This window comes from Novosphingobium sp. FG90, assembly GCF_057808725.1.
In genome coordinates this window covers 1-55,610 of sequence record NZ_JBMDIO010000029.1, presented here as the reverse complement: position 1 = coordinate 55,610, position 55,610 = coordinate 1, and the positions used below count along the sequence as shown (strand labels likewise).

General features: G+C 65.5%; 59 protein-coding genes and 1 riboswitch (1 of these 60 running past the window's edge). Of the genes, 39 read left to right on the top strand and 20 right to left on the bottom strand.

Features of this window, described 5'->3' with window-relative positions; all coding sequences use genetic code 11:
• From rplB to ACODRZ_RS20320, 31 genes are all read left to right on the top strand, one after another.
• Positions 1-53 carry the end of a 50S ribosomal protein L2 gene (rplB, locus tag ACODRZ_RS20470; RefSeq protein WP_008828235.1) on the top strand. The gene continues 784 nt to the left of window position 1, outside the view, so the window shows 53 of its 837 coding nt (coding positions 785-837); its start codon lies off the left edge, out of view; its stop codon occupies positions 51-53.
• Positions 54-59: 6 nt separating this feature from the next.
• Positions 60-341, top strand: coding sequence for a 30S ribosomal protein S19 (rpsS, locus tag ACODRZ_RS20465; RefSeq protein ID WP_008828234.1), 282 nt, complete (start codon positions 60-62; stop codon positions 339-341).
• Entirely contained in the window at positions 338-715 is a 378-nt protein-coding gene (gene rplV / locus ACODRZ_RS20460; protein WP_008828233.1) for a 50S ribosomal protein L22, read from the top strand. The genes rpsS and rplV overlap by 4 nt, the downstream gene beginning before the upstream one ends.
• Before the next feature lie 3 nt (positions 716-718).
• A complete protein-coding gene (gene rpsC, locus ACODRZ_RS20455; RefSeq protein ID WP_008828232.1) occupies positions 719-1,414 on the top strand; it encodes a 30S ribosomal protein S3 in 696 nt (231 codons plus the stop codon).
• 21 nt (positions 1,415-1,435) lie between these two features.
• On the top strand, positions 1,436-1,870 hold the full coding sequence (gene rplP / locus ACODRZ_RS20450; protein WP_008828231.1) for a 50S ribosomal protein L16: 435 nt from the start codon (positions 1,436-1,438) through the stop codon (positions 1,868-1,870).
• On the top strand, positions 1,870-2,073 hold the full coding sequence (gene rpmC, locus ACODRZ_RS20445; RefSeq protein ID WP_008828230.1) for a 50S ribosomal protein L29: 204 nt from the start codon (positions 1,870-1,872) through the stop codon (positions 2,071-2,073). Before rplP ends, rpmC begins: the two co-directional genes overlap by 1 nt.
• Before the next feature lie 11 nt (positions 2,074-2,084).
• The gene (gene rpsQ, locus ACODRZ_RS20440; protein ID WP_008828229.1) at positions 2,085-2,354 is read left to right on the top strand and encodes a 30S ribosomal protein S17; all 270 of its coding nucleotides are present in this window, start codon (positions 2,085-2,087) and stop codon (positions 2,352-2,354) included.
• A gap of 195 nt (positions 2,355-2,549) precedes the next feature.
• Positions 2,550-2,918: a 50S ribosomal protein L14 gene (gene rplN / locus ACODRZ_RS20435; protein WP_008828228.1), complete on the top strand. Its 369-nt coding sequence runs from the start codon at positions 2,550-2,552 to the stop codon at positions 2,916-2,918.
• Complete coding sequence (gene rplX, locus ACODRZ_RS20430) at positions 2,918-3,235, top strand: 50S ribosomal protein L24 (protein ID WP_008828227.1); 318 nt, start codon at positions 2,918-2,920, stop codon at positions 3,233-3,235. The genes rplN and rplX overlap by 1 nt, the downstream gene beginning before the upstream one ends.
• Positions 3,228-3,809, top strand: a complete 582-nt coding sequence (gene rplE / locus ACODRZ_RS20425; RefSeq protein WP_008828226.1) for a 50S ribosomal protein L5 — start codon at positions 3,228-3,230, stop codon at positions 3,807-3,809. The genes rplX and rplE overlap by 8 nt, the downstream gene beginning before the upstream one ends.
• 26 nt (positions 3,810-3,835) lie before the next feature.
• Positions 3,836-4,141 (top strand): 30S ribosomal protein S14, encoded by a 306-nt coding sequence (rpsN, locus tag ACODRZ_RS20420; protein WP_008828225.1) that lies wholly within the window; start codon positions 3,836-3,838, stop codon positions 4,139-4,141.
• Positions 4,142-4,153: 12 nt separating this feature from the next.
• Complete coding sequence (gene rpsH, locus ACODRZ_RS20415) at positions 4,154-4,549, top strand: 30S ribosomal protein S8 (RefSeq protein ID WP_008828224.1); 396 nt, start codon at positions 4,154-4,156, stop codon at positions 4,547-4,549.
• Positions 4,549-5,082: a 50S ribosomal protein L6 gene (gene rplF / locus ACODRZ_RS20410; RefSeq protein WP_488972263.1), complete on the top strand. Its 534-nt coding sequence runs from the start codon at positions 4,549-4,551 to the stop codon at positions 5,080-5,082. The genes rpsH and rplF overlap by 1 nt, the downstream gene beginning before the upstream one ends.
• Positions 5,082-5,420, top strand: coding sequence for a 50S ribosomal protein L18 (gene rplR / locus ACODRZ_RS20405; protein WP_008828222.1), 339 nt, complete (start codon positions 5,082-5,084; stop codon positions 5,418-5,420). Before rplF ends, rplR begins: the two co-directional genes overlap by 1 nt.
• Before the next feature lie 2 nt (positions 5,421-5,422).
• The gene (gene rpsE, locus ACODRZ_RS20400) at positions 5,423-6,157 is read left to right on the top strand and encodes a 30S ribosomal protein S5 (RefSeq protein ID WP_008828221.1); all 735 of its coding nucleotides are present in this window, start codon (positions 5,423-5,425) and stop codon (positions 6,155-6,157) included.
• 5 nt (positions 6,158-6,162) lie between these two features.
• Positions 6,163-6,339 carry a 50S ribosomal protein L30 gene (rpmD, locus tag ACODRZ_RS20395; protein WP_008828220.1) on the top strand — a complete coding sequence of 59 codons (177 nt, stop codon included), beginning with the start codon at positions 6,163-6,165 and terminating at the stop codon, positions 6,337-6,339.
• Between the two features lie 292 nt (positions 6,340-6,631).
• The gene (locus ACODRZ_RS20390; protein ID WP_488972262.1) at positions 6,632-7,831 is read left to right on the top strand and encodes an ankyrin repeat domain-containing protein; all 1,200 of its coding nucleotides are present in this window, start codon (positions 6,632-6,634) and stop codon (positions 7,829-7,831) included.
• Between the two features lie 390 nt (positions 7,832-8,221).
• Complete coding sequence (gene rplO, locus ACODRZ_RS20385) at positions 8,222-8,701, top strand: 50S ribosomal protein L15 (protein WP_488972261.1); 480 nt, start codon at positions 8,222-8,224, stop codon at positions 8,699-8,701.
• A 243-nt stretch (positions 8,702-8,944) separates the two neighbouring features.
• On the top strand, positions 8,945-10,312 hold the full coding sequence (secY, locus tag ACODRZ_RS20380; protein ID WP_488972260.1) for a preprotein translocase subunit SecY: 1,368 nt from the start codon (positions 8,945-8,947) through the stop codon (positions 10,310-10,312).
• A gap of 40 nt (positions 10,313-10,352) precedes the next feature.
• Positions 10,353-11,000, top strand: a complete 648-nt coding sequence (locus ACODRZ_RS20375) for an adenylate kinase (RefSeq protein ID WP_488972259.1) — start codon at positions 10,353-10,355, stop codon at positions 10,998-11,000.
• A 213-nt stretch (positions 11,001-11,213) separates the two neighbouring features.
• A complete protein-coding gene (locus tag ACODRZ_RS20370; protein ID WP_488972258.1) occupies positions 11,214-11,924 on the top strand; it encodes an SRPBCC family protein in 711 nt (236 codons plus the stop codon).
• A gap of 348 nt (positions 11,925-12,272) precedes the next feature.
• The gene (gene rpsM, locus ACODRZ_RS20365) at positions 12,273-12,641 is read left to right on the top strand and encodes a 30S ribosomal protein S13 (protein ID WP_103099215.1); all 369 of its coding nucleotides are present in this window, start codon (positions 12,273-12,275) and stop codon (positions 12,639-12,641) included.
• 60 nt (positions 12,642-12,701) lie between these two features.
• On the top strand, positions 12,702-13,091 hold the full coding sequence (gene rpsK / locus ACODRZ_RS20360) for a 30S ribosomal protein S11 (RefSeq protein ID WP_007011846.1): 390 nt from the start codon (positions 12,702-12,704) through the stop codon (positions 13,089-13,091).
• Positions 13,092-13,196: 105 nt separating this feature from the next.
• Entirely contained in the window at positions 13,197-14,264 is a 1,068-nt protein-coding gene (locus ACODRZ_RS20355; protein WP_330701486.1) for a DNA-directed RNA polymerase subunit alpha, read from the top strand.
• A gap of 401 nt (positions 14,265-14,665) precedes the next feature.
• On the top strand, positions 14,666-15,082 hold the full coding sequence (locus ACODRZ_RS20350; protein ID WP_488972257.1) for a diacylglycerol kinase family protein: 417 nt from the start codon (positions 14,666-14,668) through the stop codon (positions 15,080-15,082).
• Positions 15,083-15,208: 126 nt separating this feature from the next.
• On the top strand, positions 15,209-15,631 hold the full coding sequence (gene rplQ, locus ACODRZ_RS20345) for a 50S ribosomal protein L17 (protein WP_488972256.1): 423 nt from the start codon (positions 15,209-15,211) through the stop codon (positions 15,629-15,631).
• A gap of 216 nt (positions 15,632-15,847) precedes the next feature.
• Positions 15,848-17,968 (top strand): prolyl oligopeptidase family serine peptidase, encoded by a 2,121-nt coding sequence (locus ACODRZ_RS20340; protein ID WP_488972255.1) that lies wholly within the window; start codon positions 15,848-15,850, stop codon positions 17,966-17,968.
• An 87-nt stretch (positions 17,969-18,055) separates the two neighbouring features.
• On the top strand, positions 18,056-18,673 hold the full coding sequence (locus ACODRZ_RS20335; RefSeq protein ID WP_488972254.1) for a hypothetical protein: 618 nt from the start codon (positions 18,056-18,058) through the stop codon (positions 18,671-18,673).
• 159 nt (positions 18,674-18,832) lie between these two features.
• On the top strand, positions 18,833-20,413 hold the full coding sequence (locus ACODRZ_RS20330) for a class I adenylate-forming enzyme family protein (RefSeq protein ID WP_488972253.1): 1,581 nt from the start codon (positions 18,833-18,835) through the stop codon (positions 20,411-20,413).
• A 98-nt stretch (positions 20,414-20,511) separates the two neighbouring features.
• The gene (locus ACODRZ_RS20325; RefSeq protein WP_488972252.1) at positions 20,512-21,345 is read left to right on the top strand and encodes an IclR family transcriptional regulator; all 834 of its coding nucleotides are present in this window, start codon (positions 20,512-20,514) and stop codon (positions 21,343-21,345) included.
• Positions 21,346-21,521: 176 nt separating this feature from the next.
• Entirely contained in the window at positions 21,522-22,571 is a 1,050-nt protein-coding gene (locus tag ACODRZ_RS20320) for a phosphotransferase family protein (RefSeq protein ID WP_488972251.1), read from the top strand.
• On the opposite strand, the gene ACODRZ_RS20315 is transcribed toward ACODRZ_RS20320, so the two are convergent.
• Positions 22,568-23,191 carry a trimeric intracellular cation channel family protein gene (locus ACODRZ_RS20315; RefSeq protein ID WP_488972250.1) on the bottom strand — a complete coding sequence of 208 codons (624 nt, stop codon included), beginning with the start codon at positions 23,189-23,191 and terminating at the stop codon, positions 22,568-22,570. The genes ACODRZ_RS20320 and ACODRZ_RS20315 overlap by 4 nt on opposite strands.
• 69 nt (positions 23,192-23,260) lie before the next feature.
• On the opposite strand from ACODRZ_RS20315, the gene ACODRZ_RS20310 reads away from it, so the two are divergent.
• Positions 23,261-24,580 (top strand): cytochrome P450, encoded by a 1,320-nt coding sequence (locus tag ACODRZ_RS20310; protein WP_488972249.1) that lies wholly within the window; start codon positions 23,261-23,263, stop codon positions 24,578-24,580.
• 119 nt (positions 24,581-24,699) lie between these two features.
• Here the strand turns inward: ACODRZ_RS20310 and ACODRZ_RS20305 are convergent, their stop codons facing one another.
• The 12 genes from ACODRZ_RS20305 to ACODRZ_RS20250 form a co-directional block, all read right to left on the bottom strand.
• Complete coding sequence (locus tag ACODRZ_RS20305) at positions 24,700-25,662, bottom strand: quinone oxidoreductase family protein (RefSeq protein WP_488972248.1); 963 nt, start codon at positions 25,660-25,662, stop codon at positions 24,700-24,702.
• 106 nt (positions 25,663-25,768) lie between these two features.
• Positions 25,769-26,512 carry a TorF family putative porin gene (locus tag ACODRZ_RS20300; RefSeq protein ID WP_488972247.1) on the bottom strand — a complete coding sequence of 248 codons (744 nt, stop codon included), beginning with the start codon at positions 26,510-26,512 and terminating at the stop codon, positions 25,769-25,771.
• Positions 26,513-26,547: 35 nt separating this feature from the next.
• On the bottom strand, positions 26,548-26,979 hold the full coding sequence (locus ACODRZ_RS20295; protein ID WP_488972246.1) for a hypothetical protein: 432 nt from the start codon (positions 26,977-26,979) through the stop codon (positions 26,548-26,550).
• Positions 26,980-27,090: 111 nt separating this feature from the next.
• Positions 27,091-28,557, bottom strand: coding sequence for a DUF4403 family protein (locus ACODRZ_RS20290; RefSeq protein WP_488972245.1), 1,467 nt, complete (start codon positions 28,555-28,557; stop codon positions 27,091-27,093).
• Between the two features lie 203 nt (positions 28,558-28,760).
• Complete coding sequence (locus tag ACODRZ_RS20285) at positions 28,761-28,970, bottom strand: endonuclease domain-containing protein (protein ID WP_488972244.1); 210 nt, start codon at positions 28,968-28,970, stop codon at positions 28,761-28,763.
• A gap of 212 nt (positions 28,971-29,182) precedes the next feature.
• The gene (lpdA, locus tag ACODRZ_RS20280) at positions 29,183-30,580 is read right to left on the bottom strand and encodes a dihydrolipoyl dehydrogenase (RefSeq protein ID WP_488972243.1); all 1,398 of its coding nucleotides are present in this window, start codon (positions 30,578-30,580) and stop codon (positions 29,183-29,185) included.
• A 170-nt stretch (positions 30,581-30,750) separates the two neighbouring features.
• Entirely contained in the window at positions 30,751-31,983 is a 1,233-nt protein-coding gene (odhB, locus tag ACODRZ_RS20275) for a 2-oxoglutarate dehydrogenase complex dihydrolipoyllysine-residue succinyltransferase (protein ID WP_488972242.1), read from the bottom strand.
• An 8-nt stretch (positions 31,984-31,991) separates the two neighbouring features.
• Positions 31,992-34,844 carry a 2-oxoglutarate dehydrogenase E1 component gene (locus ACODRZ_RS20270; RefSeq protein WP_488972241.1) on the bottom strand — a complete coding sequence of 951 codons (2,853 nt, stop codon included), beginning with the start codon at positions 34,842-34,844 and terminating at the stop codon, positions 31,992-31,994.
• A gap of 198 nt (positions 34,845-35,042) precedes the next feature.
• The gene (sucD, locus tag ACODRZ_RS20265) at positions 35,043-35,933 is read right to left on the bottom strand and encodes a succinate--CoA ligase subunit alpha (RefSeq protein WP_488972240.1); all 891 of its coding nucleotides are present in this window, start codon (positions 35,931-35,933) and stop codon (positions 35,043-35,045) included.
• 289 nt (positions 35,934-36,222) lie between these two features.
• Positions 36,223-37,185: a malate dehydrogenase gene (gene mdh / locus ACODRZ_RS20260; protein WP_488972239.1), complete on the bottom strand. Its 963-nt coding sequence runs from the start codon at positions 37,183-37,185 to the stop codon at positions 36,223-36,225.
• 457 nt (positions 37,186-37,642) lie between these two features.
• Complete coding sequence (locus ACODRZ_RS20255) at positions 37,643-37,987, bottom strand: hypothetical protein (protein ID WP_488972238.1); 345 nt, start codon at positions 37,985-37,987, stop codon at positions 37,643-37,645.
• A gap of 150 nt (positions 37,988-38,137) precedes the next feature.
• Positions 38,138-39,265, bottom strand: coding sequence for a cell wall hydrolase (locus ACODRZ_RS20250; RefSeq protein WP_488972237.1), 1,128 nt, complete (start codon positions 39,263-39,265; stop codon positions 38,138-38,140).
• Positions 39,266-39,488: 223 nt separating this feature from the next.
• Positions 39,489-39,680, top strand: a riboswitch (cobalamin riboswitch).
• A 106-nt stretch (positions 39,681-39,786) separates the two neighbouring features.
• Between ACODRZ_RS20250 and ACODRZ_RS20245 the strand changes: the two genes are divergently transcribed.
• From ACODRZ_RS20245 to ACODRZ_RS20230, 4 genes are read left to right on the top strand one after another with little or no spacing between them, the layout of a single operon-like run.
• Complete coding sequence (locus ACODRZ_RS20245; RefSeq protein WP_488972236.1) at positions 39,787-41,640, top strand: TonB-dependent receptor plug domain-containing protein; 1,854 nt, start codon at positions 39,787-39,789, stop codon at positions 41,638-41,640.
• A gap of 56 nt (positions 41,641-41,696) precedes the next feature.
• Positions 41,697-42,641: an ABC transporter substrate-binding protein gene (locus tag ACODRZ_RS20240; RefSeq protein WP_488972235.1), complete on the top strand. Its 945-nt coding sequence runs from the start codon at positions 41,697-41,699 to the stop codon at positions 42,639-42,641.
• Entirely contained in the window at positions 42,638-43,603 is a 966-nt protein-coding gene (locus ACODRZ_RS20235) for a FecCD family ABC transporter permease (protein WP_488972234.1), read from the top strand. The genes ACODRZ_RS20240 and ACODRZ_RS20235 overlap by 4 nt, the downstream gene beginning before the upstream one ends.
• Positions 43,600-44,346 (top strand): ABC transporter ATP-binding protein, encoded by a 747-nt coding sequence (locus ACODRZ_RS20230; protein ID WP_488972233.1) that lies wholly within the window; start codon positions 43,600-43,602, stop codon positions 44,344-44,346. The genes ACODRZ_RS20235 and ACODRZ_RS20230 overlap by 4 nt, the downstream gene beginning before the upstream one ends.
• Positions 44,347-44,351: 5 nt before the next feature.
• Here ACODRZ_RS20230 and ACODRZ_RS20225 read toward each other — a convergent pair whose 3' ends face one another.
• Both ACODRZ_RS20225 and ACODRZ_RS20220 read right to left on the bottom strand, forming a co-directional pair.
• Complete coding sequence (locus ACODRZ_RS20225) at positions 44,352-44,525, bottom strand: hypothetical protein (RefSeq protein WP_488972232.1); 174 nt, start codon at positions 44,523-44,525, stop codon at positions 44,352-44,354.
• A 62-nt stretch (positions 44,526-44,587) separates the two neighbouring features.
• Positions 44,588-45,160, bottom strand: coding sequence for a septal ring lytic transglycosylase RlpA family protein (locus ACODRZ_RS20220; RefSeq protein WP_488972270.1), 573 nt, complete (start codon positions 45,158-45,160; stop codon positions 44,588-44,590).
• Between the two features lie 120 nt (positions 45,161-45,280).
• Here ACODRZ_RS20220 and ACODRZ_RS20215 point away from each other — a divergent pair, with 120 nt between their 5' ends.
• The gene (locus ACODRZ_RS20215; RefSeq protein ID WP_488972231.1) at positions 45,281-46,810 is read left to right on the top strand and encodes an ABC1 kinase family protein; all 1,530 of its coding nucleotides are present in this window, start codon (positions 45,281-45,283) and stop codon (positions 46,808-46,810) included.
• Between the two features lie 9 nt (positions 46,811-46,819).
• On the opposite strand, the gene ACODRZ_RS20210 is transcribed toward ACODRZ_RS20215, so the two are convergent.
• From ACODRZ_RS20210 to ACODRZ_RS20190, 5 genes are all read right to left on the bottom strand, one after another.
• A complete protein-coding gene (locus ACODRZ_RS20210; RefSeq protein WP_488972230.1) occupies positions 46,820-47,194 on the bottom strand; it encodes a hypothetical protein in 375 nt (124 codons plus the stop codon).
• Positions 47,194-48,171 (bottom strand): hypothetical protein, encoded by a 978-nt coding sequence (locus ACODRZ_RS20205; RefSeq protein WP_488972229.1) that lies wholly within the window; start codon positions 48,169-48,171, stop codon positions 47,194-47,196. Before ACODRZ_RS20205 ends, ACODRZ_RS20210 begins: the two co-directional genes overlap by 1 nt.
• Before the next feature lie 338 nt (positions 48,172-48,509).
• The gene (locus ACODRZ_RS20200; RefSeq protein WP_488972228.1) at positions 48,510-48,914 is read right to left on the bottom strand and encodes a hypothetical protein; all 405 of its coding nucleotides are present in this window, start codon (positions 48,912-48,914) and stop codon (positions 48,510-48,512) included.
• Between the two features lie 115 nt (positions 48,915-49,029).
• Positions 49,030-49,437: a hypothetical protein gene (locus ACODRZ_RS20195; protein WP_488972227.1), complete on the bottom strand. Its 408-nt coding sequence runs from the start codon at positions 49,435-49,437 to the stop codon at positions 49,030-49,032.
• 121 nt (positions 49,438-49,558) lie between these two features.
• Positions 49,559-50,557: a hypothetical protein gene (locus ACODRZ_RS20190; protein WP_488972226.1), complete on the bottom strand. Its 999-nt coding sequence runs from the start codon at positions 50,555-50,557 to the stop codon at positions 49,559-49,561.
• Positions 50,558-50,726: 169 nt separating this feature from the next.
• Between ACODRZ_RS20190 and uvrA the strand changes: the two genes are divergently transcribed.
• Positions 50,727-53,705 (top strand): excinuclease ABC subunit UvrA, encoded by a 2,979-nt coding sequence (uvrA, locus tag ACODRZ_RS20185; RefSeq protein ID WP_488972225.1) that lies wholly within the window; start codon positions 50,727-50,729, stop codon positions 53,703-53,705.
• A 268-nt stretch (positions 53,706-53,973) separates the two neighbouring features.
• Complete coding sequence (locus ACODRZ_RS20180) at positions 53,974-54,879, top strand: hypothetical protein (RefSeq protein WP_488972224.1); 906 nt, start codon at positions 53,974-53,976, stop codon at positions 54,877-54,879.
• Positions 54,880-55,610 lie beyond the last annotated feature (731 nt).

Below are 55,610 nucleotides of genomic sequence, written 5' to 3'. Positions count from 1 at the left end.
AGCAGACGGACAAGCTCATCATCCGTTCGCGTCACGCCAAGAAGAAGAGGTAAGTCACGATGGCACGTTCCGTCTGGAAAGGCCCCTTCGTCGACCTCTACCTTCTCAAGAAGGCCGAAGTCGCGCAGGATGCCGGCAGCCGCGCTGGTCCGATCAAGACCTGGTCGCGTCGCTCCACCATTCTCCCGCAGTTCGTTGGTCTCACCTTCCAGGTGTACAACGGGCACAAGTTCATTCCCGTTGCGGTCAACGAGGACATGGTCGGTCACAAGCTGGGTGAGTTCGCTCCCACCCGCTCGTTCCCCGGCCACGCCGCCGACAAGAAGGGCAAGCGCAAGTGAGCAAGCAAGCAGCACCCCGCCGCGTAGGTGACAAGGAAGCTCTTGCGGTCAACACGAACATTCGTGGTTCGGCCCAGAAGCTCAACCTTGTCGCTGCCCTGATCCGCGGCATGCGCGCGGAAGACGCGATGAACGTCCTGGCCTTCTCCAAGAAGGCCATGGCGGTCGACGCCCGCAAGGTTCTCGCCTCGGCGATCGCCAACGCGGAAAACAACCACAACCTCGACGTCGACGCTCTCGTCGTCGCCGAGGCGTCGGTCGGCAAGTCGGTGACCATGAAGCGTTTCCACGCTCGTGGTCGCGGCAAGTCCACGCGCATCCTGAAGCCGTTTTCGCGCCTGCGGATCGTCGTTCGCGAAGTCGAGGAGGCCTGATCCATGGGTCATAAGAGCAATCCGATCGGTCTGCGCCTGCAGATCAACCGTACCTGGGACAGCCGTTGGTTCGCCGAAGGCCGGGACTACGGCAAGCTGCTTGAGGAAGACCTCAAGATCCGCAAGTTCATCATCGAGACCCTGCCGCAGGCTGCGATCTCGAAGGTGGTGATCGAGCGTCCGGCCAAGCTGTGCCGCATCTCGATCTTCGCTGCCCGTCCCGGTGTCATCATCGGCAAGAAGGGCGCGGACATCGAGAAGCTGCGCAAGCAGCTGGCCGCGATGACCTCGAGCGAAGTGAAGCTGAACATCGTCGAAATCCGCAAGCCGGAAGTCGACGCCAAGCTGATCGCCCAGGGTATCGCCGACCAGCTGATCCGCCGCGTGGCGTTCCGCCGTGCGATGAAGCGCGCGATGCAGTCCGCCATGCGTCTGGGTGCCGAAGGCATCAAGATCATGTGCGGCGGCCGTCTCGGCGGCGCTGAAATCGCCCGTCTGGAGCAGTACCGCGAAGGTCGCGTTCCGCTTCACACGCTGCGTGCGAACATCGACTATGCCGCTGCCGAGGCGCTGACCGCCTACGGTATCATCGGCATCAAGGTGTGGGTCTTCAAGGGCGAGATCCTTGGTCACGACCCGATGGCGCAGGATCGACTGATGATGGAGGCTCAGACCTCCGGCGTCCGTCCGGCCCGCTGAGTCTAGGATAGAGTTAGCACCATGCTGCAACCGAAAAAGACCAAGTTCCGCAAGGCCTTCAAGGGCCGGATCAAGGGCGACGCCAAGGGTGGCACCGACCTGAACTTCGGTTCCTACGGCCTCAAGGCCATGGAGCCCGAGCGGATCACCGCACGCCAGATCGAAGCGGCCCGCCGCGCGATCACCCGTCACCTCAAGCGCCAGGGTCGTCTCTGGATCCGCGTCTTCCCGGACGTGCCGGTTTCGAAGAAGCCTGCCGAAGTCCGTCAGGGTAAGGGCAAGGGTTCGGTCGAATACTGGGCGGCCCGCGTCAAGCCCGGCCGTATCCTGTTCGAAGTGGACGGTGTTGCCGGCCAGCTCGCCGCCGAGGCTTTCAGCCGCGCCGCGATGAAGCTGCCGATCAAGACCAAGGTCGTCGCCCGCCTCGGTGACACCTCGCACCTGGGAGGCGAATAATGGCCAAGACCGAAGATCTTCGCGCCAAGACCGACGACCAGCTGACCGCTGACCTCGTCGATCTCAAGCGCGAGCAGTTCAACCTGCGTTTCCAGGCTGCTACGAGCCAGCTCGAAGCCCCGGCACGCATCAAGGAAGTCCGTCGCGACATCGCCCGCATCAAGACGCTCCAGGCTGAGCGTTCCGCCGCGGCGAAGGCGTAAGGAGAAACACGATGCCCAAGCGTATTCTTAGCGGGACTATCGTCTCCGACAAGACGGACAAGACCGTGACCGTGCTCGTCGAGCGCAAGGTGAAGCACCCCCTTTACGGGAAGATCATCCGCCGCTCGAAGAAGTACCACGCCCACGACGAGGACAACGCCTTCAAGACCGGCGAGAAAGTCCGGATCGAGGAGACGGCGCCTTACTCGAAGACCAAGACCTGGAAGGTTCTTGACCGTCTTCAGGCGAGCAAGGGTACGGCACTCGAAGCCGAGGTTTGATCCTCCGCTAAGATCGAAGCCGGGGCTGCAAGGTCCCGGCTTTGGCCTTACCTGACACAAGTGTTGACCTTCGCGGGTGAATGCGGCAAAGGGCCGCCTTCGCCCGCGCAGGGCGACTCGGGCCTCTTCGGGGGCCTGTCTTTTTAGGAACTGCCGGACTGGTTCCGGCAAGCCAGATGAGAAGGACTCGGATCGATGATCCAGATGCAATCCAATCTCGACGTGGCGGACAACAGCGGCGCAAAGCGCGTCCAGTGCATCAAGGTACTGGGTGGCTCCAAGCGTCGTTTCGCCGGCGTCGGCGACATCATCGTGGTGTCGATCAAGGAGGCGCAGCCCCGCGCTCGCGTCAAGAAGGGCGACGTTCACCGTGCTGTGATCGTGCGCACCCGCAAGGACGTGCGCCGCACGGACGGCAGCGTGATCCGCTTCGACAGCAATGCTGCCGTGCTGATCAACAAGAACGAGGAGCCGATCGGCACCCGTATCTTCGGCCCCGTGGTGCGCGAACTGCGCGGCCGTGGCTTCATGAAGATCATCTCGCTCGCGCCGGAGGTGCTGTAATGGCCGCCGCTAAGATCAAGAAGGGTGACTCCGTCGTCGTCCTGTCCGGCAAGGATAAGGGCCGCACCGGCACCGTGCTGCAGGTTCAGCCCAAGGACGGCAAGGTTGTCGTCGAAGGCGTGAACGTTGCCACCAAGCACCGCAAGCCCACCCAGCAGAACCCGCAGGGCGGCATCGACCGCGTTCCCGCGCCGATGCACATCAGCAAGGTCGCTGTTGCGGACAAGGACGGCAAGCCGACCCGCGTTCGCTTCGAAATCAAGGACGGCGTCAAGGTCCGCGTGGCCGTGAAGTCCGGGGAGACGATCGATGGCTGAGCAGTACACTCCGCGTCTGCGCACGAAGTTCGACGCTGAAATCGCGAAGGCGATGACCGAGAAGTTCGGTTACAAGAACGTGATGGAAATCCCGAAGATCGAGAAGATCACGCTCAACATGGGCGTCGGTGAAGCCAGCCAGGACAAGAAGAAGGTCCAGACTGCCGCTGCCGAGATGGAACTCATCGCCGGTCAGAAGCCCGTCATCACCAAGGCCCGCAAGTCGATCGCACAGTTCAAGCTGCGCGAAGGCATGCCGATCGGCTGCAAGGTGACGCTCCGCCGCGAGCGCATGTACGAGTTCCTGGATCGTCTCGTCACGATCGCGATGCCCCGCATCCGCGACTTCCGTGGCCTGAACCCCAAGTCGTTCGACGGCCGTGGCAACTACGCCATGGGCCTGAAGGAGCAGATCATCTTCCCGGAGATCAGCTACGACAAGATCGACAAGGTTCGTGGCATGGACATCATCGTGACCACCACCGCGAAGACCGACGACGAAGCGCGCGAGCTGCTGCGTCTGTTCGGTTTCCCGTTCCCGGCTGAAGAGTCGGAACAGCAGGAGGCGGCGTGAGCCGCTGAGGAAGAGAGCTTAAGTCCATGGCGAAACTGAGTTCCGTGAACAAGAATGAGCGTCGCAAGAAGCTCGTCAAGAAGTATGCAGGCAAGTATGAACGCCTCAAGGCGGTCGCTGACGATCAGTCGCTCGATGAAACCGAGCGTCTCATTGCTCGCCTGAAGCTGGCCGAGATCCCGCGCAACGCAAACCCCACCCGGGTTCGCAACCGTTGCGCCACGACCGGCCGTCCGCGCGGTTATTACCGCAAGTTCGGCCTGTGCCGCGTCGAGCTGCGTGATCTTGCCAACAAGGGCATGATCCCCGGCGTGACCAAGTCGAGCTGGTAAGGGTTAGAAGCAATGGCATTGACCGATCCCCTGGGTGATATGCTCACCCGCATCCGCAACGGCCAGCAGGCGAAGAAGGACTCCGTCCTGTCGCCGGCCTCGAAGCTGCGTGCGCGCGTCCTGGAAGTTCTCCAGCGTGAAGGCTACATCCGTGGCTTCTCCGACGACGCCACCGGCGCCCACCCGCAGCTGCGCATCGAGCTGAAGTACTTCGAAGGCGAAGCCGCCATCAAGCACATCGCTCGTGTCTCCAAGCCTGGCCGCCGCGTCTACTCGGGTTCGAAGGAACTCCCGGTCGTTCGCAACGGTCTCGGCATCACCATCGTCTCGACGCCGCGTGGCGTGCTCTCGGATGCCGAAGCACGTGCGCAGAACGTCGGCGGCGAAGTGCTGGCGGAGGTGTTCTAATGAGCCGCATCGGTAAGAAGCCGGTGACCGTTCCCAACGGCGTCACCGCCAACATCGACAACGGTGTTCTCTCGGTAAAGGGCCCCAAGGGCACCCTGACCCTGGGTCTGTCGGACCTCGTCACCTACTCGGTGGACGACGGTGCGATCGCCGTGCAGCCCATCGGCCAGTCGAAGCAGTCGCGCAGCCACTGGGGCCTTCAGCGCACCCTCGTGTCGAACCTGATCGAAGGCGTCACCAACGGCTTCACCAAGATCCTCGACATCAAGGGCGTCGGCTACCGTGCCGCTTCGCAGGGCAAGACCCTGAAGCTGCAGCTCGGCTACTCGCACGACGTCGACATCGCCGTGCCGGAAGGCATCGAGGTCAAGACCCCGGATAACACCACGGTCGAAATCTCGGGCATCGACAAGCAGAAGGTCGGCCAGCTTGCGGCCGAAATTCGCCGCTGGCGCAAGCCTGAGCCCTACAAGGGCAAGGGTATCGCCTACCGCGGTGAGTACATCTTCCGCAAGGAAGGGAAGAAGAAGTAATGGCAAAGCTGTCTCTCTTCGATCGCCGCGCGCGCCGCGTTCGCACCGCGCTCAAGGCCCGTTCGGGTGGTCGTCCCCGTCTGTCGGTGCACCGCACCGGCCGTCACATCTATGCGCAGATCATCGACGATGCGCAGGGCCACACCGTCGCTGCAGCCAACACGCTGGGCGCCAAGGGCACCGACCTCGACGCCGCGACCCGCGTTGGCAAGGAACTCGCCGAGGCCGCCAAGAAGGCGGGTGTTACCTCGGTCGTGTTCGACCGCGGTGGCTTCCTGTATCACGGCCGCGTCAAGGCGCTTGCCGAAGCCGCCCGTGAAGGCGGGCTGGAGTTCTGATCATGGCTGACGAAAACAACAACACGCAGCCGGTTTCGGCTGAAGCACCCCAGGGCGGCGCGCCGTTCGAGGGTAACCGCGAAGGCGGTCGTGGTCGTGGCGGCCGTGGCCGTGGCGGCAACGATCGCGGTGGTGAGCGCGGTGGCCGTGGCGGCCGTCGTGACGACCGTCGCGGCAATCGCAACGCCGACGAGGAGCAGGGTGAAGAGCTGATCGAAAAGCTCGTTCACATCAACCGCGTCTCCAAGACCGTCAAGGGCGGTAAGCGCTTCGGCTTCGCCGCGCTCGTCGTCGTCGGTGACGGCAAGGGCCGCGTGGGCTTCGGTCACTCGAAGGCCCGCGAAGTTCCCGAGGCGATCACCAAGGCGACTGCCTCGGCCAAGAAGAAGATGATCCGCGTCGCTCTGAAGGAAGGTCGTACCCTCCATCACGACGGCAAGGGCCACTTCGGCGCCGGCAAGGTGAACGTGCGTACGGCTCCGGCCGGTACGGGCATCATCGCCGGTGGTCCGATGCGCGCCGTGTTCGAGAGCCTGGGCGTCGCTGACGTCGTCACCAAGTCGGTGGGCACCTCGAACCCGTACAACATGATCCGCGCCACCTTCGACGCGCTGACCACGCAGACTTCGCCGAAGTCGGTGGCCCAGCGTCGTGGCAAGAAGATCGCCGACCTGCTTGGTCGCGGTGGTGCTACCGAGGTAGAGGCCGAGGCCGCTGCCGAAGCCATCGTGGAGTAAGCATCATGGCGAAGATCAAGATCCAGCAGATCGGTTCGCCGATCCGTCGCCCCGAGAGCCAGAAGAAGATCCTCATCGGTCTCGGCCTCGGCAAGATGCACCGTATCGTGGAGCGCGAAGACACCGCCGAAGTGCGCGGTGCCATCGCCAAGCTGCCGCACATGGTGAAGATCGTCGACTGAACCGTCACCGGTTCACGTTGAACGATACAGAAGGGCCTCGGTGGAAACACCGGGGCCTTTTCTATTCCTCCCCGAGCTTGTCTCGGGGAGGGGGACCGCCCGCGCAGCGGGTGGTGGAGGGGGCGAAGGCGGACAATTCCCCCTCCGTCAGCCCTGACGGGCTGCCACCTCCCCGAGACAAGCTCGGGGAGGAACTGGCGGATAGGCTCTTCCCACCGCCCACGGCTATGCTATTCGCGCGGGCTTCATCGGCGCCGTGCTGGCGCTTTGGTTTTGCATTCGGGGACAGGTCTTGATCGGCAAGCGGCTTCTGACGGCCACCATCCTGTGCATGGGCGCGCTGACGATGGCCGCGTGCTCCGACGACGCGCCCAAGGGCAATCTCGGCGTCGAGGGCGCATCGGTCACGCAATGCGGCGACCTGCGCGCGGATACCGCGTTCCTGGGCAAGCTGCGCAAGGGCGACCGCACGCTGCGCCGCAAGCTGAAGGACGGCAGCGCCAATGCCGTGGCCGAAGCGCACAAGGCGCTCGACATGGGCGACTTCCGCCTGATCGCAGCGACGACGCCGACCGGCATCTCCACCGAGGCCTACGGCGTACAGTGCCGCATGCTCGGCGGCCTTTCGCCCTGGACCGTGCGCGCGGTGGCCTTCCTGCCCGAGAGCAAGGTCGAGGGCGGGCAGCAGAAGCCCGACGACACCGTCACCGGCTTCGGCCGCCGCTACAACGCCGCGATGCTCGCCGATCCGCGCTATCCTTATGCGGACGTCTGCCGGGCCGTGGACAAGGCAGGTCCGCAGCCTGCGCTTCCCGACAATTCCGATGCGGGCGTCGAACAGCCTTACGGCTTCGCCGAACTCGGCGTTGCGCGCATGGAACACGGGCTCGGTGCAGCAGCGCGGCGCGGCTCGATCCGCGACATCGGCATTCTGCTGGAACGCGACCCCAAGGCCATCGACAAGCCCGACCTGTTCGGCCTGACGCCGCTTGCCTGGGCGGTCGCCTATCATCGCTGGCCTGCTGCACAGGCACTGCTGCGGGCCAAGGCCGACCCGATCGGCGGGACCTGCCAGACCACCATCGATCGCCAGTCGCCGCTGCAGATCGCGCGCGTCATGCGCTGGTATGGTGTCATCCGCGCGATGCGGCCTCTGGTCACCGAGGAGCAGTTCGCCAGCCTGCGCCAGAAGCCGCGCTGGGACGACGCGAGCCTCGTCGAGTTCAACCACGCGCTCACCGAACTCAAGGAGCGCTACGAAACCCAGCTCAAGGCCAAGCCGTTCGGCCGCTACGATCTGAACTTCCAGGTAGACGAGCAGGGCAACACGACAGAGTGCAAGATGGATCCGGCCTCCGTTTCGCCCGCTTTCGACAAGGAACTGTGCGGGCTGGCGGTGGAGATCGTGCGCTGGGCGCCTGCGCGCGACGCCTTCGGCACGCGGGTGCCGGAGAGCGCCAAGCTGCTGGTGGGCTTCGGCGGCGGCAGCTGAGGCTGTCCTACATACCGTGATCCATGCGATAGCGGATGGGTGAGGGCGCGCTGTTGTCTCGCTCCCTCACCAGTCATCCCCGCGAAGACGGGGATCCAGCTGATGCCGGTGCAACAGGCTCTTTCAGCAGATGGGTTCCCGCGTTCGCGGGAATGACAGTGAAGATGCGGACAACGCTTCGAAGCGGGGAGGGGACACGCGAAAGGTCACAGGGAATGGGCGGAAGTCATTCACTGTAAAAAGCTAACCTCGGGGTTTCACAGGCGCTTTTGTGTAAGCCCGGAAGGCCGATGATCCGCTCTTCCCGAATCCGGGGTGACAAGCCCGGCCTCATCCGCTAGGGGCGCCGCTTCCTATCAGCGCGACTCAAAGCGAAAGCGAGTGCAGAACATGAAACTGAATGACATCCGTGACAACGCCGGCGCCCGTCACCGCCGCATGCGCGTCGGCCGTGGTATCGGCTCGGGCAAGGGCAAGACCTCGGGTCGCGGCCAGAAGGGTGCCAAGGCACGCTCGGGCGTTTCGATCAACGGCTTCGAAGGCGGCCAGATGCCGCTCCACATGCGTCTGCCGAAGCGTGGCTTCAACAACAAGAAGTTCGCCAAGGACTATGCGGAAGTGAACCTGGGCCTCGTCCAGAAGTTCATCGACGCCGGCAAGCTGGACATCACCGGCGTTGTCGATCACGCCGCGCTCAAGGCCGTCGGCCTGGCCCGTGGCGGCAAGGACGGCGTGCGCCTCCTCGCCAAGGGTGAGCTGACCGCCAAGGTCACCTTCAACGTTGCCGGCGCTTCGGCCGGTGCCGTTGCCGCGGTCGAGAAGGCCGGCGGTTCGGTCATCGTTCCCGCCAAGGAAGAGGCAGCAGCCTAACTTCCGGCGCGACACGCGAAGGCATAAGGGAGAGGGCGGGCGCCGGGCGCTTCGCCCTCTCTTGCTGTAAGGTGTCGACAAATGTGATGCGCGGGCGGCACACTGGAGCCGATTCGTGCGGGGCGGGTCTTTCGGACCTCGTTCCAATGTCTATATGGCCAGTTTCCTTCCCGGGTTCGACAAGGCAGGCATGAGCCGCTAAGGGCGAGTCCGATCAGATTCTTCGAGGCTTTTTAGAACGTCATGGCTTCACGCGCCGACAACATCGCCAGCACGCTCAGCCTGGCCAATTTCTCCAAGGCCACCGAGCTGAAGAACCGTATCTGGTTCACCATCGGCGCGCTTATCGTGTTCCGCTTCCTGAGCTTCGTGCCGTTGCCGGGTGTGAACCCCGTCGCGCTGCGCGATCTCTACCTGCAGACGCAGGGCGGCATCCTTGACCTGTTCAACACCTTCTCGGGCGGTTCGCTTTCGCGCATGAGCCTGATCGCGCTCGGCGTGATGCCGTACATCACCGCCTCGATCGTGGTGCAGCTGGCCGCCTCGCTCCATCCGGCGCTCGTCGCGCTGAAGAAGGAAGGCGAGGCCGGGCGCAAGAAGCTGAACCAGTACACGCGCTACGGCACCGTGCTGCTGTGCATCGTGCAGGGCTACGCCATCGCTACCGGTCTCGAGGCGCTGTCGACCTCGCGCGGTCTGGGCGCCGTGGTCGACCCGGGCATCCCGTTCCGCGTCGGCGCGGTGATCTCGCTGATCGGCGGCACCATGTTCCTGCTGTGGCTGGGTGAGCAGATCACCTCGCGCGGGATCGGCAACGGCGTTTCGCTCATCATTATGGCGGGTATCGTCGCGCAGATGCCGACGTTCGCCAGCAACCTCGGCTCGGCCTACTCGGCGGGCGACACCGGTTCGATCCTCATCATCGCGCTGATCGCGCTGGTGGTGGCGATGATCCTGATGATCTGTTTCATGGAACGCGCCACGCGCCGCCTGCTGATCCAGTATCCCAAGCGCGCCACCCAGCGCGGGATGATGCAGCCCGACCGCAGTCATCTGCCGCTCAAGCTCAACACCGCCGGCGTGATCCCGCCGATCTTCGCCAGCTCGCTGCTGCTGCTGCCGCTGACGATCAGCCAGTTCGCGGGCAAGTCGCTGACGCCGGATTCGACGATGGGCAAGATCGTGGTCTCGCTCAACCAGTACCTCGGCCACGGCAAGCCGCTCTACATGCTGCTCTACGCAGCGGGCATCGTGTTCTTCTGCTTCTTCTACACGGCGGTCGTCTTCAATCCGGAAGAGACCTCGGACAACCTGAAGAAGAACGGTGGCTTCATTCCCGGCATCCGTCCGGGCAAGAACACCGCAGTCTATCTCGACTATGTGCTGACGCGCATCACCGTGATCGGTGCGGCCTACCTGGTCATCGTCTGCACGGTGCCTGAGTACTTCCTGTCGATGACGGGCTTGCCGCTGCTCTTCATGGGTGGCACGAGTCTGCTGATCGTCGTCAACGTGACCGTCGATACGATCACCCAAATTCAGTCGCACCTGCTGGCGCACCAGTATGGCGACCTCATCAAGAAGGCCAAGCTGAAGGGCCGCATGCGCTGAGGCGCGTGCCGATAACGTAAAACCGAGGGGGATTCAGGGCGTGAACATTATCCTGCTGGGGCCGCCGGGGGCGGGCAAGGGAACCCAGGCACAGCGTCTTGTCGAGAAGCACGGCATGCGCCAGCTCTCGACCGGCGACATGCTGCGCGCCGCAGTCAAGGCGGGGACGCCGACCGGGCTCGAAGCGAAGGCGGTCATGGAGCGTGGCGAACTGGTTTCGGATGCCATCGTTTCGGCGCTGATCGGTGACGAACTCGACGCGATGGGTGCCGACACGGGCGCCATCTTCGACGGTTATCCACGCACCGAGGCGCAGGCCGAATCGCTGGATGCGATCCTCGAAGCGCGCGGCCGCAAGCTGGGCCACGTGATCGAGCTGGAAGTGAACGAGGATGCGCTGGTCGAGCGCATCACCGGCCGCTTCACCTGCGCCACTTGCGGCAAGGGCTACCACGACACCTTCGAAAAGCCGAAGGTCGAGGGCACCTGCGACAAGTGCGGCGGGCACGAATTCAAGCGCCGTCCCGACGACAATGCCGAGACCGTTCGCACCCGCATGGCCGAATACCGTGCCAAGACCGCGCCGATCCTGCCGGTCTACGAGGCGCGCGGCATCGTCGCCAAAGTCGACGGCATGGCCGACATGGACGAAGTGACCGCCGCGATCGAGGCGATACTCGCAAGCTGATGGAGCGCGGGATGGCGTGCCGATGCGCGCTTGTCCTTCCCGCCCCGCGGCAACACAAGACCACCCGGGGCGGCCCAAGTCGTCCCGGGTGGTCTTGTGTTATCCTCAGGCCTCACGGCTGCCAGCCATGGGGATGACGCGCGCCGCGCGATCTGGCATGGACGCTGTCGCGACATTGACGGGGCGTTCGCGGCCGGGCAGGGGCATCTGGTTATGAAGTCTTTCGCAATTGCGCTGGCCGCAGCCGGCATGGCTCTCGTTCCCTCGGTCGCCAGCGCGAGTGTCGCGCAGGCAACGGCCAGTGGCTTCGTGGTGCGCCACGTCGCGCAAGTCTCGGCGACGCCGGACGAAACTTGGGCGGTCCTGGTAAAGCCCTCTGTCTGGTGGGATTCCGAGCATACGTGGTCGGGCGATGCCGCGAACCTCACGCTCGATGCGCGAGCCGGTGGCTGTTTCTGCGAAATCCTGCCCAACGAAAGTTCGCCCAAGGCCTCGCCGCGCGGTAGCGTCGAGCATATGCGCGTGATCTACGTGGAGCGTGGCAGAGCCCTGCGGATGAGCGGTGCGCTGGGGCCGCTGCAGTCCGATGCGGCAATCGGCACCCTGACGGTGCAGCTGAAGCCGGACGGGAAGGGCGGTGCGCAAGTGCTGCTGGAATACGTCGTGGGCGGCTTCACCCGCACGTCGTTCGAGAAGCTGGCGCCGGCGGTGGACGGCATGCTGGGCGGCCAGCTGCAGCGCCTGACCGAGAAGCTGGGCGGCGCCTTCGCGGCGGCCTTCCCGAAGATCGAAACCGAAGTTTCCGAAGTGCCCGCCAAGCCCGAGGGGGAGGAGCCTGCCGCCTCCGATCCCACCGTCGGCCTTGATATCGTGCCGCTCTCCGGTCGGCCGTCAACCAGCGACGGACCGCTGGTAGGTCGCTGAATCGCGGCACCCAGGTTCCGTCATGGGACAGGTTCGCCATGGCGAGGGGTGCTGCGCACTTTGACTGCGCCGGCGAATTGCGTTAAACAGGCGTCACAGGCGCGACGTCCGCCCCGCCTTATGGCGGAGGCCAGCGCCCGGTCGACGCCGCGGGCGTTGACTCTGCGCGCGAATCGTTTTAAGCGCGCCCTTCACTCGACAGCAACGGCAAGTCCGGAAGGCCAATACCGCGTGTCCACAACACCCGCGAGTTACCGCCAGCCGGACCTTTTGCCATTTGACTTTCCCGGGTGTGACAGCGTTGAGATGGAGGCGCGCGCTCGCGCCTCTGTGGAGCAGGAGAATTAAGTGGCTCGTATTGCAGGGGTAAATCTCCCCACCAACAAGCGCGTTATCATTGCGCTGACGTATATCCACGGCATCGGCCGTACCAAGGCTCTGGAAATTGCCGACAAGCTCGGCATCGACCATACCCGCCGTATCCAGGACCTGTCGGACGCTGAAGTCCTGCAGATCCGCGAAACCATCGACGCCGAGCACACCGTTGAAGGTGACCTTCGTCGCGAGACCGCGATGAACATCAAGCGTCTGATGGACCTCGCCTGCTACCGCGGCCTGCGTCACCGCAAGGGCCTTCCGGTTCGCGGCCAGCGCACGCACACCAATGCGCGCACCCGCAAGGGCAAGGCCAAGCCGATCGCCGGCAAGAAGAAGTAAGCCGAGGGAGCCGTACAGGCTTTCGGTTTCCCGCAGCGATAATTCGACAGGATATACGATATGGCACGCGAACCTCAGCGCATTAAGCGCCGCGAGCGCAAGAACATCACGAGCGGCATCGCCCACGTGAACGCAAGCTTCAACAACACCATGGTGACCATCACCGACGCCCAGGGCAACGCGATCTCGTGGTCCTCGGCGGGCATGATGGGTTTCAAGGGCAGCCGCAAGTCGACCCCGTATGCCGCTCAGGTGGCTGCGGACGACGCCGGCAAGAAGGCCGCCGAGCACGGCGTCCGCACCCTCGAAGTCGAAGTCAAGGGCCCGGGTTCGGGCCGTGAGAGCGCTCTTCGCGCCCTTCAGGCCGTGGGCTTCACGATTACCTCGATCCGCGACGTCACGCCGATTCCGCATAACGGCGTGCGTCCCTCGAAGCGCCGCCGCGTCTGATCGAGCTAATGCGGGCGGTGACCGGTCGCCGCCCGTCTTCGGAACGTCCCGGGCCTCTCCACCAGGCCTTCGGGGCGTAACCGCCATCACTCCCAGGGGAAGTCCATGACTGTCAACATCAAGAACTGGCAGGAACTCAAGAAGCCGAACAGCCTTGAGATCAAGCCGGGACCAGACCCCAAGCTGAAGGCGACCTTCGTCGCCGAACCTCTCGAGCGCGGTTTCGGCCTGACGCTCGGCAACGCGCTGCGTCGCGTGCTGCTCTCGTCGCTGCAGGGTGCGGCGATCACCTCGATCAAGATCGAGAACGTGCTCCACGAATTCTCGTCGCTCGCCGGCGTGCGTGAAGACGTCACGGACATCGTCCTGAACGTCAAGCAGATCGCACTCAAGATGCAGGGCGACGGTCCGAAGCGCCTCCAGCTTTCGGCCACCGGTCCCGCCGCCGTCACCGCCGGTGACATCGCGGTTTCGGGCGACATCGAGGTCATGAACAAGGACCTCGTGATCTGCCACCTCGACGATGGCGCGACGCTCAACATGGAGCTGACTGCCGACTCGGGCAAGGGTTATGTGCCCGCCGTGTCGAACCGCCCGGTTGACGCGCCGATCGGCCTGATCCCGGTCGACTCGCTGTACTCGCCGGTTCGCCAGGTGAGCTACAAGGTCGAGAACGCCCGCATCGGGCAGGAGCTTGACTTCGACAAGCTCAACCTGACGGTCGAGACCGACGGCACCGTGACCCCTGAGGACGCCGTGGCCTATGCCGCGCGCATCCTGCAGGACCAGCTGGCGCTGTTCGTCCACTTCGAGGACATCGCCCCGGTTGGCGCTTCGCCGATGATCGGCGTGGCTGTCGGCGGCGCGGCGGCTTCGGAAGAGAGCGACACCAACCAGCTCAACCGCTACCTTCTCAAGAAGGTGGACGAGCTGGAACTGTCGGTCCGTTCGGCCAACTGCCTCAAGAACGACAACATCATCTACATCGGCGATCTGGTCCAGAAGACCGAAGCCGAGATGCTGCGCACGCCGAACTTCGGCCGCAAGTCGCTCAACGAGATCAAGGAAGTCCTGTCCTCGATGGGTCTGCGCCTCGGCATGGACATTCCGGGCTGGCCGCCCGAGAACATCGAAGAGATGGCCAAGAAGCTCGAGCAGGAACTGCTCGGCTGATTGGACCTTCGGGTTTCGAAATGAAGAGGGCCTCGCGGTTGACCGCGGGGCCTTTTTCTTTGAGTTATCTCCGAGGTTGAAGCCCTTGTAGGAGAACCCGGTGTATTTTGGGGGACTCTGGTACGGCTGCAGGCAATTGCTGGCTTTCGTGTGGGCGGGATTGAGTTCCTGGGCATCGATGGTCGCTGCCATCTGCGCATTTTACGCAACGCGTAAGAACGGCGGCAGTTGGGTAAGATTCCTTGAATTCTATGCTATGGGCTTCGTTATTATCGGCGGGCTTATTCTCGTCGTCATGTTTGTTTCGCAAAGATGGCGGCGATAAGGGCTGGTGCCGCTTCTGACATCAGCCGTAATGACGGGATGTAGTGGGCGGGGTGAGTGCTTTTGGAATTGCTTGCATGATCGAATCGCCCAACGCATTGAAATCTTCAGGCCGCTTCACCATTGCAGCGCGGCTCAGGAGTTTCGTCTTCGCATGGCGCGGCCTGCGCTGGCTGGTGCATAACGAACACAATGCGCGGGTGCATCTGGCGGCGTCGATCGCGACCATTGGGGCAGGGCTGTTCCTGAAGGTTTCCGCCAACGACTGGCGGTGGCTGTTTCTGGCGATGGGGCTGGTGTGGCTGGCCGAAGCCTTCAACACCGCCATCGAACAGATGTGCGACCGTATCGAACCGAACTTCGATCCGGTGATCGGCCGGATCAAGGACGTATGTGCCGGAGCAGTGCTGGTGGCGTCGATCGTCGCGGCCGGTATCGGACTTCTGACACTGGGTCCGCCGATATGGGCGGTACTTGTGGGCATCCGCCCTTGACTCCCGCCCCGTTTTCGTATTGAGGGCGCGCTTCACAAATACGTGAACAGGCTTTGGGCGATGGTCTAACCACATCGCCCGGCAGGCAGTACCTTGAACGGCTGCCTGACGAACGGAGTAAAGAATATGCGTCACAAGATGGGCGGCCGCAAGCTGCAGCGCAAGTCCGGCCACCGCGCGGCCCTGTTGCGCAACCTGGCCGCAGCGCTGATCAAGCACGAGCAGATCCAGACCACCACGCCCAAGGCGAAGGAACTGCGTCCCTACATCGAGAAGCTGATCACGCTCGCGAAGAAGGGCGGTCTTTCGAACCGTCGTCTCGCGCACGCGCGCATTCTCGACGAGACCCAGGAAAAGAAGCTGTTCGAAGTTCTGGCGACCCGTTTCGCCGACCGCGATGGCGGCTATACCCGCATCATCAAGGCCGGCTACCGCGCTTCGGACGCCGCTCCGATCGCGATCATCGAACTGGTCGACCGCGACGTCGATGCAAAGGGCCAGGACTCCGGTCCGGTGCACACCGACGCCGAGGAATTCGCCGAGGCGTAAGCCTCGCGCGTCCCGGACGGGATAGAGGAGCGGTCGCGGACTTCGGTTCGCGGCCGCTTTTTCTTGCTCGCCTCACCCGTCGCACTTTGCCCGGCCTGACGATGTGCTAGGAAAGGCACAAAGACAGGGTCGGGAGGTTGTGTGAAAGTCGGAAGTCTTCGGGTCGTGGCGGCGCTCTTGCTCTCGGGAGCTGCAACGCCCATCTGGTCAGGGCCTATGTCCGAGATCAGCTATCCGCAGACCCGCCGCGACACTGTCGTAGAGACCCATTTCGGCGATCGGATCGCCGATCCCTACCGTTGGCTGGAAGACGACGTGCGGCAATCGCCGGAAGTCGCCGAATGGGTGAGCCGTGAAAACGCCGTCACCGAAACGTACCTGACCGCGCTTCCGCAGCGCGAACGGTTCCAGCGCCGCATCCGCGCGTTCATGGACTACGAGCGGTTTGGTATCCCGGTGAAGGCGGGCGGCAGCTACTTCTATACGCGCAACACCGGCCTGCAGAATCAGGCGCAGCTATTCGTGCGAAAGGGGCTGGGCGGCGCGCCGCGCCTGCTGCTCGATCCCAATGCCTGGGCGAAGGATGGCGCCACCGCGCTAGATTCGTGGGAACCCTCGCAGAAGGGCCGCTATCTGCTCTACAGCGTGCAGGACGGTGGCAGCGACTGGCGCATCCTGCGGGTGCTTGACGTCAGGACCGGCGAGCCGCTGGAGGACGAAGTCCGCTGGGCCAAGTTCACCGCGCTGGCATGGGTGGGCGAGGAGGGCTTCCTCTATTCCCGGTTCCCGGCGCCCGAGGAAGGCGCGGCGTTCCAGTCGCTGAACTATAACCAGGCGGTGTACTTCCACCGCATCGGCACGCCGCAGGACGCGGACGAACTGGTCTACGCGACGCCCGATGCTCCCGACCGGGGGCACGTGGCGGAAGTGACGCAGGACGGACGCCTCGCGCTGATCACCAGCCATGTCGGCACCGACGCGCGCTACGAAGTCCGCGTGATCGACCTTGGCAAGAGGAAGCGGGAGGGCTGGAAGGCGACGCCGCTCGTCTCCGGCTTCACCGACGACTGGAAGCTCGTCGAGGGGGCGGGGCGCAAGCTGTGGTACGTGACCAACCAGAATGCGCCGCGCTATCGCCTTGTCGGTATCGATCTCGATACGCCCAGGCCCGAATGGAGCGAGATCGTCGCCGAGCGTGACGACATCCTCGAGCGCGCCGGGATCGTCGGCGACCGGCTCGTCCTCAACTACATGCGCGATGCGGCGAGCCATGCGGAAATCCTGGCGCTCGACGGCAGCGCGGCGAAGACCCTGTCGCTGAACGGCATCGGCACCGCTTCGGGTTTTCGCGGGCGGCCGGGCGATCCCGAAACGTTCTACGCCTTCACCAGCTTCAATTGCCCGGCCTCGATCTACCGGATGGACCTCGCGACCGGGGCGACCACGCCCTTCGCGACGCCCAAGATGTGCTATGACGCCGGGGCCTACGTGGTCGAGCAGCGCTTCTTCACCTCGAAGGACGGGACGCGCGTGCCGATGTTCATCGTGCGCAGCCGCGCGGTGGCCAGGGCGAAGCAGCCGGTTCCGACGCTGCTCTACGGCTATGGCGGCTTCGACGTCTCGCTCACCCCCGGTTTCTCGGCGACGCGCATGGCGTGGCTGGAGGCGGGCGGTGCCTTCGCGCTGGCCAACTTGCGCGGCGGCGGCGAGTACGGGCGCGAGTGGCACGATGCCGGACGGCGGCAGAACAAGCAGAACGTCTTCGATGACTTCATCGCGGCGGGCGAATTCCTCGTGAAGGAGGGCATCGCGAAGAAGGACGGACTGGCGATACAGGGCGGCTCCAACGGCGGCCTGCTCGTCGGTGCAGTGGTGAACCAGCGGCCGGACCTGTTCGCGGCGGCGGTGGCGCAGGTAGGCGTCATGGACATGCTGCGCTTCGATCGCTTCACCGCAGGGCGTTATTGGACCGACGACTACGGACGGCCTGATCAGGAGGCCGACTTCAAGGTTCTGCGCGCCTATTCGCCCTACCACAACATTCGCGAGGGTGCGCAGTATCCGGCGATCCTGGTGACGACCGCCGATACCGACGACCGCGTGGTGCCCGGGCACTCGTTCAAGTACACGGCGGCGCTGCAACACGCGGATCTCGGGGCCAAGCCGCGGTTGATTCGTATCGAGACGCGCGCCGGGCATGGCTCGGGCAAGCCTACCGACAAGGCGATCGAGGAGGGCGCGGACATCCTTGCCTTCGTCGCGCAGTGGACGGGGTTGCGTCTGCCAGTCGAAACGAACGTCGCGCAGGCGGGAGAAGCGACGGCCGCCACGCCGTGAACCGGTTCATGCATAGGACAGCATGAGCGGGGTAAATCCCGTGGCCTGGGCGGCGCGGACCGTGCGCGCCGGATAGGGTTTCTCCCGATGACAATGTTCCGTTCGCGTACCGCCGTTGCCCTTGCCGCCCTGGCGGTGTTCTCCGTCACCGCCACGCCGGTCATGGCGCATGGCAGGGGTGATTGGGGAAGGGGCGACTGGCGCGGCCATCGCCACTATCGCGGTGGCGGCATCGATGGGGGCGATCTCCTGGCCGGGCTGCTCGTAGTCGGTGGCGTCGCGGCGATCGCATCGGCTGTCAGCAAGGACAAGGCCTCCACGCGCGATGACGAGCCCGAGCCTTATCGCTATCCGGGCGGACCGGCGGGAGCCGAGGGCGCCGGTCACGATGCGGACGACGATGCCGGTTACGGCACTCCTCCCGCCGATGGGCCCGGCGTGGCGCAATATCCGGGCGGGCCGGTAGCCGGACGCGACTATGCCGACGAGCCTGCCGGTGGAGGATCGCTTGGTAGCGCCGTCGATGCCTGCTCGGCCGAACTCGAGCGCAGCGACAAGCGCGTCGACTCGGTGGAATCGGTGCGCCGCATGGGCGAGCGCTACAGTGTCGAAGGGCGCCTTCAGGACGGTCGCCCGTTTGCCTGCAGCGTCGACGACACCGGACATATCCGTTCGGTGGCGGTGGACGGGCACGGCATGATCTGAACGGGAACGCCCGCGCGGTATCGTACTGCGGGGGCGTTGCACTCGGGGTCATTTTCCGGAATATCGACTCTTGATTTGAAATGGCGAACTGCTTGAGCGGTTGCCGATGGTCGTGTCCGATGCTCGCGCGCCGGTGCGGTCGAGAGGAGAGCCGGAAACGTGAGCATCGAGGCTACCCCTGAAACCTCTGGCGCCGATAATTCCGGGGAACTTCCTGGCAAGGCGCAGACTTTTGCGCGCTTCGTCCGCGCCGTGGCGCAGGCCTATGGCGATGCCGTCGCCGTGACGCTGGAAGACGGCGAGGCGACGGTCGCCTCCGTGACGTATGGCGAACTCGACGCACGCTCGGCGCTGCTGGCGCGCGGGTTGCTGGCGCGCGGGATCGGCAAGGGCGCGCGGGTCGGCTTCATCCACGGCAACGGGCCGGACTTCGCGGTGATGCTGGCGGCGGTGAGCCGGATCGGTGCGGTTGCGGTGCCGATCAGCACCATGATCCGCGCCAATGAACTCGTCCGCGTGCTGCGCCAGTCGGACATCCAGGGGCTCGTCGTCCAGCGCTCCATGTTGGGCAAGGACTATGTCGAGCGGGTTCTTGAGGCACTTCCGGAACTGGAAGGGCAGGACAGTGGAGCGCTGCGCCTCGGCCGGGTGCCCTACTTGCGCTGGATCGTCTCGGATGGCGAAGGTCTGCCTGCCTGCGTTGCCTCGCTCGACTGGCTGACCAGGGCGGCGGCAACGGTTGGTGAAGATCTGCTGCGCGAGGTCGAAGCGGAAGTGCACCCGACTGACCAGATGGTCGAGATCTATACCTCCGGCTCGATGGCTTTGCCCAAGGGGGTGCGTCATGCCCACGGCCCCGTCTGCTTCCGCAGCCACACCATGCGCGAGATGATGGGGCATGTTCCCGGCAAGCGGGTGGCCTGCATCCTGCCGATGTTCTGGGTCGGCGGCATGATGATGTACCTCGTACCGGGGCTCGAGGCGGGGGCAACCGTGGTGTGCACCGAGCGCACGCTGTCCAACAGCCGCTTTGCGATGGGCTCGGTGCTTGCCGAGGAAGATCTGGCGGCGATGCGCGGCCCCAAGCCCTGGTGGGGCCTTGGCATGAGCGAGACCCTGGGGCCTTATTCCTGGGGCGACGATTTTCGTGCGCCGGGGCGGCCGGTCTGCGCGCCGATGGACCATTTCGGCCCGGGCTACGAGGTCCGTATCGCCGATGCGGACAACCTCCCGGTCGCGACGGGCGAGGTGGGCGAGATGCAGGTGCGCGGCTATCCTGTCGCGAGCGGCCTCCACAAGATCGAGCGGGCCGAGCATTACACGCCCGACGGCTACTATCGCACCGGCGACATGTGCATGGTGGAGGAGCGTGCGGAGGGCAGCCGGGTCCACTTCGTCGGGCGCGGCGGGGACATGATCAAGGTATCGGGCTCCAACGTGTCGCCCGCCGAAGTGGAGATGGAACTGCAGTCGCTCGACGGGGTCCACACCGCCTACGTGGTCGGCCTGCCCGATCGGGAGCGCGGTGCGCTGCTGGTTGCTGCGGTGATCGCGCGCGAAGGCGCCGAGCCGGACTTCGCCGTCATCGAGACCGAACTGCGGCGGCGGCTCTCCAGCTACAAGGTTCCGCGGGCTTATGTGCCGATGGGCCGCGACGAGGTGCCGCTGCTGCATTCCAACAAGGTGGCCAGGCGCGAACTGGCGCGAATGATGGAAGACCGGCTTGGTCGGAGCCCATGAGAAGCGGCACGAAGTTCGCCTTATTGAACAGGTGTGTCTATTGACGAACCGGGGGCATTGCCCATAGGCCAAGGCAGTTCGAAATATCGAAAGCAGCCATGTCGCGTTCCTCCCCCGGTGTCGCCCGCGTCGCGGCCATCCTCAACTTCATCGCCGACCATCCCGGACAGGCGTTCGCGCTGACGGATCTGGTGCGGGCACTCAAGTTGAGCCGGGCGACCTGCCATGCGCTGCTGACCGGGCTGGTCGACGTCGGTTATCTCTACCGCACGACTGACAAGACTTACGTGCTCGGCCCGGCGCTTGCGGCGATCGGGCGAACGGCGGCGGCGCACTTCTCGCCGCTGCAGGTCGCGCAGCCCGAGATGCGCAGCCTCGCGGACGAATTCGACGTGGTCTGCGGCGCTTACTTCCTCGAAGGCGACGTGATCCACTTGCGCGAGCGTGCGGCCTCGCTCAGCCATATCGGTTATCCGGTCCCGCTGGGCACGCGCATGCCGCTGCGCTGGATTCAGGCGATGACCTTTTTCGCCCGCTCCGCCCGCGACGCCGATGCATGGGTTTCGCGCGCGGATCCGCCGCTGGGGGAGGAGCAACTCGCGCAGTTCCGTGTCGGGCTGGAGTTCGTCCGCACGCATGGCTACGTCGCGCTGCTGCGGCGTCCGGGCAGCGAGGAGGAACTGGGCGTTCGGTCGGGCACCGAAGACCCGCCGGTCGTCCCGTTGCTTGAGGTCGATGCGCAGCGGGTCTATCCGCTCGTGGCGCTGATGGCGCCGATCTACGACAGCCGCAACCGGGTGATGATGGCGCTCGTCATGGCGGGCTTCCACGGCGCGATGAATGGCACGGCGCTGGCGCAGGCCGGTTGGCGACTCGCCGAGGCCAGCGCCCGCATTTCCGGCTTTCTCGCCGGCGGCGGCGAGGACGACTGAATCCTGCGCGGCGGGCTCGTTCGCGCGCTTTGGCAAAATCCTGATAATCAAACACCGCTTGGGCGAGGTTCACTTCGCTTGACCGCGTCTTGCTGTCCGCATATCAATTATCGCGAAAATAAATTCGCGATGTCGAACTTATCGATAATCAGGCATCGCCAGGCGGGAGAGAGGCTGTGTCTGACGTAATCGTTGCCCCGGAAACGCGGGACCTTGCCGAACTTGCCGGACGGCTCGAACGCTGGCTTGGTGGACGGCTACCGGCGGCGAGCGCGATTTCGGTCACGGACCTCGCCTACCCGCGCGGGGCGGGCCAGAGCCACGAGACGATCCTGTTCGACACGCACTGGACCGAGGCTGGGCGTCGGCATACGCAGGGCTGCGTCGTGCGCATCAGGCCGCAGGCCTTCACCGTATTCCCCGACACCCTGTTCGACGAGCAGTACGCGATCATGAAGCTGCTGTCGGACGACGGGCTTGTCCGCGTGGCAAGGCCGCTGTGGTTCGAGGAGGACCCCTCGATCCTCGGCAATCCGTTCTTCGTCATGGAGAAGAAGCAGGGCCGTGTTCCCGTCTCGATCCCGCCCTACGGCCGCGAGGGCTGGCTGCATGATGCCGCGCCGGAGCAACGCCGCCGCTTGTGGCGCAGCGCGGTGGAGCAACTGGCCGCGATCCAGCGGGTGCCGGTGGCCAGGGCGGGGTTTCTCGGCGGCAAGGGTGCCACAGGGCACGGGCTGGTTCAGGAATGGGACAAGTACCAGCGCTTCACCGCCTGGCTCGAGGAAGTCGCGCCGCAGCCGGTGCTGCGCGATGCTCTGGCAAGGCTGGAGGGCGCCTGGCCGGTCCACGATCCGGAAGGGATCGTCTGGGGCGACGCCCGCATCGGCAACATGATGTTCGACGACGACTTCCAGGTCGTCGCGGTGATGGATTGGGAGCAGCCTTCGCTGGGCGGGGCGCTTCACGACCTTGCGTGGTTCTGCACTTTGTCCGAGACGATGCATGGCCGCAACTCGACTTACGGTGGCTGGCTCGAAGGCATGGGCACGCGGGAGGAGACGATCGCGCTGTGGGAGGAGATCAGCGGCAAGTCGGCGGCGGGCCTCGAATGGTACGAGGATTTCACGCACTTCAAGATGACCTGCACCGGCGTGCGCCTCGGGCAGCTCCGCGGCACGGCGATGATGGACGAGGCAGCGATGCGGCGGCGGTTGAAGGTCGCCTAATCGTCCTCGCCGGGGTGGAGGGGCAGGCCAAGCGACCAGTGGATCGCCGCGCCGCGCAGGCCGAACCCGGCGAGCACCGCGATGGCCCAGGTCGTCGGCGCTGACAGGCCGGCGGCGATGCCTCCCGCCGCGACCCCGGCGGCGAGCGCGGCAGCCGTGACGTATAGCTCGGGCCGCATCAGGATCGACGGCTGGCCTGCCAGCACGTCGCGCACGATGCCGCCGATGCAGCCGGTGATCACGCCCATCAGCACGGCCGGAACCGGCGGCACGCCCCAGTGGAGCGCCTTGATCGTGCCGAACACCGCATAGACGGCAAGGCCCAGCGCGTCGGCCCATTCGAGGATGCGGCCGCGCCACCAGCGCACCGGCGTGAACCACGCGAGCAGCGCAACGCCGAGACACACCGGCGCGACCAGCGGATCGTGCACCCAGAACACCGGCGCGCCGATCAGCAGGTCACGCAAGGAGCCGCCGCCGACGCCGGTGATCAGCGCGAAGAAGGCCACCGTCACGAACGTCTGGCGCAGCTGCGCGGCAGCCAGCGCGCCCGTCAGCGCGAAAACGGCGATGCCGAGAAGGTCGAGGGCGGGCGGCAGGGCAGGGGAAGCCGGGATCATGGCTCGCCTCCTAACACGCCGGGCGGTCCTTGACCCATGGCCATTTTATGATACGCACAGGATCATAAAATGGCGGGAGAAACGCACGTGTCCTACGAGACGGCCGACTGGTACACCGACATTTCGCTGGTGGACGATCCGCACGCCTACTTCGACTATCTTCGCACGCAAGGCCCGGTAGTGCGGTTGCCCTATCGGGGGGCGGTGGCGGTGGTCGGCTATGAGGAAACCGTACAGGTCTCGCTCGACACGGAGCATTTCTCTGAGATCAATGGCGTGACCGGCGGCATGGTCGACCTGCCTTTCGTGCCCGAGGGCGACGACATCGGCGACCTGCTGGAGGCGCATCGCAGCCAGATCGCCTTCGCCGACCAGATCGTCTGCGAGCAGGGCGCCCGTCATGCCGATTTGCGCTCGATCCTCTCGCGCCTGTTCACGCCGAGCCGGTTGAAGCAATTGCAGCCCCAGCTTGCGGCGACGGCGGAGGGGTTGATCGACGAGTTCCACCGGGACGGGCGCGTCGACATGGTGCGCCAGTACGGCGGGCCTTACGGGGCCTTGGTGATCTCCGACCTGCTGGGGCTCTCGCAGGCCACGCGGCGTCGGTTCCGCAAGCTGCTGGAAGGCGCCATTCCCGTGCCGATGGACGCCACGCACGAGGAGATGATGAAGAACCCGCTCGTACCGGTGGGCAAGGAGCTGTTCGGGCTCATTGCGCGGCGACGGCTGGCCAATCACCGCCTGATGCGCCCGCTGCGCGCACTGCTGGCGCAGGAGGACATCCTCAACGAACTGGCGAAGGCGACCTTTCCCGATGGCTCCAGACCGTCGCTCGTCGACGTGACCGGGCTCGCGGCATTCCTGTTCGGCGCGGGACAGGACACCACCAACCGCCTGCTCGCGAACGGCTTCAAGGTCATCGCGACGCGGCCCGACATCCAGGCCGAACTGCGGCGCGATCCCGCGCGCATTCCCGACTTCATCGAGGAACTTCTGCGCTACGACGGCTCGGTGAAGAGTGCAGGACGGCTCTGCCGCAAGAGCACCACGCTCGGCGGCGTGGAGATCAAGGCCGGTACACCCATCCTCATGAGCCACATGGCCGCCAATCGCGACCCGTCGCGCTTTCCCGACCCGGGCCGGTTCGACATGGACCGTCCGCGCATCAAGGAGCACCTCGCCTTCGGACGCGGCGCGCATACCTGCATCGGCGCTCCGCTTGCCCGGCGCGAGGTTGCGGTCAGCATCGAACGCCTGCTGGCGCGCATGGGCAACATCCGGCTTTCCGGGGAGCATCACGGCCCCGAAGGCGCACGCAGGTTCGAGTACGAGCCGACATACGTGCTGCGCGCGCTCAAGGCGCTGCACCTGGAGTTCGATCCGCTGTGAGGCCCATCCCGCCCCGAGCTTGTCTCGGGGAGGGGGGCGGATGACCGAGGAGTAAGCGCCCCTCCATCAGCGACTGCTTCGCTGCCACGTCCCCATTGCTTCGCAACTGGGAGGAGGCGCTATACCCGCATCACGACCCGCCCGAACGGATGCCCTTCCGCCACGAAGCGGTGCGCCTCCACCGCATCGGCCAGACCGAACTCCCGCGCGATCGGCATGGCCAGTTCGCCTGCGTGGACTTTGGCGAAGAGGTTGGTCAGCAGCGCATGGACGCGCGGCGTGTGCATGTCGCGGCCGAACGAGATGCCGGTCACCTGCATCGCCTTGCGGATCAGTTCGAAGAACCCGAAGCTGGGCAGCGTGCCTTCCGCCGCGCCGACCACCGCATAACGGCCATGCCCGCGCAGGGCCTCGACGAGCGCGTCCTTGCCCGCCCCGCCAGCGAGGTCGAGCGCAAGGTCCACGCCCTTTCGCGCGGTGATCTCCCTGCAGCGCGCGGCGATGTCCTCGCGCCGGTAGTCGATGCCGTGCGTGAGGCCGAACGGCTCGACCCGGGCGAGGCGTTCGGGGCTGGATGCGGTGCCGATGACGATCGCCCCCGCCTGCGATGCAAGCTGCACGGCGGCAAGCCCGACGCCGCCTGCCGCGCCCTGGACCAGCACGGTTTCGCCCGCAGCCAATCCTCCGTAAGTGAACAGCGCGTCGTAGGCCGTCCCGAAGGCGATCGGCACCACTGCGGCAAGGGCGAGGTCCATGTCCTCCGGCACCGGATAGGCGTAAGTCTCGGGCACCGCGAACAGTTCGGCGTGGCTGCCGTTCCAGTTGAAGCCGACGACGCGGTCTCCGGGGGCGAAGCGCGTCACTTCGGCGCCCACCGCCGCGACCGTGCCCGCCGCTTGATAGCCGGGCACGAAAGGTGTGCGGACGGGCGGCGTGTGGATGCGATTGAGCAGGTCGCCGCCTTCGATCGAGATCACTTCGACCCGGATGAGTACGGTTCGCGGACCGACCTGCGGATCGGGCTGCTCGCCGAAGTGCATGACCTCGGGGCCGCCGTTCTCGTTGTACCAGACTGCCTTCATCGCGCTCTCCCGTGTCTTGTCGGCTTCTCCTGCCAGTTGGGACGCATGGGGCGCATCTGGTCAATCGGAGAGGGCCGGAACCGCTGCGAGGGTCAAATGAGGCGCGTCACGGTGTGAAACGGAAGTAGGCCATGACCCGCGCGCCATAGTGGCGGTCGGTCCAGCGCGAGAGCGGATCGACCTCGTCCTTCCCGATCGAAGTGCCGGAATAGCGCAGCCCCACTGCATAGTTGGCCTCGGTGTACTCAGCCCCGACATGGTGATCGAGGTAGTCACCGCCCGGCCGAAGGCGTGCCGCGCGCGGATCACCGTTGGAGGAGCCGCTGGTGTGGCCCACCCCGCCGTAAAGCGTCACCGGCGTGCCGGGGATACTCGCCGAAAGCTGGGCGTCGAGATAGAGGTTGCTGCCGCCGATGGCGTCTTGCGAGGGCGCGAAGGCCGCGCCCAGCACCAGTTGCGCGGGGCCAAGGGTGCGGGCGACCTCGCCGGTGAGCTCGACATAGCTGGTGCCCGATCGGCCCACGAAGAGATTGCCGCGCACTCCGGCGGAAAAATCCCATGGCCCGCCGTGGACGGTGTAGCGCGGCGCGACCGTCATACCGAGATCGGCGCCGCCATGGCGCGCGGCATCGCGCAGGGTCACCGCATCCAGGTCGACCCCGAGGTCGTAGGTCACCGGCACCGAGGCCGAGATGCCGAGGGCCGCCTTGCCGTCGCTACCGCTCAGGCCCCGCTCGCGATGGTCGGTTTCGGCTTCGAAGGAGACGGTGCCGCCTGTGGACTGCGCATGGGCGCCGGAATAAACGAGGCCGCCGCAGATCGCGACGGCCAGACTGAGAATATATCGCATCCGATTGATCTAGCACTCTTTCCTGTGAGTGTCCGTCAGTTCGCGGCGAAGTGATGCGCGGCGTCGATGGCGGCAAGGGCATGTTCGCGATCGGCGCTGGCGGTCTTCGCGAGATGCGCGGTGATGGCGGGTCCCCTGTCGTCTACGAGCCGGGCAAGCTGGGCATCGCGGTTGCGGCAGTCGCCGGGCAACTGGCGGGTGAAGGTCTCCTTGCCGGGCAGCGTGGCGGTCAGCGCGTGGCCGCCATCGGCGATGACGCGATCGACCGAGACGCTCGCGGTCATGACGCAGCGCTGCGTGCTCTGGCGCGCGGGCGGGGCAATGCCGATGGTGCGCATGCTGGTCTCGACGCGGGCGCGGTAGTCGATGCTGTAAGTGCTGCCACGGTGATCAAGGTTCACGCTATGGACCGGCGCGGCAGTCGAGGCAGCGGCAGCGGCGAAAGCGGCGAGGGCGATCAGGCTCATGGTTCCTCCCAATAAAATGCCTAAATATTAGGCAATAATGCACAATCCTTGTGCAATCGGAGGTAGGCGGCAATTGCTGCCCGCTTGTTGCCGAACGGTGATGATGTCTGTTCAGCGCTTTACGGTGATCGAAGCTGTGCCGTCCGCCCAGACCGGCAGGTAGAGCCCGCGCCCCGCCGCCTGGATGCGCCCGGTGCGGGTGCGGGTTACCTCGGCGCGAATGACGAGGTCGCCTTCGCGCTTGTCCTCTATCGCGCGGCCGATCTTGCCGAGGAGCTTGCCGTAGTCGTTCTCGAAATTCTGTGCCAGCGCGTTTGCGATCGTCGCGCTCATGCCCGGCGTATTGGCGAGGCGCAGGATGAGGTCACCGCCGCGCATGTCGGTGGTGCCGCTGACTTCGAACTGCTCGAAGCCGATCTGGCGCGAGTCCTCGGCATTGATGGGCACGCCGGTCATCCAGACGGTGCCTTTGGTCGCGCCCAGCTTGCCCGCCTCGTCGCGCGCGGTGAAATCGATGCCGACGGCGATGCGTCCGCCGGTGGTGCCGTAGATCGTGGCCTTGTGGAAGTCCGTGCGCACCGGGCCAACGCCGGGCACCGCGAAGGGGTGAGCGGAGCGCTTGCGCAGGGCCTTCATCAATACCGGTTCCAGTTCGTGATAATCGGCGACGACGGGGATGAAGAAGGCGAGGCGCCCCGCTTGCGCTTCCAGCGGCTTGACCGGCGGCAGCGGGCTCGGCGCGGGATCTTCGGGGCGGCGTCCGACGAAAGTTTCGGTCACCGCTTTCACGCCGAGGCGCAGCAGCATGCGTTTGCCGTCGAGTTCGTAGCCGCCGTACTGCAGTTCGGTGGGCTTCACGCGCATCCACACCGGCGGGTTCTCACGATTGAGCGACAGGGTGGTGAAGGCCGAATTCCACGCCTGCTCGACCTGGCGGCGCAGTTGCAGGCGGCCGAGCTGACCGGGCAGTTCGCGCTCCAGCTTGGCGATCACCGGTGCGAGCTTGCGGTCAGCCTTTTCGGTGAAGTCGATACGCTGGCCTAGGAACTCCGCATGCGGCGAGTTGGTCCAGTCGTAGCGGATGTCGACGGTGCCGCGCGGCGTCCAGTCGTCGGCGAGGGTGATGCGCACGGTGGCTTCCGCCACGGCGTCGGCAGTGGCGGTCTCGCGCTTGAGCATGCCGCCGATGTCCTCGGCGCGCAGGACGGCGTGGAGCGGCATCGTCAGGCGGATTTCCTTGCCGCGCCCTGCGAAGGTCATCGGGCCGCGGGTGACGTCCCCGACGATCCGGCACTTGAGCGCCGGGGTCTTGAGGGTGGTGATGCCGAGATCGACCTGCTTCGATTTCACGCAGGTCTGGCCCGGCTTGTCGATGGTCCAGAGGGTGCGGGGTATCTCCCGGTCGAGCGCGGCGGCGAGTTCGGTGAGGTCCGCCGTGACCGGGACGGTGATGAGCGAGGCCTGCGGCTCGATCCGGATCTCGTCGTGGGCGCGCGGCGGCGGCCGGAAGCGTTCGCGCTTGCAGGCGGTGAGTGCGAGGGTGCCCGCCAGAACCGGCAGGATAATGCGCAAGGCCATGCGTGGAACGCCCCGTGGAACCATAGTCGCGGAGAAAGTCGCGAGGGGCGGGTGCGGTTCCAGCGAGGCTATCGTTGGCAGGCTTGTGCGAGTGCGGCGATGGCGATTTCGGGCGCGCCCAGTACCTCGCGGGCGGGGATACGGATGAGGGCGATGCCGTGTTCGCGCAGCCAGGCATCGCGGTGCAGGTCGTGCTCGGGGTTCTAGCCCATGTCGTGAACCGCGCCGTCGATTTCGATGCCGGTCTTTGCGGAGGGGCAGTAGAAGTCGAGCACGTAGGGGCCGATCGGATGCTGGCGGCGGAACTTCAGGCCCATGGGAGAGCGGCGCAGGTGTTGCCAAAGGATGACTTCAGGTGGCGCCATTGCGCGGCGCAGTTTTCGCGCCCGGCGGATCGTCTGGATTGGCGGCATGTCGTACCCCTCCACCACCGACTGCGTCGGCGGTCCCCCTCCCCATTGCTACGCAACAGGGAGGATAGGAAGTTAGAATGCTGAAATCCTCCCTGTCCCGCAGGGATGGGGAGGGGGACCGCCCGCGTAGCGGGCGGTGGAGGGGGCCTAAGCACAAACGAAAAAGGCCGGCGCTTTCGCACCGGCCCCTTCGTTCAGCCTGATGGGCAAGATCACATGTGGATCGGCTTGCCCGTGACGGCCATCGCCGCTTCCTTGATCGCTTCCGAGTGGGTCGGGTGCGCGTGACAGGTATAGGCGATGTCTTCCGAGGTCGCGCCGAATTCCATGGCCTGCGCGGCCTGTGCGATCATCGTGCCCGCCACCGAGGCGATGCACCACACGCCGAGTACGCGGTCGGTCTCGGCGTCGGCGATGACCTTCACGAAGCCGTCGGGTTCGTGGTTGGTCTTGGCGCGCGAGTTCGCCAGCATCGGGAACTTGCCGACCTTCACCGCGCCGCGTTCCTTGGCGGCTTCTTCGGTCAGGCCCACGCCCGCGATCTCGGGCTGGGTGTAGACCACGCCGGGGATGACGTCGTGGTTCACGATGCCCGTCAGGCCCGCAATGTTCTCGGCCACGGCGATGCCTTCGTCCTCGGCCTTGTGCGCGAGCATCGGGCCGGGGATCACGTCGCCGATCGCCCAGACGCCGTCCACCTTGGTGGCGAAGTCGTGGTCGGTCTCGATCTGGTTGCGCGCGTTCAGCTCAAGGCCGATGTTGCCGAGGCCCAGGCCCTCGGTGTTCGGACGGCGACCGATCGAGACGAGGACGACGTCGGCCTCGATCACTTCGGCGTCACCGCCCTTGGCAGGCTCGACGGTGACCTTGGCGCTCTTGCCCTCGACGGTGACGCCGGTGACCTTGGTGCCGAGCTTGAGGGCCATGCCCTGCTTCTTGAAGATCTTGGACGCTTCCTTGCGCACGTCCATGTCCATGCCCGGAAGCAGTTGGTCGAGGAATTCGACCACGGTGACTTCCGCGCCGAGACGACGCCACACCGAGCCCAGTTCCAGGCCGATCACGCCGCCGCCGATGACGACCATCTTCTTCGGCACCGACGCCAGTTCCAGCGCGCCGGTCGAGTCAACCACCACGCCGCCTTCGTTGTCGATCTCGACGCCCGGGAGCGGGGTGACCGACGAGCCGGTGGCGATGACGATGTTCTTGGCGGTCACGGTCTTGCCCGCAACCTCGACGCTGTGCGCGTCCTTGAACTGGGCGTAGCCCTTCAGCCAGTCGACCTTGTTCTTCTTGAACAGGAACTCGATGCCGCCGGTCAGGCCCTTGATCGCGTCGAGGCGCTGGCCCTGCATGGTGGGCAGGTCGAGTTCGGGGGTCACCTTGATGCCCATCGCCGCCATCGCGCCGCCCTTGGCCGCCTCGAAGTATTCCGAAGCGTGGAGCAGGGCCTTCGAGGGGATGCAGCCCACGTTGAGGCAGGTGCCGCCCAGCGTCTCGCGCCCTTCGGCGCAGGCGGTCTTCAGGCCCAGCTGCGCCGCGCGGATCGCCGCGACATAACCGCCGGGGCCGGCACCGATGACAAGGACGTCGTAGTCGTAATCAGCCATTTGTTAGGCCTTTCGTCGCGCTTGGGCTTCGACAAGCTCAGCCTGAGCGGGAATTGGTATTCAGTCAATTGAACCCACGCACCCTGAGCTTGTCGAAAGGTGTGTGGACCTTGCACTACCCCCGCTCACCCTGAGCTTGTCGAAGGGCGAGCGGGAGGCAGGGCGCAACCTCAGAGGTCGATCAGCAGACGGGTGGGGTCTTCGATCGCTTCCTTGATGGTCTTGAGCGCGGTGACTGCCTCGCGGCCGTCGATCAGGCGGTGGTCGTAGGACAGCGCGATGTACATCATCGGGCGGATCACGATCTCGCCGTTACGGACCACGGCGCGGTCTTCGATGCGGTGGAGGCCCAGCACCGCCGACTGCGGCGGGTTGATGATCGGGGTGGACATCAGGCCACCGAACACACCACCGTTCGAGATGGTGAAGGTGCCGCCGGCCATGTCGGCCATGGTCAGCGTGCCTTCCTTGGCCTTCTTGCCGAAGTTCGCGATGGCCTTCTCGATGCCGGCGAAGCCCAGCTTGTCGCAGTCCTTGACGACCGGGACGACGAGGCCGTTCGGAGCCGAGACCGCGATCGAGATGTCGACGTAGTCGTGGTAGACGATCTGGTCGCCGTCGATCTGCGCGTTGACGGCCGGAATGTCCTTGAGCGCCAGGACCGAAGCCTTGGCGAAGAACGACATGAAGCCCAGCTTGATGCCGTGCTTCTTCTGGAACACGTCCTTGTACTTCTCACGCGCTTCGATGACGGCCGACATGTCGACGTCGTTGAAAGTGGTGAGCAGCGCTGCGTTGTCCTGCGCGGACTTGAGGCGCTTGGCGATCGTCTGGCGCAGGCGCGTCATCTTCACGCGCTCTTCACCGCGTGCTGCGGGAGCAGCGGCAGCAGCCGGGACCGAGGCGGTAGGCGCCGAGGCGGCGGGCTTGTTCTTGGCGGCTTCGAGGACGTCGTCCTTGGTGATGCGGCCGTCCTTGCCGGTGCCCTTGATCGACGCGGGGTCGATGCCGTGCTCCAGGATCGCGCGGCGCACGGCCGGCGAGAGGACCGAGGCACCAGCCGAGGCGTCTTCAGCTGCCGGGGCGGGCGAGGGAGCGGGGGCGACGGCTGCAGCGGGAGCCGGAGCAGCGGCGGGGGCAGCAGCCGGAGCCGCAGCGGCGCCCGAGCCTGCCTCGATCGTGGCGATCAGCGCTCCGACGACGACGGTGTCGCCTTCGGCAACGAGCTGCTGGCCCATGGTGCCCGCGTGGGGCGCCATGACGTCGATCGCGACCTTGTCGGTCTCGAGGCTGGCGATGGGCTCGTCAGCGGCGACGGCTTCGCCGGGCTGCTTCAGCCACTGGCCGATGGTGGCTTCGGCGACGGATTCCCCAAGGACGGGGACCTTGACTTCGGTGGTCATGATTTATCTCAAGCCTTCTGCTTGCGACGGAGTTCGGAACGGACGGAAAGATGCAGCGCGTCGGCGACCAGCGCCGCCTGTTCGGCGGTGTGGCGCTTGGCGAGACCGGTAGCCGGGGAGGCCGAGGCCGAGCGACCCGCATAACGCGGACGCGGAGCCTTGACGCCAGCCTCGACGGCGGCGGCTTCGACCAGCGGTTCGACGAAGAACCAGGAGCCGTTGTTCTTGGGCTCTTCCTGGCACCAGACGACTTCCTCGAGGTTCGGCATCTTCGACAGACGCTTGGCCAGCGGTTCGCCCGGGAAGGGGTAGATCTGCTCCACGCGGATGATCTGCGTGTCGTCGATCTCGGCCGCGTCGCGCGCTTCGAGCAGGTCGTAGAAGACCTTGCCCGAACACAGCACGACCTTCTTGGTCGCCTCGTCGGCCGAACCGTTGGGATCGGACAGCAGGCGCTTGAAGCTGCCTTCCAGGAAGTCCTTGGCCGACGACTTCGCCAGCGGATGGCGGAGCAGCGACTTCGGGCTCATGATGACCAGCGGCTTGCGGAACGGACGATGCATCTGGCGGCGAAGCACGTGGAAGTAGTTCGCCGGGGTGGTGATGTTGCAGACCTGGATGTTGTCCTGCGCGCAGAGTTGCAGGTAACGTTCCAGACGGGCCGACGAATGCTCGGGGCCTTGCCCTTCGTAACCGTGCGGCAACAGCATGACGAGGCCGTTTGCGCGCAGCCACTTGGACTCCGCCGATGCGACGTACTGGTCGATGATGATCTGCGCGCCGTTGGCGAAGTCACCGAACTGCGCTTCCCACAGGACGAGGGTCTTGGGGTCGGCGCTGGCGAAGCCGTACTCGAAGCCGAGCACGCCGTATTCCGACAGCGTCGAGTTCAGAACCTCGAAGCGGCCGTGCGGCAGCGTGGTCAGCGGGGTGTACTTGTGCTCGTCCTTCTGGTCGACCCAGACCGAGTGGCGCTGCGAGAAGGTGCCGCGTTCGCAGTCCTGACCGGACAGACGCACGCCGTAGCCTTCCGAGACGAGGCTGCCGAAGGCGAGCGCCTCCGCCGTGGCCCAGTCGAAGCCGTCACCGGCCTTGAACATCTCTTCCTTGGCGGCGAGCACGCGGGCGAGCGTCTTGTGGACGGTGAGGTCCGCAGGAACGGTCGTCAGGGTGCGGCCGAGGCTTTCGAACAGCTTGGGCTCGATCTGCGTGTCGACGTTGCGGCGCGCGGTCTCCGGATCGGCAGGCTTGTGGAAGCCGCTCCACTGGCCCGAGAACCAGTCGGCCTGGTTGGACTTGTAGGTCTTGGCCGCCTCGAACTGCTCTTCCAGATGCGCGGTGAAGGCCGCTTCGGTCTGGGGCAGGAAGGTGTCGTCGATGACGCCTTCCGCCTTCAGCTTGTCCGAATAGATCTTCGAGACTGCCGGGTGCTGGCGGATCTTCGCGTACATCAGCGGCTGCGTGAAGCCCGGCTCGTCGCCTTCGTTGTGGCCGAAGCGGCGGTAGCACCACATGTCGATCACGATGTCCCGGCCGAAGGTCTGGCGGTAGTCGATCGCCAGCTTGCAGGCGAAGGTCACCGCTGCCGGATCGTCACCGTTGACGTGCAGGATCGGCGCCTGGACGCCCTTGGCGACGTCCGAGGGGTACGGCGAGTTGCGCGCGAACTGCGGGCTCGTCGTGAAGCCGATCTGGTTGTTGATGATAAAGTGGACGCAGCCGCCGGTGTTGTAGCCCTTCACGCCCGAGAGGCCGAAGCACTCCCAGATGATGCCCTGGCCTGCGAAGGCGGCGTCACCGTGGATGAGGACCGGCAGCACCTGCTTGTGCCGCGCGCCGGGGCCGACGTCGTCGCCGATGTCGTCCGCGATCTGCTGGTAGGCGCGGACCTTGCCGAGCACGACCGGATCGACGGTTTCGAGGTGCGAGGGGTTCGGCATCAGGCTCATGTGAACCTTGGTGCCGTCGAACTCGCGGTCCGTAGAAGTGCCGAGGTGGTACTTCACGTCGCCCGAGCCGCCCACGTCCTCGGGGTTGGCGGTGCCGCCCGAGAATTCGTGGAAGATCACCTTGTAGGGCTTGGCCATCACGTTCGCGAGAACGTTCAGGCGGCCGCGGTGAGCCATGCCGTAGACGATTTCCTTCACGCCGAGCTGGCCGCCGTACTTGATCACCGCCTCGAGGGCGGGGATCATCGACTCGCCGCCGTCCAGGCCGAAGCGCTTGGTGCCGACGTACTTCTTGCCGAGGAACTTCTCGTACTGCTCGCCGCGCACGACGGCCGAGAGGATCGCCTTCTTGCCTTCCGGCGTGAACTCGATCTCCTTGTCGGCGCCTTCCATGCGGTCCTGGAGGAAGCGACGCTCCTCGGTGTCCGCGATGTGCATGTATTCGAGGCCGACCTTGCCGCAGTAGTTGGCGCGCAGGATCTGCACCAGCTCGCGCACGGTCGTCCACTCGAGACCCAGCGCGCCGCCGACGTAGACCTTGCGGTCCTGCGCGGCACCGGCGAAGCCGTGGTACTCGGGGGTGAGGTCGGCAGGCAGCTTGCGCTGGTTGAGGCCGAGCGGGTCGAGGTCCGCCGCGAGGTGACCGCGCACGCGATAGGTGCGGATAAGCATCATTGCGCGGATTGCGTCGGCCGCCGCTTCGTCTATGCGGGACTGGTCGATCGGGGCGCTGCCGCCCTTTGCCGCAGCCTTCTTGATCTCGGCCTTCAGGACGGTGGGATCAAGTCCCTGCGTCCAGTCGTCCTCGGCATCGCCGCCGACGAGGGGCCAGTTGCCGCGCTGCCAGCTGGGACCGGCCTGGACTTCGTCCAAAGCCGCATCCGGGGTGAAATCGAAACTCTCGTCGCCCATAGGAATCACCTATCGCCACGCCCGGACAGGGTTGTCCGGCGTCGTCTGAGTTGGCGGGCTGACGGATTTTCCGGGGAGGGAGGGCCGCTAGTCCGCTGGGTACTTACGCAGGGACCGGATGCCCCTTGCGCGTCATGGTAAGCGCCCCGGGGCGGCGGGAGTTTCCGAAGAACCCGCCGCCCCGTTGCACCTATAGTGTCAGGCGAAAGCCTTGATGGCTTCCACCAGCGTCTCGCCGAGGAGCGAGGGGCTGGCCGAAACCTTGATGCCGGCTTCTTCCATCGCCGCGATCTTTTCCTCGGCGCCGCCCTGGCCGCCCGAGACGATCGCGCCTGCGTGGCCCATGCGGCGGCCCGGAGGAGCCGTGCGGCCGGCGATGAAGCCCGCCATCGGCTTCCGGCGCCCGCGCTTGGCTTCGTCCTTGAGGAACTGAGCGGCTTCTTCTTCGGCCGAACCACCGATTTCGCCGATCATGATGATCGACTTGGTGGCTTCGTCCGCGAGGAACAGCTCGAGCATGTCGATGAAGTTGGTGCCGTTGACCGGGTCGCCGCCGATGCCGACAGCCGTGGTCTGGCCGAGGCCTGCCGCGGTGGTCTGGAACACGGCTTCATAGGTCAGCGTGCCCGAGCGCGAGACGACGCCGACCGAACCCTGCGAGAAGATCGAACCGGGCATGATGCCGATCTTGCACTCGTTGGGGGTCAGGACGCCGGGGCAGTTCGGGCCGATCAGGCGCGACTTCGAGCCGGTGAGGGCGCGCTTCACGGGCACCATGTCGAGGACGGGGATGCCCTCGGTGATGCAGATGATCAGTTCCATCTCGGCGTCGATCGCCTCGAGGATGGCGTCGGCGGCACCGAACGGCGGCACGTAGACGCACGATGCGGTGGCGCCGGTGGCCGCCTTGGCTTCGTGGACCGAGTTGTACTGGGGCAGGCCGATATGGGTCTGGCCGCCCTTGCCGGGGGTCACGCCCGCAACCATCTGCGTGCCGTAGTCGAGCGCGGCCTGGGTGTGGAAGCTGCCGGTCGCGCCGGTCATGCCCTGGGTGATGACCTTGGTGTTCTTGTTAACGAGGATCGACATTACGGCTCCTATGAGAAGTCGAAATCTTTAAATTTCGGACGTGACTTACTGTTTCGGTCGGACAGTGCGGCAATTGTACCGCGTAAATTACTTTCGACCTCACGGATGCAGGTCTGGCAGAAGGGGACTTGCCTCGTGTGATCGAAGCTAGTCCCCTGCATTTCCCTCACTCTTTGATTGGGAATGTGAAAAACGACGCTGTCGTTGTCCGCTGTAGGCGAAACGGTCAACAAGATCGTAAATTGCGGACTTTTTCCGCAAGTCACACACTCATCGTGAGGGAAGACGCTCATGCAAGCGTGCCGTCGATGCCCTTGCAGGCAACCAGCAGTTCCTTGACCGCGTCGACCGAAACCTGGAGGTTCGACTTCGCTTCGTCGTCCAGAGCGATCTCGACGACTTCCTCGACGCCGTTCGCGCCGATCACTGCGGGCACGCCGACGTAGAGGCCGTCAACGCCGTACTGGCCATCGACATAAGCCGCGACGGGCAGGATGCGCTTCTGGTCGTTGAGGTAGGCTTCGGCCATGGCGATGCCCGAGGCGGCCGGAGCGTAGAAGGCCGAGCCGGTCTTCAGCAGGCCGACGATCTCGCCGCCGCCCGAACGGGTGCGCTGCACGATCGCGTCGATCTTTTCCTGGGTGGTGCGGCCCATCTTGATGAGGTCCGGAACCGGGATGCCGTTGACGGTCGAGTACTGCACGACCGGGACCATGGTGTCACCGTGGCCGCCGAGCACGAAAGTGTTCACGTCGCGGATCGAGACGCCGAATTCCCATGCGAGGAAGGTCGAGAAGCGGGCCGAGTCCAGAACGCCGGCCATGCCGACGACCTTGTTGTGCGGCAAGCCCGAGAATTCGCGCAGCGCCCAGACCATCGCGTCGAGCGGGTTGGTGATGCAGATCACGAAAGCGTCGGGTGCGTTGGCGGCGATGCCTTCGCCGACCGACTTCATCACCTTGAGGTTGATGCCGAGCAGGTCGTCGCGGCTCATACCGGGCTTGCGGGCGACACCGGCGGTGACGATGATGACGTCTGCACCGGCAATGTCGGCATAGTCGTTGGTGCCGGTGATCTTGGCGTCGAAGCCTTCGACCGGGCCGCACTGCGAGAGGTCGAGAGCCTTGCCCTGCGGCAGACCTTCAGCGACGTCGAACAGGACGATGTCGCCCAGTTCCTTCTGCGCCGCGAGGTGCGCCAGAGTGCCGCCGATGTTGCCGGCGCCGATGAGGGCAATCTTCTTACGAGCCATGATCCGTTCGTGTCCTTCCCGAGGGCGGGATTTCTCGGACTTCAAGGCGGCCTGCGCTAATCCCGCAAATGGCAGGTGCCGGTGTTTGCGGGGCAGGCCCTACGCCCCTTGTCAGGGCATTGCAACCGGCAAAGGGGTGTTTGCGGAACCTTTTATCTGATAATAGTTCGCAATTGCAATAAAGGGGGTAAATTGGCGGAAAATCGCCTGTTTGTTCACCTGTCGGCAATGTTGCGAAAGGGTTGAGCGGCGCTGGGGATGGTATCGAACGGGGATATGGCGAGCGCAAGTCGCTTTGGGTGCGACTCGTCGAAACTCTCATCCTCCCTGTCGCGAAGCGATGGGGAGGGGGGCCGCCGACGCAGTCGGTGGTGGAGGGGGATCGCAACCCACCCCTCCGTCAGTCGCTTCGCGACTGCCACCTCCCCATCGCTGCGCGACAGGGAGGATTAAGCGTTCAACTCGCGAGGCGTTTTGCCAGAGCGGCGGCCATGCGGCGGTCGAGATGGCGGCAGATGCCGAGCCAGCGGGCGCGTGCGGCGGTGTCGCCGCGTTCATGGGCGGCCTCGGCCTCGACACGGGCCTGTTCGGCGGCAGAGAGGCCGTGCCGTGCGAAATGCATGAGGGCTTCGGCAATGCCGGCGTCGATCTCGGCGGCAGGCTTGCTCTCGATGGAGCGCAGGCTGGGGCGCGGGAGAAGGGGGGCGTTGTCGTTGACCGCGCCCAGCGGCGCGCCGGTGCAGAGCACTCCGGCAATGGCCGGCATCGTCCCGTTCATGGCGGCGGCGAAGCGGATGGTCATGGGCGGGTAGTCTCTCTTCTTGGTGGGTGTCGACGGATCAACCCTCTACCCCGGCAGCGATGAACCCATCATGCAGGGATGTGGTTTCTCAAGTCTTGACGATACCACCTAGGGACATTCCCCGGGTGTCTCCGTTGCAATCGATTATCTTCAATTTGCGGGCTGGGCGATCCAGCGGCCGGAGTTCGCGTACTCGGCCTTGACCCCTTGCGAACCCGGCAGATTCCGGGCGGTATAGAGCGAATCCCCGCCACGCTGCTGCACTTCGCTGGAGTAGGCCGGGCTGGGCTGGGCGGGCGCGATCGGGTTGGTCGCCTGCGCGACGGGCTCTGCCCTTGCGGGCTGGGCCGTGCCGAATGCGCGCTGGACTGCGAGCGGGTCCAGCGCCGCTGCAGCGGCGGCGGCATCGGCGCTGTCGTCATGGCGGTGCGGAGCGGCCATCGGCTCGCCGCCGAGGTAGGCAAAGTGGAACGTCGCGGCGCTGCCCGCCGCGCCGCGCAGCGCGTAGAAGCGGTGCGCGCCGATGGTGGACAGGTAATGCAGGCTCGGCGCCCAGTACGGATTTACCTGAACCGTATGATAGTGCGTGGCGAGGCCGACGGGTGTGTAGACGTATCCCGCGAGGGCTTGCCGCGCGACGTTCTCGGCGCGCTCCCAGAACATGCGCTGGGGGCGGCGGGCGAGCGAGCCATCGCAGGTGAACGAGAACTGGCAGCCTGTCGAACGCTCGGAACCTTCGTAGACGACGCCGCAGACGGTCTTGGGATAGGCCGGGTGCGCCATGCGGTTGAGCACGACCTGTGCCACCGCGCGCTGGCCTGCGTCGGGCTCGCTGGCGGCTTCGTAGTAGATCGCGGCGGTCATGCACTGCAGGGCGCGGGTGCGGTCCACGCCGGAGTTGTCGATGTAGATCGGCCGCGCGGTCGGGAGCGGGCCGGAGACGCTGTCGTCGGCATCGGAGCGGATGCCTTCGCCGACCTGCAGCGGGGCCTTCTCGGCTTCGAGGTAGTAGAAGGCCGAGCCGGGGAAGCTGGCGCCCGCCTGCTCGAAAGGCATCGGCAGCGCTTCGGCATCGGGCCGCGCGGCGTCGGCGATGGCGAAGCTGTCCCATCCCTCCGGCGCGGCGAAGGCGGGAAGGGCGACGGCGGCAAGGGCGGTGACCGCGAAAGTCCAGCGGCGGCGCAGGACGACCGGGCGGTGCCCGATAGAGCGGGCGCGGCGCGGGTAGCGGCCGACGAAATCGCGCGGGCGTTCGAATGGAGCGCTCTGCGAATCCATCACCGGCGCCGGGGCGGCGTGTGGTCCGGGACTGGATGGGGCAGGGCTCACTCGGTTCCTTTCGGCCGCAATTCGGCAGCACCGGCCTAGCCTGTGTCCGGTGCGTGTGCATCCGGGCATTCCGGGCCGTCCCGTTGCGGTACAGCCACGCTCTGTACGCTTAAGGGCTTAAGATTTTGCGAGAGAGACGCCTGCGCTTGCCAACCCCTGTATGCCGCACTATCCGCGCGGTTACGTCATGGGTTGCCCGCAAGGGCCTAAGAGGGAAGCCGGGTGCGAATACCGGCGCTGCCCCCGCAACTGTGACCGGGGAGGCCGCCTCCACCATGCCACTGGCCCGTATGAGGGCCGGGAAGGCGGATGGCGCGACTGACGATCCGGGAGCCAGGAGACCTGCCCGAGACGGTCGTTCCGCAGCCGGACGGGGTTCTTCCGGATGCAGCGAGTGTGACGCGCCATGAGGAAGGCGCGCATGCCTCCGCCGTGAACGGCACAAGCACGTTCAAAGGTTCGGAGGACATATGAAGTATCTGTTTCTGCTCGGCACCGCGCTTGCGGTGAGCGCGCCTGCGATGGCGCAAGACGTTGTCGAGACTAACGCTGCCCGGTTGCCGGAAAACGAGCGTACAAACATCACCGTCACCGCCACGCGCGAGCCTACTCCGATCACCCAGGTCGGCCAGTCGGTCAGCGTCGTCACCCGCGACGAGATCGAGCGCACGCAGGCGACCACCGCGACCGACGTGCTCGCGCGCATCCCCGGCGTTTCGACCGTACAGTCGGGCGGCTTCGGCCAGCCCGCGAGCGTCTTCGTGCGCGGCGCCGAGAACGCGCAGTCGCTGGTGCTGATCGACGGTGTGCGCATCAACGATCCCGGCGACGTCGGCGGCGGCTTCGACTTCGGCGCGCTGCCGATCGGCCAGTTCGACCGCGTCGAGGTCGTGCGCGGTTCCTCGGGCGTGCTGTGGGGCAGCCGCGCGGTGGGCGGCGTCATCAACTTCATCACCGCCCGCCCGACCGAGCAGTGGACCGCGCGCGGCCAGGCCGAGTATGGCTGGCGCGACCGCAAGCAGGCGAGCGTCTCGGCGGCGGGTCTCGTCGGCCCGGTCGGCCTGACGCTGGGCGGCAACTGGCTCAAGGGCGACGGCTTCTCGGCCTTCAACGAGCGCCGCGGCGCCACCGAGAAGGACGGCTTCGAGAGCAAGAGCGCCAATGCCCGCGCCTCGATCGAGTTCGCGCCCGGCCTCTCGGCCGATGCGGGAGGCTTCTACACCAAGGCGAACTACGACTACGACAACACCGGCGCCGATGCCCTCAACGTGGGGCTCAAGCGCGATACGCTGGGTTATGCGAACTTGCGCTATGCGGGCCTCGACGGAAGGCTGAACGCACGCGTCGGCTATGGCATCAACGACACGCGCCGCATCTCCGACGACGCCGTCTTCGGCCCCTACACCACCAACGGCCGCACCGAGCGCTTCGAGGGCCAGGTCAGCTTCGCGCCCATCGAGCAGGCGAGCGTGCTGGTCGGCGGCGAGACCGAGAAGCAGAAGTTCGACGACAACTACGGATCGAAGGATTCGACAACCATCGACAGCCTGTTCGGCAACCTGACGCTGCGCCCGCTTTCCGGGCTGACGCTGAACGGCGGCTTGCGCTACGATGACAACTCGGACTTCGGCGACCGCACGACCTTCGCCGCCAACGGCGCCTGGGTGATCGGCGGCGGCGACAGCGCCCCGGTGCTGCGCGCCAGCTATGGCGAGGGCTTCAAGGCGCCGTCGCTCTACCAGCTCTACACCAATGCCGGCTTCCGCGCGCTCGACCCCGAGACGTCGAAGAGCTGGGATGTGGGCATCGAGCAGCCTTTCGCGGAAGGCACCGGGCGCTTCACGGTGACCTATTTCGACCGCAAGACGAAGAACCTGATCGACTACGACCTTGCAAACTGGAACTATTACAACGTCGGCCGGTCGCGGGCGCAGGGCGTGGAACTGGGAATGCAGGTGACGAACTGGCAGGGCTTCGACGTGAACCTTGCCTATACCTACCTCGATGCCACCAACGAGGACACCGGTGCGCGGCTGGCGCGTCGGCCGAAAAGCAACCTCTACGCCAGCATCGACAAGGCCTGGGCGGTCGGCCTGAAGCTGGGCGCGGACCTGCGGGTCGGCGGCGGGCGCTACGACGACACCGCGAACACGCAGTATGTCGACGGCAATGTGGTGGTGGGCTTGCGCGGCGCCTTTGCAGTGACGCAGAACGTCGAGGTCTATGGCCGCATCGAGAACCTGTTCGACGAGCATTACGAAGTGGTGCGCACTTACGGCACGCCGGGGCGCTCGGCTTATGCCGGCATTCGCGTGAAGATGTGACGAGGCGTGCTGTTCCCGGCGCGTGCCGTCCCGGACGAGTTCCGGGACCGGTTGCCGTGGACAGCCTTCGTTACGAAGGAACGGCGCGTCCGGAGCGCGACTCTGTCCCCCTGACGAAGAGGGGGTCGGGCCGGGCCGCCGGGACGGCCGCCGCAGCGCTGCTTCTGTCGCTGGCGGGGTGCCAGCCCTGGGCCGATCCGCCGGTCGAGGGCGCGGTGCGTCCGCGCATCGTCTCGCTCAACCCCTGTACCGACGCGGTGCTGGCCGAGGTGACGTCTCCGGGGCAGCTGCTGGCGATCTCGCACTACAGCCACGATCCGTCCGCCAGTTCGATGGACCTTGCCCGCGCCGCCCGGTTCGGCGAGGTGTCCGACGCGGTCGAGGACGTCGCCGCGCTCGAACCGGACGTGGTGGTGGCCAGCACTTTCCTCCCGCCCGCCACGGCGCAGGCCCTGCGCGACCTGGGGCTGACCGTGGTGCAGGAGGCGCAGCCTTCCGATCTCGCCGAAGCGCTCGCCCAAGTCCGGCGTCTGGCCCGGCTGGCGGGCAACCGTTCGGAGGGAGAGGAACTGGCGGAGCGTATCGAACATGCCGTATCCCGCGCCGCGCCGCCGCGCGGGAGTGTGCCGGTTCCGGCCCTGCTGTGGCAGTCGGGCGGCATCGTCGCGGGCGATCACACGCTGATCGCCGACCTCATGGCCCGTGCCGGGTTCATCAATGCCGCCGCCGCTCGCGGTCTCTCCCAGGCGGACTATCTGCCGCTGGAGCGGGTGGTGGCGGATCCGCCGCGCGTCGTCTTCACCGTCGGTTCGCCTGCCGCAGAGGAGGACAGGATGCTGCGCCATCCCGCACTGGCGCAAGTCGCGGGGATGATCCGCGTGCCGCTCGATCGCTCGCTGATGTGGTGCGGCGGGCCGACGATCCCGAAAGCGCTGGCGCGGTTCGCACAAGTGAGACGATCCTTCGAAAAGCCCCGCACAACCGCAGGTCGTAATCCGTGAACCGCCGCCTCATCCTGATCCTTGTCGTGCTCCTGGCGCTTGCTGTGCCGCTGTCGCTGCTGGCGGGCCGGGTATGGGTGGACCCGCTCGCGCCCGAGACACGCAATGCTTCGGTCATCCTGCTCCAACTGCGCCTGCCGCGCGCGGTGCTGGCGCTGGTCGTCGGCGCCGGGCTGGGCGGGGCGGGCGCGGCGATGCAGGGCTATCTGCGCAATCCGCTCGCCGATCCGGGGCTGTTCGGCATTGCGCCCGGCGCGGCGCTGGGCGCGGTGCTGAGTTTCTGGACGGGCTATGCCGCCTCGGTCTGGCTGCTGCCGGTCTTCGCGCTCGTCGGTGCCGGCGGGGCGATGGCCCTGCTGGCGATGATCGCCGGGCGCGAGGGGGGCGTGGCGCTGTTCACGATGGCCGGGCTGATGATCTCCAGCCTCGCGGGCGCGCTGACGAGCCTTGCGATCAGCCTTTCGCCCACGCCCTTCGCCATGAGCGAGATCGTGACCTGGCTGATGGGGGCGCTGGCCGATCGATCCTGGCGCGAAGTGGCCATTGCCGCGCCGCTCACGCTGGCGGGACTCGGCGTGCTGCTGGCGGCCGGGCGCGGGCTCGATGCGCTGACGCTGGGCGAGACGGCGGCACGCTCGCTGGGCGTCGAGCCGCGACGGCAGCAGGCACTGATGATCGCGGGCGTCGGCCTGACGGTGGGCGCGAGCGTGGCGGTCGCGGGGGTGATCGGCTTCGTCGGCCTCATGGTGCCGCACCTCGTCCGCCCCCTGACCGACCGGCGGCCGAGCGCGCTGCTGGTGCCGAGCGCGCTGGCGGGGGCACTGCTGCTGCTCGTCGCGGATGCGGGCTGCCGGGTGCTGCCGCTGGCAGGGGGCGAGTTGCGGCTCGGCATCGCGCTGGCCCTGATCGGCGCGCCTTTCTTCCTCGCGCTGTTGCTGCGGATGCGGCGGGGGCTGGCATGAGCGGGACGCTGAACACGGTGGACCTGGGCATTGCCGGGCGCCTCGACGACCTGACGCTCACCGTCCACGCAGGCGAAGTCACCGCGATCTGCGGGCCGAACGGGGCGGGCAAGTCCACGCTGCTGTCGTGCCTCGCGGGGCTGGTCGAACCCGATCGGGGCATTGCCGCGATGGGCGGGCGGGTCATGCATCAGATCCCTGCGCGAGAGCGGGCGCAATGCATCGGTTACCTGCCGCAGACCCCTGAGGTGGCGTGGGACGTAACGGTCGAGGTTCTGGTCGGGCTCGGGCGCCTGCCGTGGCACGACATGGCGACCGACGCGGGCCGGACGGCCATCGACGCGGCGATCGCGACGATGGACCTGGAGGCTTTCCGGCATAGGCCAGTATCCGGACTGTCGGGCGGAGAGCGGGCGCGGGCGCTGATGGCACGGGTGCTGGCGACCGGACCGGCGTGGCTGCTGGCGGACGAGCCCCTGGCCAACCTCGATCTCGGCCATGCCATCGCCCTGATGCGCCGCCTTCGCGAACAGGGCAATCATGGTCGCGGGGTCGTGCTGGTACTGCACGATCTGGCCACGGCGATGAACTATGCCGATCGGGTCATCGTGATGGACCGGGGCCGCGTCGCCGCCGATGGCGAACCGCTTCACGCCCTGTCGGAAGACGTGATCCGCAAGACATGGGGCTGTCCGGCCCGCTGGCTGGGCGAGCCGGGAGCACGCGCGCTTTCATTGGGGTGAGAGACTCAACTCTCGACAAAATGGCCCTTCGACCAGACGCGCATGGGTTCTTCGCGCTTTTCGGCCTCGCGCTGGTGCATGTCGCGCTGGCGGTCGAAGATCAGCGAGCCGGTGCCGCCAAGTCCTTCCTTGTTGGCGAAACGGCTGCGGCGGAAGGGAATTTCTGCGCCTGAGGTCATCATCTCTCTCCTTTGGAGAGGAAACGCACGAAGAGGCACCCCGGTTCCCCTGACCATTTGCCTCAGCGCGTGCCGACGCCGCGCGCGAACTGCTCCTGCAGGTTGGCCAGCGTGCCGGGCGAGACCGGCGACAGCGAGCGGGCGGGCTTGCCCTTGCGCAGTGCCGCGCGGTCCTTCTCGTCGGGTTCGACCACGCGCACCCGTACCGCCGCCTTGCCCTGGGTGCGCACGCCCAGTTCTTCCGCCGCCCCGCGCGAGAGGTCGATGATCCGCGCGCTCTCGCCATAGGGGCCGCGGTCGTTGATGCGCACAAGGATGCGCCTTCCGGTGTCGAGCGAAGTGACCTCGACATAAGCGGGAAGGGGCAGCGTCTTGTGCGCGGCGGTGATCCAGGCGGGGCGGAAGCGTTCTCCGTTGGCGACCTGGTTGCCGCTCTCGGAGCCGTACCAGGTCGCATAGCCGAGCATGTCGTAACCGGGCTGCGCGGCGGGGGTGTAAGTCACCCCGCGCACCTTGTAGGGCGGGCCGATGCGGACCGGCACGTCGGCGACCGGGCGATACTTCACGCCGCCGCCGCAGGCCGCGACGAGGGTTGCCAGTACAAGGACTATGCTGCTGCGGATGGGGCCGGGCATGGCGGGCAGACTATCTTCCGGCACGCCATGCTCCAACGCGCGCGCGGCCGCTTTCCACAAGCGAGGCCGGAACCGGCACCCGCCGCCGCCGGTTCTGCGCCCTGTAACCAGGGAGCCTCGATGCCGACCATCCTCGAAACCGTGACCGTCGCCGCGCGCGACCGCGCGCGCATGGCCGAAGTGAGCGGCGTGATCGCGCGCTTCGGCCTGGATTCGCTGCTGGGGCGCCTCGGTTCAGGCGGGGAGGCGCGCAACGACGCCGACTTGCCCAACCGCACCCGCCGCGCGCTGGAGGCGCTGGGGCCGACTTACGTGAAGCTCGGCCAGATACTCGCCACCCGGCGCGACATGCTGAGCGACGAATGGATCGCCGCCTTCGAGCAATTGCAAAGCGATGCCCCGCGGCTTCCGTTCGACACCCTGCGCCCGGCCGTCGAGGCCGCTCTGGGCGAGCCGCCCGAGACCGCTTTCGCCGCATTCGACGCCGAACCGCTGGCGGCAGCCTCGATCGCGCAAGTGCACCGCGCCACCTTGCATGACGGGACGCAAGTGGTGGTGAAAATCCGTCGTCCCGGCATCCGCAAGGCGATGGAGGCCGACCTGCGGCTCCTGCGGCATCTTGCCGCGCTGGTCGAGGCGAGGAGCGCGGCGGCGCGCCGCATGACGCCGGGCGCTATGATCGACCAGCTGGGCCGCGAGATCCTCGACGAGCTGGACTTCACCAACGAGGGCCGCAACGCCGACCTGCTGCGCGCCGACCTGGCATCCATCCCCGAGGCACTGGTGCCGCGCATCCACTGGCAGCACACCAGCGAGAGCGTGCTGGTCATGGACTACGTCGAGGGCATCAGCCCGCGCGATCCGGCGCAATTGCGGGCCAGGGGCGTCGACCCCTCCGCCATAGCGCAGGTCGGCGCGCGGCTGGTGCTGGAGATGGTGCTCGTCAACGGTCGCTTCCACGCCGACCCGCACCCGGGCAACCTGCTCTGCCTGCCGCCGCGGGCGCCGGGGGAGCATGACCGCCTCGCGCTGCTCGACTTGGGCTCGGTCGGGTTCGTGAGCCCGCGTCGCCAGCACGAGTTCCTGACCTTCATCCTCTCGCTGCGCGGCAACGACCCCGGCGGCGTGGCCGACATGCTCGGCCTGTGGTCGCAAGATCGGTCAGGGACGGGAGAGGTTTCGCGCGAACGCCTGCTGACCGCGTCGGAGCGGCTGGTTGCGCGGCACGGCACCGGGGCGCTGGTGCTCAATGCTATGGTGGCGGATTTCTTCCCGCTGCTGCGCAAGGAAGGGCTGGTGCTGCCGCCGGACCTCGTGCTGATCTTCAAGGCGATGGTGACGATGGACGGCGTGCTTGCCGGTATCGCTCCGGATTTCGACTTGTCAGAGGCGCTGGCGGCGCTGCGCGGAAGGCTGGTCGCCTCGCGCCTCACGCGGCTTGCCGGGCCGGACCGTCTGGAGGCGCTGCTGCTGGAAGTCTCGCGGGTGTCGGCCGACGCACCGCGCCTGATGCGCGCGGCGACGGCGCGGCTGGAGCGGGCGGATGAGAAGCCCGCCGACCTCTCGAACGCGATTCGCCGTGCCGGCACATTCGTGGCTGCGGCTATCCTCGTGCACGCGGCAGCGGCGCTGCTGACGGCCGTGCTGTGATGCACCGGGTCAGAGAAACCGCAGCTCCGATATCTTTACGACGATGCCCGCGATCCTGTCGATGATGCCGACGATCTTCTCGATCGTCCCGGCCGTCTCGGCGATGTCGTTCGCTTCCTCGTGAGCGGCCTTGGCCCTGGCGGAGAGGCTGGCGACCAGATCGCCGGCCGCGATCTGTTCGTCGAGGGCCTGCAGCGCATTGAAGGCGAGCGCGCGTAGCTGGATCGCACCGTTGGCAAGCGCCTGGTTGGCCTGCTGATAGGGCGAAGCCGGATCGGCCGAGAAGGGCGACACCGCCATCACACGCTCGGCCGCGCCCATGGCTTCCACCAGCGCGTTGCGGGTTTCGCGGTAGGCGGGCAGGGTCTTGAGTACGATTGCCATCACTGTGCCTCCCCATCGGTCGCGCCAAGCGCGGTTGTCGTCGCCTGCAATGTCCCGGCGAGAGTGATCAGGCTCTCGATCGCGGCCTCGAGTTCCTTGAGAGAGGCCCCCTTGTGCGCGGCGGCGACAAGCTTGTCGTGCGCCTTGCCGATAGCCGCGAAGCGCTCGTGGTCGGAGAATGTGTTGCGATACGTGTCCACTGCCAGGAACAGCCGATCCTGCGCCGGTCGGATCTGGGCAGGATCGCCGGTTGAAACCGCCGCGTCAGCTTCGACCTGCGCCTCGCGCAGCATGTCGTAGGCGCCGCTTTGTTCGTAGAGCTTGAGATGGCTGTCCGTCTCGGCCAGCAGGCCTACCGCTTCCTTCACCAGCGGGTCACCCTCGATGATGATACGCTTGAGCGCGGCGGCGCGCTTGCCGTTGAGATAGAGGTTGCCCACTTGTGCGACCAGACCGGCGATCGCCTGCAACTTCGGCGTCGAGTTGCCCGCCGACTGACCCCGGGCCTTGCGAATGGCGCCGTCAAGATCACCGAGTGAGGTCGCGAGGCTGCCCAGCGAATTGGCGAATCGCTGGTTGTCGGCGGTCGTGTCCGAAGCCAGCAGCACCAGGCTTTGCGCATAGCTGTCGAGCGCGGCATCCAGCGCCAGGATCGACGAGAGTTCGATCTTGGGCGGCAGTGGTCGAAGCGTTCCGTTATCCAGCACCATCAATCGGCACTGGCGCGGATCCGGCGGCGCAGCGCCATCTTCTGGCAGGGCCATCAGCGCGGCGCAGCCCTGCCAGCGCAGGCTCACCCTGTTATCCGCAAGCCCCTGCCGGAAATGCTCATCCTCGGCGGCGACGACTTCGGACAGGCGGCGGCTGTGCTCGGCGGTGGCCGCAGAGGTCAGTTCGCCGAACTGCGCCGCAGCCCCGCGATAGCGATCGACCGTACAGCCACCGAGAAGCAGCGCGCAACCTGCCGCCAAAGCCACGCCGGTCGAGGTCGCACCTGAACGCCTCGATCGCGCACGAAACGATAACCGGTGATCGTGAAACACCGTCACTTCCCCCTGCCCGGTTCTGCAGAAGTGGTTCGCTCGCGCGCATTGATAAAAAGTGCGGCGCGAATACGCGAACGATGATTCTGGCAGAATTTTCCCCGGAGACATGTTGGCCACCGGGGAGGGGTGAAGTCAACGCATTACTGTATGACGATCAGGTATTCGCGATTACAATATTTCAATACCGCAAGAATTTCTTCGGATCGCAAGGGAGCAGGAGCAGTCGGACAGACGCTGCCGTCTTTCTGAAAATGATGCCGGGCACCCGCTTACTGCGCGCAGTGTTCGTAATAGCCCGCGCGGCATGCCGCGACATCCTCGCGCCATTCACGCATTTCGCGGTCGTATCGGCGCCGGTCCCGGGCATAGTCGGCGCGCGCCGCGTCATAGTCGCGGCGGTTCGCGGCGTATTCACCCTCGTCGCGATAATCTGCGTCAACATCGCGGCGGCTGCGGGCTGTATCGTAATCCCGCCAGCCTTGGGCATAGCCCGCATCGCGCTGCCGCACGTAATCGAGCTGCTCGCGGTTGAGACGGCGGATCGTCGCCGCATCGCGGGCGATCGCTTCGGGGGTCATCGTCGGATCGCGCGGATCGTCGGCAAAAACAGGGGCGGCGATGCCCGCCACGAGAGAAAGCGCCACCATGCGCCCGAACAGCCGCAAAGCCCCCATATGTCTTGAATCCCCTGAACCTGATCGACGCACCCGATGGGCGCTATCTGCCAGCAGCTTCGAGGACGTGCAAAGGAGTTGCGATGAGCGGTTCGTCGCCTGATGGCGCTGGCGTTCAGCGTCCGCCGGAACCGGGCGCCTGCGGGTCAGCGGGACACTTCAGCGCGTTGCCGTCCCAGCAGGCCGGGTTCCTGACCTCCCACTGCCTGCGGTCGGCGCGATAGTCCTGCTCGGCGGCGTCGTGACGGTCGAGCGTGGCATCGTAGGCGGCAGTATCGCGTGCGGTCTTCATGTCGTTGAGGGCGAGGGCCGCATCATACTGCGCCTGGCTGGCCTCGTTGCGCGCAAGCTGTTCGTGCGCGGCGGACGCCTGCTCGGCATTGAGCATCCGCCGTTTTGCCTCGGGATCGCCTGCTTCGGGCGCGCTGACGGCGGGACGTGAGGCCGCGTCCTGCGCGACGGCGAAGTGCGGCACGGCGAAGGCGACAGCCGCTGCGGCGGCAAGTTTCGGGATATGGCGCATGGCTTTCTCCTGATCTCACAAGCCGCGCGGAAGGCGGCTTTGGTTCGTCGGAAGAAACGTGCGCGAAAGGGCGGGGTTTCCGGCTTGTCTTCCGGATGCCCCGCCCCGTCGTCTTCAGCCTTTACGGGCGCCTGCCGATATAATGTCCGACGTAGCGCGAGCCGTCGCTATCGCGTGAGAACTCGAACACGATTGCCAGTTCGGCGCGGTTCGGGCCGAAGTTGCGCCCACGGAAGGTGCCGCGAAAGCCGTGGACCTGATCGACCAGAGTGCCGCTCCAGCTGCTTGTCGCGCGGTCGAATCTGCCTTCCGCCGCCAGCAGGCCGGACTGGGTCAGGTTGTTGTCCGCGACGATCGACAGCGGGATCGATCCGAATATGAACGTGCTCGACGGCGTGTAGGACCAGGTGATGTCGCGATCGTTGCTGACGATGCGCGCAAGGTCGAGGTCCCGACCACCGGGAATCCCGCCGAACAGCGTTGCGCGGCCGGTATAGCCGAGGTAGTCGGGAAGCGGGTCGTCGGGCGATGACGGGCTGCCCACCAGCGCCACCCGGTACTGGTAGCTGGGATGGGTGGTGCCGTCGGTGTCGGTGATCGTCCTGCTATGGCGCCACATGGCCTGTGCCGTGTACCGGGGCTGGGCCGGCAACCCGAATGCCGTCAGCATGAGCCAGTGGGCGCGCTGGTCCTTCTCGTAAAGTGTGTAGGTCAAACCCTGCACACGGTCCTGCGCGGTGAAGCTGACGAGTGCACCATCATAGAAGAAGTTCAGTCGTTCCGGCTCGCGGGTATAAGCGAGCGAGGCGTTGTGGTCCTGGTCCATAAGGCTGCCAGAGGCGAAGTACTGTCTGTCCGGCACGGTGCCCTGTCCGGCTTCGATCACGAAGTTCGCCGAATAGGCCAGGTTCGAACTCAGCGCGAAGTCGGTGGAATAATCGGTCACCACGTAGCTTGGTGCCGGCGTCGGAGCCGGGGTTGGGGCCGGAGTTGGAGCTGGCGTGGGCGCCGGTGTCGGCGCAGGCGTGGGTGTCGAGCCGCCGCCCGAACCGGAGACGCCACCCCCGCACGCGGCAAGCGTCAGCGCGCTTGCCGCGAGGACAAGATTCAGAAATCGCAATGGTATTCCCCCGTAGTCGCAGCGGGAATTAGGCACCTCGCGAAGCGGCGCGCAAGTGGGCGCGGAGATGTCCACAAGACTTGCCTTGGCGGCAGGGCACCCCATCTACGGCGAAACCCGCGATGCGCCCCCTTGAAGCGCGCGAACAAATCTGGAACACGTGCCTCCCATGAGTCTCACCCACATCACCGTGCGCGGCGCGCGCGAGCATAATCTCAAGGGCTTCGACATCGCGCTCCCGCGTGAGAAGCTGATCGTCATCACCGGGCTTTCGGGCTCGGGCAAGTCGAGCCTCGCGTTCGACACGATCTATGCCGAGGGCCAGCGCCGCTACGTCGAGAGCCTCTCGGCCTATGCGCGCCAGTTCCTCGAGATGATGCAGAAGCCGAATGTCGAGCATATCGACGGCCTCAGCCCCGCCATCTCGATCGAGCAGAAGACCACCAGCCGCAACCCGCGCTCCACGGTCGCGACGGTGACCGAGATCTGGGACTACATGCGCCTGCTGTGGGCGCGCGTCGGCGTGCCGTACTCGCCCGCCACCGGGCTGCCGATCGAGGCGCAGACGGTGTCCAACATGGTCGACCGGGTGATGGCGCTGCCCGAAGGCACGCGCCTCTACCTGCTCGCCCCCGTGGTGCGCGGCCGCAAGGGCGAATACCGCAAGGAACTCGCCGAGTGGCAGAAGGCGGGCTACACCCGCGTCCGCATCGACGGCGAATTCTACGCCATCGAGGACGCCCCCGCGCTCGACAAGAAGTACAAGCACGACATCGAGGTCGTGGTCGATCGCATCGCGGTGAAGGAGGGCATCCAGACCCGCCTTGCCGACAGCTTCGAACAGGCGCTCAAGCTGGCCGAGGGGCTGGCCTATGTGGACCTTGCGGATACCACCGTCGCAGAGCTGGGAGCAGGTGCTTCGACAAGCTCAGCACGAGCGGGGGAGGGGGGAGCCACCAACCCCGCTCAGGCTGAGCCCGTCGAAGCCCGCACGCAACAGAAGGGCCTGAAGAACGCAGGCCTCCCCGCCAACCGCATAGTCTTCTCGGAAAAGTTCGCCTGCCCCGTCAGCGGCTTCACCATCGAGGAGATCGAGCCGCGCCTGTTCTCGTTCAACGCCCCGCAAGGCGCGTGCCCGGCCTGCGACGGCCTCGGCGAGAAGCTGCTGTTCGACCCGCAACTGGTCGTGCCGAACGAGCACCTGACGCTCAAGCAGGGCGCGATCGTGCCCTGGGCCAAGTCCAACCCGCCCAGCCCCTACTACATGCAGGTGCTCTCCAGCCTCGCCGAACACTTCGGCTTCGCGCTGACGACGCCGTGGGACGAGCTTCCGGGCGAGGTCAAGCTGGTGATCCTCTACGGCACCGGCGGCAAGGCCGTGCCGCTCACCTTCAAGGACGGGCGCAAGGAATACACCGTCAACAAGGCGTTCGAGGGCGTCATCGGCAACCTCAACCGCCGCATGCTGCAGACCGACAGCGCCTTCATGCGCGAGGAACTGTCCAAGTACCAGACCGCGCAGCCCTGCGAGACCTGCGACGGCAAACGCCTCAAGCCCGAGGCGCTGTCGGTCAAGATCGCCGGCAGCGACATCGCCGACGCCGCGCGCCTCTCGGTGGCGGACGGGTTCAGGTGGTTCGGCGAACTCGAAGGCAAGCTGACCCACCAGCAGCAGCAGATCGCCAAGGCCATCCTCAAGGAAATCAACGAGCGCCTCGGCTTCCTCAACAACGTCGGGCTCGACTACCTCAACCTCGACCGCACCTCGGGCACGCTGTCGGGCGGCGAGAGCCAGCGCATCCGCCTCGCCAGCCAGATCGGCTCGGGCCTCTCGGGCGTGCTCTACGTGCTCGACGAGCCCAGCATCGGCCTGCACCAGCGCGACAACGACATGCTGCTCGAAACCCTCAAGCGCCTGCGCGATCTCGGCAACACCGTGATCGTGGTGGAGCATGACGAGGACGCCATCCGCACCGCCGACTACCTCGTCGATCTCGGCCCCGGCGCGGGCGTCCACGGCGGGCAGGTGGTCGCCGAAGGTACGCTCAAGCAGGTGCTGAAAAGCAAGGAGAGCCTCACCGCGCAGTACCTCAACGGCACCCGCCGGATCGAGGTGCCGAAGGAACGCCGCAAGGGCAACGGCCACTTCGTCACCGTCGAGAACGCACGCGCCAACAACCTGACCGGGGTGACCGCGAAGTTCCCGCTCGGCACCTTCTGCTGCGTGACCGGCGTGTCCGGCTCGGGCAAGTCCTCGCTCACCATCGACACGCTGCAGGCGGGCGCCTCCCGCCAGCTCAACGGCGCGCGCGTCATCGCGGGCGCACACGACAAGATCACCGGCCTCGAAAAGTGCGACAAGGTGATCGAGATCGACCAGTCCCCGATCGGCCGCACCCCGCGGTCCAACCCCGCGACGTACACCGGCGCCTTCACCCAGATCCGCGACTGGTTCGCCGGCCTCCCCGAATCCGAAGCGCGCGGCTACAAGCCCGGCCGCTTCAGCTTCAACGTCAAGGGCGGGCGCTGCGAAGCCTGCCAGGGCGACGGCCTCATCAAGATCGAGATGCACTTCCTCCCCGACGTCTACGTGACGTGCGAGGAATGCCACGGCAAACGCTACAACCGCGAAACGCTGGAGGTGAAGTTCAAGGGCATGTCCATCGCCGACGTGCTCGACATGACGATCGAGGACGCCGAGGAATTCTTCAAGGCCGTCCCCCCCATCCGCGACAAGATGCACATGCTGAACGAAGTCGGCCTCGGCTACGTCAAGGTCGGCCAGCAGGCGACGACCCTGTCCGGCGGCGAGGCGCAGCGCGTGAAACTGGCCAAGGAACTCGCCCGCCGCTCCACCGGCCAGACGCTCTACATCCTCGACGAACCCACCACCGGCCTCCACTTCGAAGACGTGCGCAAACTCCTCGAAGTGCTGCACCGACTGGTCGACCAGGGCAACTCGGTGGTCGTGATCGAACACAACCTCGACGTCATCAAAACCGCCGACTGGATCATCGACATGGGGCCGGAGGGAGGCGTCCGCGGCGGCCAGATCGTCGCCGAAGGCACGCCCGAAGAGGTGGTGAAGGTCAAAGGCAGCTTCACCGGAAGCTACCTCAAGCCCCTGCTGGGAAGCTGGGCGAAGTAAACCGCTATTCCTCCCCGAGCTTGCTCGGGGAGGGGGGCCATCCGAAGGATGGTGGAGGGGCACAGGCGGTTCAGGCGAAGGGGGAAGAAGAAAGTAGAAATGCGAGGGCCATCGCCCTCGCGCTCCCGGGAATGTCGAGGTTATTTAAAATAGGCGAAGGCATTTTGGTGGATCTATCTATTATGTGAATAATAGCAGCGTGCTGGCTTGCGTCGTCAGTATTGCTCCCTAATCTGACCATTGATCACCCATTGTCCGAAGGTATGTCATGGCAGATGAATCGGCGGAAGCGTTTCGGAAAATATACTTCTTCAGGGTCGAATTCTTTCAAGACATAATTGAGAGTTTGCCTGACGCGCTTCGCCGAATTAAAGGGCTAAGTTTCGATGATAATGGTCGCTACAAAGTCGATACATCCGGCATTAGATATTCGGCGTACCCCGATACAATAGAGTATCCGCTTCGTTTGAGATTTGGAAAGATCAGAAGAGATACTTTGCCACAGATTGAGTTGGCGGGTAAATTAAACAACCTGGAAATCGATGAAGATGCTGGGATTATTGATCTCAGTCATGCCGTCATCTTTTCCGATGGGTTTGTAGCTGCTGAATGGAATCCTGATGGTCCTAAGTTATCAGCTCTTGGGCATTACATTTTTGAAAAAGGAAAGATGAATTCTCGCCCCGTTTTCCTGAATTTGCTTGAGCGAGATATTGTCGAAGTTCTAAATTCTTTGAATTCCGTAAAAGTATTAGAAATAGATCTTCCTCCGAGTGCTGCTGCTTTGGCTCGTGAAGCAGATGAGAATTTGGCAGCTGCAATACGGGCTACGTCGGCTCTAGGTGCGACAAAGAGAACCAATTTCGTTCTCACAGCTGATAGTCCTACGCAATCGCTTAGAGATCTCGCGGTAAAATTGGCTTCGATCATAAAGGGGCGACCGCAGGATCGAATGTTGCTTAACGGATTTTCGGTAAAAGGTTATAACGATGGAGTGAGGCGGGCGCGTTACATTGACGTGCTGGAAAGTAAGCTAATGACAGCGGACGTGTTTCCCAAAAATAGTTCTAGGTCACGAAGTTTAAAAACTGAAGACGCTTATTCTATATTGGAAACTGCGTATTATAATAACGTTGAGCGTTTGCGGCTTGCTGCTTCGTCATCAGAATTCTGATGGGATTCTATTTTTCTCATCGCAATAGGTGCGACATAGCGTTCAGCACACTGGTCGCAATTATATTTTACATATTGTCGCGACGCGCTCATTTGGGATTTGTGTGGCTCGACGGTGATGACCGCCGTGCTCTTTTGCTCTCTGTATTTGGTGTGGCAGCATCTTTTTCTGGGTTTGTTCTGGCTGCGAGTACGTTTTTGATCGGGCACGTCCAAAATTCTCGCTTCGATATATTGCGAAAATCAAAGGGATGGCGGCAATTTCCCGGTCTAGTTAAGGGAAGTATATGGTGGTCACTCGTACTGACAATGGCCAGTGTTGTTTGCTCATTGATGAATGATAAATTGTTTATTAAATTTGCGCCTGTATATGTATTTTGCTCTTGTCAGGCGATAATTTCTCTTATCGCTCTGGTGTGGGTTGTTTTAGCCGTCCTGTCTATCGGTAGCGATTAGCGTGGACTGTTAGCTTTCCTACACTCCCCCACATACGATAACTAATCCGTCCCCCATGACGCGCCTGTCCGGGCTGTGTCGTGGTCTTTCGTGGCTTTCCTCTTGCGCGAGGTGGACGATGACGGACTTTTCCAGCAGCTTCGGTGTCGACGGTGGGGCGGGGGATCGGCCTGTGCCCCTCCACCCTGTGCCCCTCCACCCTGTGCCCCTCCACCATCCTTCGGTAAGCGTCCGCCCGGGACCGTTGTCGGGAGAAAACGCCCGTCAGCAGACGGC

Bases quoted from the DNA above. Each gene is read 5' to 3' on its own strand.
- rplF (WP_488972263.1), top strand. From the start codon at position 4,549: ATGAGCCGCATCGGTAAGAAGCCGGTGACCGTTCCCAACGGCGTCACC.
- rpsK (WP_007011846.1), top strand. From the start codon at position 12,702: ATGGCACGCGAACCTCAGCGCATTAAGCGCCGCGAGCGCAAGAACATC.
- ACODRZ_RS20270 (WP_488972241.1), bottom strand. From the start codon at position 34,844: ATGGGCGACGAGAGTTTCGATTTCACCCCGGATGCGGCTTTGGACGAA.
- ACODRZ_RS20340 (WP_488972255.1), top strand. From the start codon at position 15,848: ATGTCCGAGATCAGCTATCCGCAGACCCGCCGCGACACTGTCGTAGAG.
- ACODRZ_RS20230 (WP_488972233.1), top strand. From the start codon at position 43,600: ATGAGCGGGACGCTGAACACGGTGGACCTGGGCATTGCCGGGCGCCTC.
- sucD (WP_488972240.1), bottom strand. From the start codon at position 35,933: ATGTCGATCCTCGTTAACAAGAACACCAAGGTCATCACCCAGGGCATG.
- ACODRZ_RS20200 (WP_488972228.1), bottom strand. From the start codon at position 48,914: ATGGGGGCTTTGCGGCTGTTCGGGCGCATGGTGGCGCTTTCTCTCGTG.
- ACODRZ_RS20315 (WP_488972250.1), bottom strand. From the start codon at position 23,191: ATGATCCCGGCTTCCCCTGCCCTGCCGCCCGCCCTCGACCTTCTCGGC.
- ACODRZ_RS20210 (WP_488972230.1), bottom strand. From the start codon at position 47,194: ATGGCAATCGTACTCAAGACCCTGCCCGCCTACCGCGAAACCCGCAAC.
- rpsE (WP_008828221.1), top strand. From the start codon at position 5,423: ATGGCTGACGAAAACAACAACACGCAGCCGGTTTCGGCTGAAGCACCC.
- ACODRZ_RS20310 (WP_488972249.1), top strand. From the start codon at position 23,261: ATGGCGGGAGAAACGCACGTGTCCTACGAGACGGCCGACTGGTACACC.
- rplP (WP_008828231.1), top strand. From the start codon at position 1,436: ATGCTGCAACCGAAAAAGACCAAGTTCCGCAAGGCCTTCAAGGGCCGG.
- rplE (WP_008828226.1), top strand. From the start codon at position 3,228: ATGGCTGAGCAGTACACTCCGCGTCTGCGCACGAAGTTCGACGCTGAA.
- lpdA (WP_488972243.1), bottom strand. From the start codon at position 30,580: ATGGCTGATTACGACTACGACGTCCTTGTCATCGGTGCCGGCCCCGGC.
- ACODRZ_RS20245 (WP_488972236.1), top strand. From the start codon at position 39,787: ATGAAGTATCTGTTTCTGCTCGGCACCGCGCTTGCGGTGAGCGCGCCT.
- ACODRZ_RS20220 (WP_488972270.1), bottom strand. From the start codon at position 45,160: ATGCCCGGCCCCATCCGCAGCAGCATAGTCCTTGTACTGGCAACCCTC.
- rplX (WP_008828227.1), top strand. From the start codon at position 2,918: ATGGCCGCCGCTAAGATCAAGAAGGGTGACTCCGTCGTCGTCCTGTCC.
- mdh (WP_488972239.1), bottom strand. From the start codon at position 37,185: ATGGCTCGTAAGAAGATTGCCCTCATCGGCGCCGGCAACATCGGCGGC.
- rpsQ (WP_008828229.1), top strand. From the start codon at position 2,085: ATGCCCAAGCGTATTCTTAGCGGGACTATCGTCTCCGACAAGACGGAC.
- ACODRZ_RS20370 (WP_488972258.1), top strand. From the start codon at position 11,214: ATGAAGTCTTTCGCAATTGCGCTGGCCGCAGCCGGCATGGCTCTCGTT.
- rplN (WP_008828228.1), top strand. From the start codon at position 2,550: ATGATCCAGATGCAATCCAATCTCGACGTGGCGGACAACAGCGGCGCA.
- ACODRZ_RS20355 (WP_330701486.1), top strand. From the start codon at position 13,197: ATGACTGTCAACATCAAGAACTGGCAGGAACTCAAGAAGCCGAACAGC.
- ACODRZ_RS20300 (WP_488972247.1), bottom strand. From the start codon at position 26,512: ATGCGATATATTCTCAGTCTGGCCGTCGCGATCTGCGGCGGCCTCGTT.
- rpmD (WP_008828220.1), top strand. From the start codon at position 6,163: ATGGCGAAGATCAAGATCCAGCAGATCGGTTCGCCGATCCGTCGCCCC.
- rplQ (WP_488972256.1), top strand. From the start codon at position 15,209: ATGCGTCACAAGATGGGCGGCCGCAAGCTGCAGCGCAAGTCCGGCCAC.
- rpsS (WP_008828234.1), top strand. From the start codon at position 60: ATGGCACGTTCCGTCTGGAAAGGCCCCTTCGTCGACCTCTACCTTCTC.
- rpsC (WP_008828232.1), top strand. From the start codon at position 719: ATGGGTCATAAGAGCAATCCGATCGGTCTGCGCCTGCAGATCAACCGT.
- ACODRZ_RS20350 (WP_488972257.1), top strand. From the start codon at position 14,666: ATGATCGAATCGCCCAACGCATTGAAATCTTCAGGCCGCTTCACCATT.
- ACODRZ_RS20250 (WP_488972237.1), bottom strand. From the start codon at position 39,265: ATGGATTCGCAGAGCGCTCCATTCGAACGCCCGCGCGATTTCGTCGGC.
- uvrA (WP_488972225.1), top strand. From the start codon at position 50,727: ATGAGTCTCACCCACATCACCGTGCGCGGCGCGCGCGAGCATAATCTC.
- secY (WP_488972260.1), top strand. From the start codon at position 8,945: ATGGCTTCACGCGCCGACAACATCGCCAGCACGCTCAGCCTGGCCAAT.
- ACODRZ_RS20225 (WP_488972232.1), bottom strand. From the start codon at position 44,525: ATGACCTCAGGCGCAGAAATTCCCTTCCGCCGCAGCCGTTTCGCCAAC.
- rpsH (WP_008828224.1), top strand. From the start codon at position 4,154: ATGGCATTGACCGATCCCCTGGGTGATATGCTCACCCGCATCCGCAAC.
- rpsN (WP_008828225.1), top strand. From the start codon at position 3,836: ATGGCGAAACTGAGTTCCGTGAACAAGAATGAGCGTCGCAAGAAGCTC.
- rplO (WP_488972261.1), top strand. From the start codon at position 8,222: ATGAAACTGAATGACATCCGTGACAACGCCGGCGCCCGTCACCGCCGC.
- odhB (WP_488972242.1), bottom strand. From the start codon at position 31,983: ATGACCACCGAAGTCAAGGTCCCCGTCCTTGGGGAATCCGTCGCCGAA.
- ACODRZ_RS20255 (WP_488972238.1), bottom strand. From the start codon at position 37,987: ATGACCATCCGCTTCGCCGCCGCCATGAACGGGACGATGCCGGCCATT.
- ACODRZ_RS20180 (WP_488972224.1), top strand. From the start codon at position 53,974: ATGGCAGATGAATCGGCGGAAGCGTTTCGGAAAATATACTTCTTCAGG.
- ACODRZ_RS20215 (WP_488972231.1), top strand. From the start codon at position 45,281: ATGCCGACCATCCTCGAAACCGTGACCGTCGCCGCGCGCGACCGCGCG.
- rpmC (WP_008828230.1), top strand. From the start codon at position 1,870: ATGGCCAAGACCGAAGATCTTCGCGCCAAGACCGACGACCAGCTGACC.
- ACODRZ_RS20290 (WP_488972245.1), bottom strand. From the start codon at position 28,557: ATGGCCTTGCGCATTATCCTGCCGGTTCTGGCGGGCACCCTCGCACTC.
- ACODRZ_RS20305 (WP_488972248.1), bottom strand. From the start codon at position 25,662: ATGAAGGCAGTCTGGTACAACGAGAACGGCGGCCCCGAGGTCATGCAC.
- ACODRZ_RS20285 (WP_488972244.1), bottom strand. From the start codon at position 28,970: ATGCCGCCAATCCAGACGATCCGCCGGGCGCGAAAACTGCGCCGCGCA.
- ACODRZ_RS20195 (WP_488972227.1), bottom strand. From the start codon at position 49,437: ATGCGCCATATCCCGAAACTTGCCGCCGCAGCGGCTGTCGCCTTCGCC.
- rplR (WP_008828222.1), top strand. From the start codon at position 5,082: ATGGCAAAGCTGTCTCTCTTCGATCGCCGCGCGCGCCGCGTTCGCACC.
- ACODRZ_RS20335 (WP_488972254.1), top strand. From the start codon at position 18,056: ATGACAATGTTCCGTTCGCGTACCGCCGTTGCCCTTGCCGCCCTGGCG.
- ACODRZ_RS20325 (WP_488972252.1), top strand. From the start codon at position 20,512: ATGTCGCGTTCCTCCCCCGGTGTCGCCCGCGTCGCGGCCATCCTCAAC.
- ACODRZ_RS20295 (WP_488972246.1), bottom strand. From the start codon at position 26,979: ATGAGCCTGATCGCCCTCGCCGCTTTCGCCGCTGCCGCTGCCTCGACT.